Below are 54077 nucleotides of genomic sequence, written 5' to 3' on the forward strand. Positions count from 1 at the left end.
AGCTCGATGAGGGTCATCTCCTCGAACTGGGCGAGGAGGTCGTCCTGAGAGAGCTTCGCCATGATGGGCGATCCTTCCACTAATTCGGCAGGTGCCGGATGTATGAAGAGGCGGGCGTAACGGCCCGCTGCGATCCGCGCGCTAGGCGGCGCGGATCAATGCGCGAGCCGAATTACTCGGCACCGCCCTGCTCGGCGAGCTTGACGCGAAGCGCCTCCGCGGTGCGGACGAACTTCGACGGCAGCGCCTGGAAGAGCGAGGCAGCCTGAGACTGCTTGCCCTTGAACGCGCCGGCCAGCTTGCTGAGCAGAACCTCGCGGGACTCGAGGTCCGCAAGCTTCTTGATCTCATCGGCGGTCAGCGCCTTACCGTCAAGGACACCGCCCTTGATGATGAGGTTCGGGTTCTCCTTGGCGAAGTCACGAAGACCCTTCGCCGACTCCACCGGGTCACCGGTGATGAAGGCGGCGCCCGTCGGACCGGTGAACTGGTCGTCGAGCGAGGTGATCCCGGCCTCGTTGGCCGCAATCTTGGTCAGCGTGTTCTTCACCACGGCGTACTGGGCGTTCTCACCGAGCGAACGACGCAGCGTCTTGAGCTGCGCGACGGTGAGACCCCGGTACTCGGTCAGCACGACGGCGTTCGAGCTCTGGAACTTGTCCTTGAGCTCGGCTACCGCGGCAGCCTTGTCGGGCCTTGCCATGAGCGTCGGCCTCCTTCCGGGTGATGGGACCGCGCGGAAGGGGCTGAACAAAACAAAACGCCCCGGCGCAGGCGCACGGGGCTTGGCTCGACCGCATCACGAAGATCCGGGAACTCATCCACAGTCACCTGCGCGGGTCGTTCGCATCTCAGCGAATCCTTCGGCCACCGAACCCGAGTGGGAGCGGCAACGACCAGCGGTCTTTGGCTTCTGTGGAAGCGTACGTGACGGGGGGCGGTTCGGGCAAATCAGCCCTGCTTGAGGCCCTCGCCGAGCTCCTTCAGCATCTGGAAGAGGTCCAGGGTGTCCTGGGCCGGCGGGGCCTGGACGGCGGCCTGGGTGCCGTAGTCGCTGTAGTCGGCCCGCATCTGCATCGAGCCCTCGGCCATGGTCATGCCGATGTCCATACGCGCGGGGTAGCCGTCCCCGTTGACCCAGACCTCTGTGTCGTACCCCTTCATGCCCATCTTCTTCACGTTGGCGAGGAGCTTGTCGTAGTCCTCCTTGGGGAGCAGCTTCGAGGAGTCGCCGGCCTTGAGCATCTGCTCGACCGTGAGCGTCCCCTTGTAGTGCTGCGTCTCCATGCCGTTGATCTTCTCGGCGCCGACGTGCTTGAGGTTCGGCGAGTCGAGGAGCAGGGCGAGCTGCTGGGCCGGGTCCTGGTTCATGCTCTCCAGGCCGCCGGTCATCTGCTTCTGGAGGGCCTTGTCGCCGGAGGCCTCCGCGGCGGCCGTCAGGTCCAGCTTCATCCAGCGCTTGCCGTCCATCTCGGCGGCCTGCTTCGCACCCATGTCCATGTACATGACGTTGTCGAGCATGATCATGCGGACCTGCTCGGGGGCGTCGCCGCCGGCGCCGGCGCCGGCCGCGCTCAGCATGGAGCCCTTCATGGTGATGTCCATGACCGCGGGGTCCCAGCCCTGGACGCCGGTCAGCTCGGCGGTGCCCGAGTCCGCGCCGGCGCCGGTCATGCTCATCGTCATCTTGACCTTGGCGGCCTTGGCGGCCGACGTCTTCTCGTACGCGGCCTGGATGACCTTCGTGACGTCCCCGCGGCTCTGCACCTCGGCGCCCGCCTTGGCGTCCCCGCCGTCCTGACATCCCGCGACACCCACGGCGACGGCCGTGGCCGTCAGGGCGACGCCCGCGCGCTTCCATGCGGACATGTTCATGAGCGTTCCCCACCCCTTGGTAAGCCTTTACTGTTCCTTGAACCGTAACAAAGAACAGGCCCTCGCCTCTCCGGGGAGAGGCGAGGGCCTGTCGACCACTCAGTGAACCGGTGAGGTTCAGACCGCGGCCGGGTCCTCCTCGACGAGGAGGTTACGGGTGCGGTTGGAGTCCAGCGGGATGCCGGGGCCCATCGTCGTCGTCAGGGTCGCCTTCTTGATGTAGCGGCCCTTGGCGGCGGACGGCTTCAGACGAAGGATCTCGTCCAGGGCCGCGGCGTAGTTCTCGACCAGCTTCGTCTCGTCGAAGGAGACCTTGCCGATGATGAAGTGCAGGTTCGAGTGCTTGTCGACGCGGAACTCGATCTTGCCGCCCTTGATGTCGTTGACAGCCTTCGCGACATCGGGGGTGACGGTGCCGACCTTGGGGTTCGGCATGAGACCACGCGGGCCGAGGACGCGGCCGAGGCGGCCGACCTTGCCCATGAGGTCCGGGGTGGCCACAACGGCGTCGAACTCGTTCAGGCGGTTGCCCTTGGAGATCTCGTCGATGAGCTCGTCGGAACCGACGATGTCGGCGCCGGCGGCAATCGCGGCCTCGGCACGGTCACCGGTCGCGAAGACCAGGACCCGGGCGGTCTTGCCGGTGCCGTGCGGGAGGTTCACGGTGCCGCGGACCATCTGGTCGGCCTTGCGCGGGTCGACGCCCAGGCGGAAGGCGACCTCGACGGTGCCGTCGAACTTGGTGGCGGCGGTGTCCTTCGCCAGACGGACGGCCTCGAGGGGGGCGTAGTTCCGCTCCCGGTCGATCTTGGCGTCCGCGGCGCGGAGAGCCTTGCTGCGCTTCACTTCTTCTCCTGTTGGTTCAGGTATGGAGTCGTGGTGCGGGCCGGCGCGGGCCCTACCACTAGGTCACAAGGGGTTGATCAGCCCTCGACGGTGATGCCCATGGAACGGGCGGTACCGGCGATGATCTTGGACGCGGCGTCCAGGTCATTGGCGTTCAGGTCGGGCAGCTTGACCGTGGCGATCTCGCGGACCTGAGCGGCCGTGAGCTTCGCGACCTTGGTCTTGTGCGGCTCGCCGGAGCCCTTGTCCACACCAGCGGCCTTGAGGATCAGCTTCGCGGCCGGCGGAGTCTTGGTGATGAAGGTGAAGGTGCGGTCCTCGTAGACCGTGATCTCCACCGGCACGACCATGCCACGCTGCGACTCGGTCGCGGCGTTGTAGGCCTTGCAGAACTCCATGATGTTGACGCCGTGCTGACCGAGCGCGGGGCCGACCGGCGGGGCCGGGTTCGCCGCACCGGCGTTGATCTGGAGCTTGATAAGCCCCGTGACCTTCTTCTTCTTGGGAGGCATTGCTCTCTCCGGGTCCTAGTGAGAGTGTTCAGCCCGCCTTCCGGTCATCCGGATGCAGGCATACCGCACAACGATAACGGGTATAGACGCGCGGCTAAAAACCGAGCAGGTCAGAGCGGCTGTTGAGAGCCACTCTGACCTGGTCGGAAGACGGTGAGATCAGTTCTTCTGGATCTGGTCGAAGCTCAGCTCGACCGGGGTCTCGCGACCGAAGATCTCGACGAGGCCCTTGACCTTCTTCGAGTCCGGGTTGATCTCGTTGATCGTGGCCTGGAGGGTCGCGAAGGGACCGTCCGTGACCGTGACCGAGTCGCCGACCTCGAAGTCCAGAACCTGGACCTCCAGCTTGCGGGCGGGAGCGGGCTTGCCCTCGGCCTCTGCGGCCTCGCGGGCGGCCTTCTCCTCGGCCTCCGGGGCGAGCATCTTGACGATCTCGTCCAGGGTCAGCGGGTACGGGTCGTAGGCGTTGCCCACGAAGCCGGTGACGCCGGGGGTGTTGCGGACGACGCCCCAGGACTCGTTCGTCAGGTCCATGCGGACGAGAACGTAGCCGGGAAGCTTGTTCTGCTTGACGTTCTTCCGCTCGCCGCCCTTGATCTGGACGATCTCTTCCTCGGGGACCTCGGCCTGGTAGATGAAGTCCTCGACGTTGAGCGAGACGGCACGCTGCTCGAGGTTGGCCTTCACGCGCTTCTCGTAGCCGGCGTAGGTGTGGATGACGTACCACTCGCCGGGGAGGGTACGGAGCTCCTCGCGGAGCGCGGCGACCGGGTCGACCGGGGCGGCCGGCTCGGCCTCCTCCTCGGTCTCGTCCTCGGCGGCCTCGACCTCGACGGACTCCTCGTCGTCGGACTCTTCGTCCTCGGAGTCCTCGTCGTCCTCCGACTCCTCGTCGGAGTCCTCGGTCTCGTCGGCTTCCGCCTCGTCCTCGTCCTCGACGTGGAGAGCGGCGTCCTCGGCGGCGTCGCCGGCAGCGTCGTCAGCAGCGTCGGCCTGGTCCTCGTCGGCGGCCTCGACGATGTCCAGCTCGTCCTCGACGGACTCGGACTCGAAGGCGTCGTTCAGGTTCGCGTCAGACACGGTGGCTGCTTCTTCCTGCGATACAGATGGGGTGGAACAAAAAGTCAGCCGAAGACGTACTTGACTGCTTCCTGGAAGCCATAGTCAATCACGGTGACAAGGCCGATCATGATGACGACGAAGATAATCACCACAGTGGTGTACGACGTCAGCTGGCTGCGAGTGGGCCAGACGACCTTGCGGAGTTCCGCCACGATCTGGCGGTAGAAGAGCGCGAGACGACCCAGAGGGCCCTTCTTGCCGCGCTTGCCGCCCTTGCGGGCCTTCTTCTTGGACTCAGAGGCCTCGTCGTCGGCATCAGGCATGTCGATGGAGCCTACGGCGTCCGTCACGATCTCTCACCTGATTCCGGGTCGGCCGTGCCGCGCCCGGGATGGAGCCGCACGGCGGTGCAATGAAGTACGTACATGCGCACAACACCTGGCGGTGTGTGTAGCAGGGCCGGAGGGACTTGAACCCCCAACCGCCGGTTTTGGAGACCGGTGCTCTACCAATTGAGCTACGACCCTTTGTTGGTGTCCCTCAACCTACCGCATCGTGAGATGTGGTCGGTGCGGGCCAACGAGCAGTGAGCATACGTGGTGATGGGGGTCCGCGTCGAACAGAAACCACGCCGACCTGCCCTCGGACGGGCGTACGACCGGGAATGACCGTTCCTGTCCGGTCCGTGAAACCTGTGTGCCGGGCCCTGACCCGGTCTGGGACGATGGGCCGTATGAGCGCTGCTACCCCTCCCACCGAGCGTCGGGTCTCCGCCCGCATCGGTGCGATCTCCGAGTCCGCCACCCTCGCCGTCGACGCCAAGGCCAAGGCCCTCAAGGCCGCCGGACGCCCGGTGATCGGCTTCGGCGCCGGTGAGCCCGACTTCCCGACCCCCGACTACATCGTCGAGGCGGCCGTCGAGGCTTGCAGGAACCCGAAGTTCCACCGCTACACGCCGGCCGGCGGTCTGCCCGAGCTGAAGGCCGCGATCGCCGCCAAGACGCTGCGCGACTCGGGCTACGAGGTCGACGCCTCCCAGGTCCTCGTGACCAACGGCGGCAAGCAGGCGATCTACGAGGCCTTCGCCGCGATCCTCGACCCGGGCGACGAGGTCATCGTCCCGGCTCCTTACTGGACGACGTACCCCGAGTCGATCCGTCTCGCGGGCGGCGTCCCGGTGGAGGTCGTGGCCGACGAGACCACCGGCTACCGGGTCTCGGTGGAGCAGCTGGAGGCCGCGCGCACGGAGAGGACCAAGGTCGTCCTCTTCGTCTCGCCGTCCAACCCGACCGGCGCGGTGTACTCCGAGGCCGAGACCGAGGCGATCGGCCGCTGGGCCGTCGAGCACGGTCTGTGGGTCCTGACGGACGAGATCTACGAGCACCTGGTCTACGGCGGCGCCTCGGCGGTTTCCCTGCCGGCCGTCATGCCGGAGCTGCGCGACAAGTGCATCGTCGTCAACGGTGTCGCCAAGACATACGCGATGACGGGCTGGCGCGTGGGCTGGATCATCGGTCCGAAGGACGTCGTGAAGGCCGCGACGAACCTCCAGTCGCACGCCACGTCGAACGTGAGCAACGTGGCGCAGGTGGCCGCGCTGGCCGCCGTGTCCGGCAACCTGGACGCCGTCGAGGAGATGGGTCGCGCCTTCGACCGGCGCCGCCAGACGATCGTGCGGATGCTCAACGAGATCGAGGGCGTCTACTGCCCGACCCCGGAGGGCGCGTTCTACGTGTACCCCTCGGTGAAGGGTCTGCTCGGCAAGGAGATCCGCGGCAAGCGCCCCGAGACCTCGGTCGAGCTCGCGGCCCTGATCCTCGACGAGGCCGAGGTCGCGGTCGTCCCCGGCGAGGCCTTCGGCACGCCCGGCTACCTGCGCCTGTCGTACGCGCTCGGCGACGAGGACCTGGTCGAGGGCGTGTCCCGGATGCAGAAGCTGCTGGCCGAGGCCACCGCCTGATCAGCCGGCAACGTCACTAGGTGGGCCCCCGCTCTTCGGAGCGGGGGCCCGTTTTTGCGTTCTAGCAAGGTCCCGATCGGGGAAACGGGGTGCCGTCGTCCATTCGGGTGCGGCAGTATCGGCCAATGGAGCACGTTTCACGCGACATCACCCTGCTGCCCAAGGCCCATCTGCACCTGCACTTCACCGGTTCGATGCGGCCCACGACGCTCATCGAGCTGGCCGACAAGTACGGCGTCCATCTTCCCGAGGCGCTGAGCAGCGGTACGCCCCCGAAGCTACGGGCGACCGACGAGCGCGGCTGGTTCCGCTTCCAGCGCCTGTACGACATCGCGCGCTCCTGCCTGCGCGAGCCCGACGACATCCGGCGGCTCGTCCGCGAGGCCGCCGAGGAGGACGTCAGGGACGGCTCCGGGTGGCTGGAGATCCAGGTCGACCCCACCTCGTACGCCCCGCTGCTCGGCGGGCTCATCGCGGCCATGGAGATCATCCTGGACGCGGTCGACACGGCCTCCCGGGAGACCGGGCTCGGGATGCGGGTGCTCGTCGCCGCGAACCGGATGAAGCACCCCCTGGAGGCGCGGACGCTCGCCCGGCTCGCCGTGCGGTACGCGGACCGGGGCGTGGTCGGCTTCGGGCTCTCCAACGACGAGCGGCGGGGCCTGGCGCGCGACTTCGACCGGGCGTTCTCGATCGCCCGCGACGGCGGTCTGCTCGCGGCCCCGCACGGCGGGGAGCTGACGGGCCCCGCCTCCGTACGGGACTGCCTGGACGATCTGCGGGCCTCTCGCGTCGGCCACGGGGTCCGGGCGGCGGAGGACGCCCGCCTGCTGCGGAAGCTCGCGGAGCGCGGGGTGACCTGCGAGGTCTGCCCCGCGTCGAACGTGGCACTCGGCGTGTACGAGAGGCACGAGGACGTGCCGCTGCGGACGCTCTTCGAGGCGGGCGTCCCCATGGCGCTGGGCGCCGACGACCCGCTGCTCTTCGGTTCGCGGCTCGCGGCGCAGTACGAGATCGCCCGCCGGTACCACGGGTTCACGGACGCGGAGCTGGCGGAGCTGGCCCGTCAGTCGGTGCGGGGCTCGGCTGCCCCGGAGGGCGTACGGGCGAAGCTCCTCGCGGGGATCGACGACTGGATCGCCGACTGATCCCTCGGGTCCGTCAGCCGATCCCGCGCATCAGCGTGCGTGCGAGCGAGCGGGCGAAGTCGTCGAGCGGTCCGGGGCCGTCCTCGGTCATCTCGTACGCGAACGCCCGCTGGACGCAGGCGCCGAGGAGGAGCGCGGCGGCCGCCCCCGGGTCGGCGTCGGCGGCGACGCGGCCGAGGCGCTGCTCGGTGCGGAGGTAGGCGGTGAGCCCTTCGACGGGCTTGTGGGGGCCGGCGCCGAGCCGGCGCATGCCCTCCTCGTGGCGGGCCTTGAGCTGTGGCTCGGCGTAGAGCGAGGCGGCCATCGGGAAGCTCTCCTCGTAGAAGAGGGCGGCCTGCCGGGCGATCTCGGTGAGGTTCTCCTCGACGGTGCGGCTGCCGGGGTCGGCGGCGAGGGCGCCGAGCAGCCCGCCGAGCCGGGGCAGCCGTTCGTCGAGGACGGTCAGGAAGAGCTCTTCCTTGCTCGCGAAGTACTTGTAGAGCGCCGCCTCCGAGCAGCCGGCCGCCTTGGCGATCTCCTTGGTCGTGGTGCGGGCGAGCCCCGCCGTCCGCATGAGGTCGCGCGCGGCGTCGACGATCCGTACGCGGGTCGGCCTCTGTTCCATGCATCCTCCAGCCACGCTTGACGCGTGAGTGAGTATCCACCCACCCTGAGGGTGAGTGAACACTTACCCACCCCGGGAGGGTGCGACATGAAGCTCACTGTCTTCGGCGCGACCGGCGGCATCGGACGGGAGATCGTCCGCCAGGCGCTGGCGTCGGGCCACGAGGTGACGGCGGTGGTGCGGGACCCGGCGCGGCTGGCGGTGACCGGGGAGCGGCTCGTGGTCCACCGGGCCGACCTCGCCGCCCCGGAGACCCTGCGCGCGGCCGTCACCGGCCGGGACGCCGTGCTGTCGGGCCTCGGCGCCCGCGGTCGCGCGGACGCGGCGACGGGCGTGGCGGCCCGGCTGACCCGCTCGGTGCTCACGGCGATGGAGGCGGAGCGGGTCCGGCGGCTCCTGGTGGTCAGCGCGGCGCCCGTGGGCCCCGCGGCGGAGGGCGACGGGGTGCTCGACAAGGCCGTCCTCGCGGTGATCAGCAGCGTCCTGAAGGACGTCTACGCCGATCTGCGGGTGATGGAGTCCGCGCTGGCGGCGAGCGCGACCGACTGGACCTCGGTCCGCCCGCCGAAGCTGACCGACAAGCCGCTCACCGGCCGCTACCGCACGGTCGTCGGCGGCAATCCGCCCCGGGGCCGCACGCTGGCCCGCGCGGACGTGGCCCACGCGATGCTGGCGATGATCGACGCCCCGGCGACGGTCAAGCAGGGCGTGGGCGTCGCGTACTAGAGGCTAGAGCTCGACGCCGACGGTCACGGGCTCGTTGACGAGGGTGATCCCGAAGGCGTCCCGGACCCCGGCGACGACCTCGCGGGCGAGGGCGAGGAGGTCCTCGGTGGTCGCCTCGCCGCGGTTGGTGAGGGCAAGCGTGTGCTTGGTGGAGATCCGGGCGGGCCCGGTTCCGTACCCCTTGGTGAACCCGGCCCGGTCGATCAGCCAGGCCGCGGACGTCTTCACGGCGCCGTTCTCGCCCGCGGGGAAGGCCGGCGGGGCGACGTCGGGGCCGAGCCGCCCGGTCACGCGCGTGAGGAAGTTCTCGTACTCCCCCGCCGTGAGGATCGGGTTGGTGAAGAAGGAGCCCGCGGACCAGGTGTCGTGGTCCTCCGGGTCCAGGACCATGCCCTTGCCGGCGCGCAGCCGCAGCACGGTCTCGCGGGCCTGGCCGAGCGGCACCCGGTCGCCGGCCTCGACGCCGAGGGCGCGGGCGGTCTCCGGGTACTTGATCGGCGCCGACATCCCGTCGGCGTCCTCCAGGTCGAAGCGGACGCGCAGCACCACGTACCGCTCGGGCTCGTCCTTGAAGAGGCTGTGGCGGTACGAGAAGGCGCACTCGGCGTTGGTGAGGGTGACGGTCTCCTCGGCGCGCCGGTCGTAGGCGACGACCTCGGTGACGGTCGCGGAGACGTCCTGCCCGTACGCGCCGACGTTCTGGATCGGGGTCGCGCCGGCCGATCCGGGGATGCCGGCCAGGCACTCGATCCCGGCGAGCCCGGCCTCGACGGTCCGCGCCACGGCGTCCGTCCAGACCTCGCCGGCGGCGAGCTCCAGGCGCGTGCCGTCCAGGGCGAAGCCGGTGGTGGCGATGCGCAGCGCCGTGCCGTCGAAGCCCTTGTCCCCGATGACCAGGTTCGAGCCGCCGCCGATGATCAGCAGCGGGGTGCCCGCGGCGTCGGCCTCGCGGACGGCCGCGACCACCTCGTCGTCGGTGGTGGCGGTGACGAGCCGGGTGGCGGGTCCGCCGAGCCGGAAGGTGGTCAGGGGCGCGAGGGGGGCGTCGTGGAGTGGCTGCACGGGCTCAAGGGTACGGGCCCGCCGCTTCCGCGACGGGCCCGTGACGCTCGTAGCCGTCAGGCGAGCTCGACCACGGCCCGCGACATGCCGAGGACCTTCTGCCCGGCGCTCATCGCGGTGATGTCGACCCGCACCTTCCGGTCGTCCAGCTTCGCGGCGACCTTGGCGCTGACCTCGACGAGGGCGCCCTGGTCGTCGTTGGGGACGATGACCGGCTTGGTGAAGCGGACGCCGTACTCGACGACGGCGGCGGGGTCGCCGGCCCAGTCGGTGACGACGCGGACGGCCTCGGCCATGGTGAACATGCCGTGGGCGATGACGTCCGGGAGGCCGACCTCCACGGCGAACTTCTCGTTCCAGTGGATGGGGTTGAAGTCCCCGGAGGCGCCCGCGTACCGCACGAGTGTGGCGCGCGTCACGGGGAAGCTCTGCGCGGGCAGCTCGGTGCCGACCTCGACGTCGTCGTAGGCGATCTTGGCGGTCATGGTCAGGCCCCCTCGGGTGCGCGGGAGACGAGCTTCGTCCAGGCGGTCACGACGTGCTCGCCGGAGGCGTCGTGGACCTCGCCGCGGATGTCCAGGATGTCGTTGCCCGCGAGGGACTTGATCGCCTCGATGGTGGAGGTGACCGAGAGCCGGTCCCCGGCGCGTACGGGCCGGGTGTAGGCGAACTTCTGGTCGCCGTGGACCACGCGGCTGTAGTCGAGGCCGAGCTGCGGGTCCTCGATGACGGCGCCGGCCGCCTTGAACGTGATGGCGAACACGAAGGTGGGCGGGGCGATCACATCGGAGTGCCCGAGCGCCTTGGCCGCCTCGGTGTCGGTGTACGCGGCATTGGCGTCACCGATCGCCTCGGCGAACTCGCGGATCTTCTCGCGGCCGACCTCGTAGGCCGCTGTGGGCGGATAGGTCCGGCCCACGAAGGACTGGTCGAGCGCCATGGGCTCGATACCTCCTGGATTCATTGCCGGTGTTGCCGATGTCGCCGGTGTCACCGATCGTGCGGACAAACGACACGAGGCCGCCCCCTAGTGGGGACGGCCTCGTGTACGAGCCTGATTAGCGCGTCTCGCGGTGCGCAGTGTGCGAGTTGCAGCGGGGGCAGTGCTTCTTCATCTCAAGACGGTCCGGGTTGTTACGCCGGTTCTTCTTGGTGATGTAGTTCCGCTCCTTGCACTCCACGCAGGCCAGCGTGATCTTCGGGCGGACGTCGGTGGCAGCCACGTGAGTGCTCCTTGGACGGATGGGACGGATGAACGCATAAAAGAGTAGCCGATCGAAGGACCGACCCCAGAATCGGCTACCGTGTGTAGCGGTGACCGGACTTGAACCGGTGACACAGCGATTATGAGCCGCTTGCTCTACCATCTGAGCTACACCGCTTTGATGATCTGGATCCCGCCCTAAGGCGGGGTCCTTCTCACCAGAGCCCCAATACGGAATCGAACCGTAGACCTTCTCCTTACCATGGAGACGCTCTACCGACTGAGCTATTGGGGCGAGCGAGGAAGACATTACACGGTCTCCCGCCCATCACCCAAATCGGTTTCCGCGTGCCCGCGCGACGCCCCTCACCCGGCCCCCGCGACGGCTCTCACCAGGCGTCACGTACGCCACTCGTGGACTCATCGGTACGACTATTGCGCTCCTCCTCGAAGGCGGGACCGAGCCCCCCTAGGCTCTGCCCCACCTTGCGCGATCTTGATCTTGAGGAGCCTTGAGGAGCCCGATGTCAGCCGACAGCAAGCAGCCCCAGCCGCCCGAGGACGGGGCCGCCACCACCGCCGACTCGACCTCGCTCCTGCTCTCCCACGCACGCCTCACCGACGGCCGGACCGTGGACGTCCGGCTCGTCGGCGGGCGGATCGAGGCCGTGGGCACGGCCGGCAGCCTCAGCGCCGTCGGCGGTTCCCGCGTCGACCTCGCCGGCTATCTGCTGCTGCCCGCCGCCGCCGAACCCCACGCCCACGCCGACACCGCGCTCTCCGCCGACACCCCGGGGCCCGTCTCGTACGCCCCGGAGGAGGTCCAGCGCAGGGCCACCGAGGCCGCCCTGCTCCAGCTGGGCCACGGCGCGACCGCGCTCCGCGCGCACGTACGCATCGGCGACGTCCAGGGGCTCGGCCCGCTCGAAGCCGTGCTCCAGGCGCGGCGCTCGCTGCGCGGCCTCGCCGACCTGACGACCGTCGCCGTCCCCCGGCTCCTCACCGGGGTCGCGGGCGCGGACGGGCTCGCGATGCTGCGGGACGCGGTGAAGATGGGCGCCGGCGTGGCCGGCGGCTGCCCGGACCTCGACCCGGACCCGGCCGGATACGTGGAGGCCGTCCTGGAGGTCGCGGCCGAGCACGGCTGCCCGGTCGACCTGCACACCGACGGGGACGACCCGGCCCGCCTCGCCCGGCTCGCGGCGATGGCCGGGGGGCTGAGGCCCGGGGTGACGATCGGGCCGTGCGCCGGGCTCGGCCGGCTCCCCGCCGACGTGGCCCGGCGGGCGGCGGACCAACTGGCGGCGGCCGGGGTGACGGTGGTGTGCCTGCCGCAGGGCGGCTGCGGGAGTACGGAGCTGCGCGGCGCGGCCCCGGTCCGGCTGCTGCGGGCGGCCGAGGTGCGGGTCGCCGCGGGCAGCGGGGCGTTGCGGGACATGTCCAACCCGGTGGGGCGCGGGGATCCGCTGGAGGCGGCGTACCTGCTCGCCTCGCTCGGCGGGCTGCCGCCCCAGGAGGCGTACGCGGCGGTGAGCGCGGGGGCGCGGGCGGCGATGGGGCTGCCGGAGGTGCGGGTGGAGGCGGGCTTCCCGGCGGAGCTGCTCGCGGTGCGCGGCGAGCGGCTCGCGGGCGTGCTGTCCCTCGCGTACAGCCGGATCGTGGTGCACCGGGGGCGGGTGGTGGCCCGGACGAGCGCGGTGCGGGAGTACTGCGACTCGGCGGCCGCCCTGGACCTGCCGAGGCAGCTGCGGCCGGAGCGGCCGCAACCGCCCGAGCCGGGGAGCCCTCCGGCCGGTCCCGACGTACGGTCGTGAGTATGCGCATCGTCATCGCTGGAGGACACGGACAGATCGCCCTGCGCCTGGAGAGGCTGCTGTCGGCGGGCGGACACGAGGTCGCGGGGATCATCCGCCGGCCGGAGCAGGGCGACGACCTACGGGACGCGGGCGCCGAGCCGGTGATCCTGGACCTGGAGACGGCGTCGGTGGAGATGGTCGCGGCGGTGCTCCAGGGCGCCGACGCGGCGGTCTTCGCGGCGGGCGCGGGCCCGGGGAGCTCGGTGGAGCGCAAGGACACGGTGGACCGCGCGGCGGCGGTGCTCTTCGCGGACGCGGCGGAGCGGGCGGGCGTGCGGCGCTACGTCGTCGTCTCCTCGATGGGTGCGGACGCGGCCCACCCGGGCGACGACGTCTTCGACGCCTACCTCCGCGCGAAGGGCGCCGCCGACGACACGGTCCGCGCCCGCACGGCCCTGGACTGGACGATCCTGCGCCCGGGCTCGCTGACGAACGACGCGGGCAAGGGCCTGGTCCGCCTGGAGGTCCACACGGGCCCGGGCATGGTCCCGCGCGACGACGTGGCGGCGGTCCTCGCGGAACTCCTCGACACGCCGGCGACGGCGGGCCTGACGCTGGAGCTGATCAGCGGCTCGACGCCGCTCTCGGTCGCCGTGAAGGACGTGGCCGGAAACTGACCCGCCGCCGCCCTACGGCCCGGAAACGAGTGAAGGTCCCCGGTGCGAACACCGGGGACCTTCTTCACGTGGCGACGCCAGGATTCGAACCTGGGTAGGCTAAGCCGACGGATTTACAGTCCGCTCCCATTGGCCACTCGGGCACATCGCCATGAGATCGCTGCCGTGGAGCCGCTTTCGCGGTGTTCCGTGGCAACGACGTAAACAATACCTGATCCCCGGGGGTGGTCCGCCACCGGATTGATCAGCGGTTCGAGTCGCGGCGAACCCCCTAGGCTTTGGGCTGTACCCGACAGCAACCGAGCAAGGAGCCACGAGTCATGGCCGACTCCAGTTTCGACATCGTGTCCAAGGTCGAGCGGCAGGAGGTCGACAACGCCCTCAACCAGGCCGTCAAGGAGATCTCCCAGCGTTACGACTTCAAGGGGACCAACGCCTCCATCTCCTGGTCGGGCGAGAAGATCCTGATGCAGGCGAACGGCGAGGAGCGCGTGATGGCGATCCTCGACATCTTCCAGACCAAGCTGATCAAGCGAGGCATCTCGCTGAAGTCGCTGGACGTCGAGGGTGAGCCGCAGCTGTCCGGCAAGGAGTACAAGCTCTTCGCGTCGATCACCGAGGGCATCTCGCAGGAGAACGCCAAGAAGGTCGCGAAGGCCATCCGGGACGAGGGCCCCAAGGGCGTCAAGGCGCAGGTCCAGGGCGACGAGCTGCGCGTCAGCTCCAAGAGCCGGGACGACCTGCAGGCCGTCCAGGCGCTGCTCAAGGGCAAGGACTTCGACTTCGCCCTCCAGTACGTGAACTACCGCTGACCCGTCGAGGCTCGTGTCCGAATTCCGCCAGACCGAGCGTCGGCGGGCCCCGCACACTGGATCGTGGAAGACCCGTGCGGGGAGAGGAACCAGTCATGACCGTGTACGCGTACGTCGACGGCCCCCTGGGCGAGATGCTGCTGGTCGGGCAGCTCGCCGAAGGGGGCCGTGCCGTGCTGCGCTCGCTGTCCCTGCCGGGGCAGAAGGGCGGCGTCGAGGTCGAGGACCGGTGGACGTGCGCGCCCGAGGCGTTCGAGGACGTCGCCCGGCAGCTCGGCGAGTACTTCGCCGGGCGGCGGGAACGGTTCGACGTCCCGTACGACCAGAGCGGCGGTACGGAGTTCCAGCGGCGCGTCTGGCGGGCCCTGGAGGAGATCCCGTACGGGACGACCGTCTCCTACGGGGACGTCGCCCGGCTCGTCGGCTCGTCCGGGGCCGCGGTGCGGGCCGTGGGCACCGCGATCGGGCGCAATCCGCTGCTCGTGGTGCGGCCCTGCCACCGGGTGATCGGGGCCGACGGGAGCCTGCGCGGGTACGCCGCCGGGTTGGAGCGGAAAGAGCGGCTGCTGGGAGTCGAGGGCGCCCTGGAGGGCCCTGCGTGAGCGAGGGGCTCTTTCCTCGCGAGCGGGCCGTCGTCGCGCCCGGGGCCGTGCACGTGCCCGGGTGGCTGTCGCCCGCGCGGCAGCGGGAGTTGGTGGACGCCTGCCGGGAGTGGGGGCGCGGGCCGGTGTCGTACCGGCGGACCGTGCTGCCGGGCGGGGGCGTCATGTCCGTGCGGTCGCTGTGTCTGGGCCGGCAGTGGGAGCCGTACCGCTATCTCGACTCGGTCGGCGTCGAACTGCCCGACTGGCTGGCCGCCCTGGGGCGGGAGGCGGTCGTCGAGGCGTACGGGGAGGACGGGGAGTTCGGGGGGTTCGCTCCGGACACCGCGCTCGTGAACTTCTACGGGGCCGGCGCGAAGATGGGCATGCACCAGGACAAGGAAGAGCGGTCCGGGGCTCCGGTGGTGTCGTTGAGCCTCGGGGACCGGTGCGTCTTCCGGTTCGGCAACGCGGAGAACCGCGGCCGGCCCTACCGTGACGTCGACTTGGCCTCCGGTGACCTCTTCGTCTTCGGCGGGGCCTCGCGGTGGGTCCATCACGGGGTGCCCACCGTCCACCCGGGGACGGCCGATCCCGCGCTCGGTCTGGTCGGGCGGCTCAACATCACGCTGCGGGAGACCGGTTGGTGACCGCCCCCTAGGCTGATGTCCGTGGCAGAGGAACTGCGCCGGTCACTCGGCGTCTTCGACGCGGTCGTGATCGGGCTCGGCTCGATGATCGGGGCCGGGATCTTCGTGGCGCTCGGGCCGGCGGCCGGTGCCGCCGGGTCCGGGGCCGGGCTTCTCTGCGCGCTCGGGCTCGCCGCCGTCGTCGCGTACGCCAACGCCATGGCCTCGGCCCGGCTCGCCGCCCTCTACCCGGCCTCCGGCGGTACGTATGTGTACGGTCGCGAACGTCTCGGGTCGTTCTGGGGGTACCTGGCCGGCTGGGCTTTCGTGGTCGGCAAGACGGCCTCGTGCGCGGCGATGGCGCTGACCGTCGGGGCGTACCTGTGGCCCGCGCACGCGCACGCGGTGGCGGTCGCCGCCGTGGTGGCCCTGACGGCCGTCGATTATCGGGGAGTTCAGAAGTCGGCGCTGCTCACGCGGGTCGTCGTGGCGGTGGTTCTCGCCGTCCTCGCCTGTGTGGTCGTGGTGTCCTTCGGAGCCGGCGAGGCGGCGCGGCCGACGCTCGGCGGAGAGGTCGTCGCGGGCGCGGTCTTCCAGGCCGCGGGTTTGCTCTTCTTCGCGTTCGCGGGGTACGCGCGCATCGCCACGCTCGGCGAGGAGGTCCGCGATCCGGCCCGCACGATCCCCCGGGCGGTGCCGGTGGCCCTCGGCATCGCGCTCGCCGTCTACGCGGCGGTCGCGGTGAGCGTGCTCACCGTCCTGGGGCCCGCCGCCCTGGCCGGCTCCCCCGCGCCGCTCGCCGACGCGGCCCGCGCGGCGGACGCCGAGTGGCTGGTGCCGCTCGTCACGGCGGGCGCGGTGGTCGCCGCGCTCGGCTCGCTCCTCTCGCTGATCCTCGGGGTGTCCCGGACGACGCTGGCGATGGCGCGGGACGGATACCTGCCGGGCGGGCTCGCCGCCGTGCATCCCCGTTTCGGGGTGCCGCACCGGGCCGAGCTCGCCGTGGGCGCGGTGGTGGCCGTGGTGGCGGCGACGGTGGACGTGCGGGGCGCGATCGGCTTCTCGTCCTTCGGCGTGCTCGTCTACTACGGCATCGCGAACGCCTCCGCCTGGACGCTGGGGGGCCGGAACCGGCCACTCGCCGCGCTCGGGCTCGTCGGCTGCGGGGTGCTCGCCTTCGCGTTGCCGCTCGGCTCCGTCCTCGCGGGGTCCGGGGTCCTCGCGGTGGGGGTCGTGGCGTGGGCGGTCAGTCGAGGACGAGCCGCACCCCCGCGTCCGTGAGGCCGCCGACGAGCTCCTGGAAGGTCGCGGGGCGGTGTCCGCCGTAGGGCAGGACGCCCAGGCAGGCCCGGGCCACGTCGGCGTGGTGCCAGACGACGGTGGCGCCGGCCAGGTCCTCGGCCGTCGCCCCGAAGTTTCCCGCGCCCAAGCAGCGGCCGGGGCCGAGCACGGCCTCCCCCAGCGCGCACCGGAACGAGTCCTCGTCGACGATGTCGGTGCCGTCCAGGTGGTACGTGGCGCCGGGGACGAGCTCCGGGGCGCCGTACGAGCCGTGGGCCGCGGCCCGGTCCAGCCACTCGCCGCGCGCCGCGCCGGTGAACCGCCGCCAGGTGCCGGGCTCGGTGGGCCTCGCGTGCCAGAACAGGTCCCATATCTCGCCGGTCGCGAGCGGCACCAGGCACGTACGGGGGAAGGACACGGTGAGGTCGACGAGACCGCGGTGGCGGGCGGAGGTGTCCCAGCCGGTGATGCGGCCCGCCTCGCCCTCGTGGTGCTCGTTCCCGATCCGGGTGAGGCCCTGGTAGTGCACCTCGCGGAACTCCTCCGCGCCCGCGGCGAGGGCGTCGCGGAGTTCGCCGCGGGGGGAGCAGCCGAGGAAGGTGACGTCGGTGTGGGTCTGCTCCTCGGGTGCGGCGCGCGTGACCGGGATCAGGTTGCCGCACGGGACCGGGTCGGCGGTGTGGTGGGCGGGGCGCGGCTCGCCGGTCGCCTCCACCGTGACGACGTCGCCGCGCATGCCGAGGATCCGGGTGTCCGCGAGGGCCCATCGGGTGCCGTGGAGGTCCACGACGAGCGTGCCGAACGGCGCGGTGCCTTCGACGACCGCCTGGGTGACGGCCCGGTACAGCTCGCCGCGCGGTTCGCAGCCGCGGAGCTCGTAGCGGACGCGGGCGGGTCGGGCGGGTTCGGCGAAGAGGCCCGTCACGTCCTGGCAGAGGGCCAGGACGTGAGGGCCGGGGTCAGCGGGGGCGGGCACCAGCGCGTAGCGGGGGAACTGCATCAGTGGGCCGCGTACGCCTGGTCCGTGGGGACGATCTCCTTGCCGAGGGGGAGCAGCGAGACGGGGAGCAGCTTGAAGTTCGCGATGCCGAGCGGGATGCCGATGATCGTGATGCAGAGGGCGATGCCGGTGACGATGTGCCCGAGAGCGAGCCACCAGCCGGCGAGGATCAGCCACAGCACGTTGCCGACGCAGGAGGCCGCGCCCGCGTCGCGGCGGTCGACGACCGTGTACCCGAAGGGCCACAGGGCGTAGATGCCGATGCGGAACGCGGCGAGGCCGAAGGGGATGCCGATGATCGTGATGCAGAGCAGGACGCCCGCGAGCATGTAGCCCAGGAACATCCAGAATCCGCAGAGGATGAGCCAGATGATGTTGAGGACGGTCTTCACGGGCGGTGACCTGCCATCTGTTCGAGCCGGGCGATGCGCTCGGCCATCGGCGGATGGGTGGAGAACATCTTGGACATGCCCTTGCCGGGGCGGAACGGGTTGGCGATCATCATGTGGCTCGCGGTCTCGATCCGGGGCTCGGGCGGCAGCGGCAGCTGCTTGGTGCCCGCTTCCAGCTTGCGCAGGGCGCTGGCCAGGGCGAGCGGGTCGCCGGTGAGCTGGGCGCCGGAGGCGTCCGCCTCGTACTCGCGGGAGCGGGAGATGGAGAGCTGGATGACCGAGGCGGCGATCGGGCCGAGGATCATGACCAGCAGCATGCCGAGGAGTCCTGGGCCGTCGTCGTCGTTGGAGCGGCCGACGGGGATCAGCCAGGCGAAGTTGACCAGGAACATGATCACGGAGGCGAGGGCTCCGGCGACCGAGGAGATGAGGATGTCCCGGTTGTAGACGTGGCTCAGCTCGTGGCCGATGACGCCGCGCAGTTCGCGCTCGTCGAGGATCGCGAGGATGCCCTCGGTGCAGCAGACGGCGGCGTTGCGCGGGTTGCGGCCGGTCGCGAAGGCGTTGGGTGCCTGGGTCGGTGAGATGTAGAGCCGCGGCATCGGCTGGCGGGCCTGCGTGGAGAGCTCACGCACCATCCTGTACAGCGCGGGGGCCTCGAACTCGCTGACGGGGCGGGCGCGCATGGCCCGCAGCGCCAGCTTGTCGCTGTTCCAGTACGCGTACGCGTTGGTGCCGAGCGCCACGAAGAGCGCGACGATCAGCCCCGTCCGTCCGAAGAAGCTGCCGATGACGATGATGAGGGCGGAGAGCCCTCCGAGGAGGACGGCGGTCCTCAGCCCGTTGTGCCGGCGGTGCACGGTACGCCCTCCAAGTGGTGCGGCAGGGGAACCCTTTGCTTCGTGGTGGTCCACTCGTCCAGTGGACCCTCCCGTACTGGTCAACGCCAGGCGGGAGGCTCGGGTTCCCCCGGCCGTACCGGGGCGGCCGGACCGGCTTGGGGGCCGTTCGGGTGATGGCGCCCCCTAGCGGGCGGCCGGGACCGCGACCTTCTCCGGCTCCAGGAAGACGGCGATGGGCTCGATCTCGCTGGTGCAGTGGGCGCAGCGGGAGGCGATCGCCGGGATCTCGGTGAAGCAGCGGGGGCAGTCGCGCTTCTCCGACTTGGGGTCGGCGGCCTCCGCCTTGGCGAACCGGTCCTGGACCTTCGCCAGCGGGGCGACGATCAGGAAGTAGAGGACCGCGGCGGTGATGACGAAGGCGATGGCGGCGGAGATGGCGAGGCCGTAGGGGAAGACGGTCTTGCCGACGCTGAACTTCGCCTCGCTGAAGTCGCCGACCGAGCCGGTGGCGAGGCCGATGAGCGGGGTGATGAAGGCCTTGCTGAAGCCCGTGACGACGGCGGTGAACGCGGTTCCGACGGCCAGACCGATGGCCATCGAGATGACGTTCCCGCGAAGAATGAAGTCCTTGAATCCGTTCAGCACGGGGTGTTGCTCCTCGGTGTTTCTTTGTGGGGCGTCAGAAAAGGCTGTCCGCGGCGAAGCGAAGGGCGAACTGCGGGTAGCCCGACAGCACGACTCCGGCGGCGGCGGTCAGCGCGATCGCCACGGTGACCGGCGCGGAGGCCTTGTGGGGGACGGGGGCCCCCACCGGCGCGCGGAAGAGCAGTGCCGTCCAGCGCAGGTAGTAGTACAGCGCGATCACGACATTGAGACCCATCACCACGGCCAGCCAGCCGAGACCCGCGTCGACGGCCGACGAGAAGACGGTCACCTTGGCGAAGAGGCCGATGATACCCGGGGGCAAACCGGCCAGATTCAGGAGGAAGAACCCGAGCAGGAGGGCGGTGACGGGGCTGGCCGCGTACAGGCCCCGGTAGTCCGCGATCCGGTTCCCGGGGTGCGTACGGGCGACGAGGGCGACGACCGCGAAGGCACCGAGGTTCACGACGGCGTACATCAGGGCGTACGCGACGGTGGAGCCGATCTGGTCGTCGTCGGCGTACGCGGCGGCGGCGATCGGCACCAGGAGGTAGCCGGCCTGGGCGACGGAGGACCAGGCGAGCAGCCGGACCGCGCTCCACGCGCGCGTGGAGACCTGCCGGAGGGCGGCGACGTTGCCGGCGGTCATGGTGAGCGCGGCGAGGACGGCGAGCGCGGGGCCCCAGACGTCCGCGTACGACGGGAAGGCGACGACCGTCACCAGGATGAGCCCGGTGAAGCCGACGGCCTTGCCGACCACCGAGAGGTAGGCGGCGACGGGCAGCGGGGCGCCGACGTAGGTGTCGGGGACCCAGAAGTGGAAGGGGACGGCGGCCGTCTTGAAGGCGAAGCCGACGAGGGTGAGGGCCACGCCCGCCTCGGCGAGCGTCTCCAGCTGCCCGGGGACGGAGTCGAGGCGCTGGGCGATCTCCGTGAGGTGGAGGGTGCCGGTCGCCGCGTACACGAAGCTGACGCCGAGGAGGGTGACGGCGGTCGCGGTGACGGAGGAGAGGAAGAACTTGAGGGCGGCCTCGCCGGACTTTCGGTCGCCGCGCTTGAGGCCGACGAGTGCGAAGGCGGGCAGCGAGGCCACTTCGAGGGCGACGACGAGGGTCGCGAGGTCGCGGGAGGCGGGCAGCAGGGCCGCGCCGGCGGCGGAGGACAGCAGCAGGAACCAGAACTCGCCGGCCGGGAGCTTCTCGCGGGTCGCGTCCAGGGAGAGGAGCGCGGTGAGGAGCGCGCCGCCGAGGACGAGCAGCTGGATGACGAGGGTGAACTGGTCGGCGGTGTAGCTGCACGCGGCCGCGTGCCCCTGGGCCTGGGCCTCGGCGGTGAGGCAGAAGGTGGAGCGGTCGCCGGCCCGCAGGGGGACGAGGAGGACGAGGGCGGCGGTGAGGCCGCCGATCGCGGTCCAGCCGAGGAGCCGCTTGTGCTCCGGGGGGACGAAGAGGTCGGCGACGAGGACGACGAGGGCGACCACGGCCGTGAGGGTGGGGGGCGCGATCGTCAGCCAGTCGACGGACTGGACGAGCGACTCGTCGGCGAGCGTCGTCACTGGGGTCATCGGGTGCCTCCGGCGAGGAGCTGCTGGACGGCCGGGTCGGTGAGGCCGAGGAGGACGGCGGGCCAGAGTCCGGCGAGGACGGTGAGGGCGACGAGCGGGGTCCAGGCGGCGAACTCGTACCCCTGGACGTCGGCGATCGCCGTCTCCCCCGCGGGCCGCGGGCCGCCCATGCAGACGCGGCGGACGACGAGGAGGAGGTAGGCGGCGGTGAGGAGGGTGCCGAACGCGCCGATCGCCATGAAGGTGAGGAAGGCGGGGCGGCTGAGGCCCGGGGCCGGGTCGAAGGCGCCGAAGAGGGCCAGCATCTCGCCCCAGAAGCCGGCCAGGCCGGGGAGTCCGAGGGAGGCGACGGCGGCGAAGGCGAGGAGGGCGCCGAGGCGCGGGGCGCGGCCGTAGAGGGCGGCTCCGGTCGCGCCGGCGAGGGTGTCGAGGTCGGCGGTGCCGTACCGGTCCTTGAGGGCGCCGACCAGGAAGAAGAGGAGGCCGGTGACGAGGCCGTGGGCGATGTTGGCGAAGAGGGCGCCGTTGACCCCGGTGGGGGTCATGGTGGCGATACCGAGGAGGACGAAGCCCATGTGGCCGACGGAGCTGTACGCGATGAGCCGCTTGAGGTCGCCCTTGGCGCCGGTGCGCACGAGGGCGAGGCAGGCGAGGGATCCGTAGATGATCCCGGCGACGGCGAACGCGGCGAGGTAGGGCGCGAAGGTCCGCATGCCGTCGGGGGTGATCGGCAGGAGGATCCGGACGAAGCCGTACGTGCCCATCTTGAGCAGGACGCCGGCGAGGAGGACGGAGCCGACGGTCGGGGCGGCGGTGTGGGCGTCCGGGAGCCAGCTGTGCAGCGGCCACATCGGGGTCTTCACCGCCAGCCCGAGACCGATCGCGAGAACGGCGGTGACCTGCACGGACGTGGTCAGTCCACGGCCGTTGTCAGTGGCGAGTGCCAGCATGTCGAACGTGCCCGCCTGCAGCCCGATGAGGAGCAGGCCGAGCAGCATGACGACGGAGCCGAGCAGTGTGAAGAGGATGAACTTCCAGGCGGCGGCCTGCCTGCCCTCGCCGCCCCAGCGGGCGATGAGGAAGTACATCGGGATGAGGACCATCTCGAAGGCCAGGAAGAACAGGACGAGGTCGAGGACGGCGAAGGTGGCGAGGGTGCCGGACTCCAGGACGAGCAGCAGCGCGACGAAGGCCTTCGGGGACGGGCCCGACGGCATCTTGAAGTAGCTGTAGAGCGCGCAGAGGAAGGTCAGCAGCGCGGTCAGGACCAGGAGGGGGAGGGAAATGCCGTCGATGCCGAGGTGGATGCGCACGTCGAGCGCGGGGATCCACGTGATGTCCGTCGTGGCCTGCATCCTCGACGGCTGGTCGTGGTCGAAGCCGAGCGCGAGGACGATCGCGGCCAGCAGGATGACGCCGGTGACGGTGACGCCGTGGCGGAGCACGGCCTGGTCCGGGGACTTCCCCTTCAGCCCGGGCGGGGCCGGGAGGAGGGCGGCGGCCGCGCCGATGAGCGGGCCGACGACGGTGAACGCGAGAAGGAACTGCATCACGGATTCGCTGATATCGATCACGTCTCACGCTCCGGCGACGGCGTTGGCGAGGGCGACTGCGGCGATCACCAGGACGACGGAGCCGGCGAGCAGGGCGCTCAGGTAGGTCTGGACGTTGCCGGTCTGGGCGCGGCGGACGAGCCACCCGAGACCCTTGGCGGAGTCGCCCACGGCACTGACGTACGTGTCGACGACCTCGCGGTCCAGGAAGCGGACCAGGGAGGCGGCGGCGAGGACGGGGCGGACGAAGGCGGCCCGGTAGACGGCGTCCAGGTGGAAGCCGTCGGCGGCGGGGGCGTGCAGCGGGCCGAGGAGGGCGCGGCCGGGGTCGGCCGGGTCCGCGGCGGGGTGCGGCAGGTGCAGCGCCTCGGCCTCGACCAGGCCGGCGTCGGCGTCGGGGTGGGCCACGTGCGGGACGGATGCCGTCACCGGGGTGCGGGCCGCGAGGGTGCGCCAGACCGCGTACGTGATCACGGTTCCGGCGGCGGCGAGGCCCGTGCCCAGGACGGCCGTGGTGACGGTCGGGGTGAGCGCGTCACCGCCGAACCAGTCGTCGAGGTACGTGACGGTCAGTCCGAAGCCCAGGGAGGGGATCGCGAGGACCCACAGCACGGTCGTCATGGCGAGCGGCTGGCGGCCGTGGTCGGGGACCTCGGCTCCCCGGCCGCGGAAGGTCCGCAGCCACAGGCGGAGGGCGTAGGCCGCGGTGAGGAAGGCGGTGAGCAGCCCGGCGACGAGGACGGTCCAGCCGGCCCCTGCGGGGATGCCGGTCCGGTCCCCGAGCGCGGTGTGCTCGGCGGCCACGAGGACGGCTTCCTTGGAGAAGAAGCCGGCGAAGGGCGGGATCGCGGCGAGCGCGAGGAGGGCGACGGTCATCGTCCAGTACGCGTCGGGGATGCGCTTCGCGAGGCCGCTCATGCGGGACATGGCGGTGAGCGAGTTCGTCCCGGCGGCGTGGATGACGGCGCCGGCGGCGAGGAAGAGCAGCGCCTTGAAGGCGGCGTGCGAGAGGAGGTGGAAGACGGCGGCGCCGCGGTCGCCGACGGCGAGGGCGCCCGCCATGTAGCCGAGCTGGCCGATCGTCGAGTAGGCGAGGACCCGCTTGATGTCGTCCTGGGCGAGCGCGGCCAGTGCCGAGCCGACCATCGTGATCGCGGCCATCACGGCGAGCACGGTCATGGCCGCGGCGGATTCCGCGAAGACGGGGAGCAGCCGGGCCGTGAAGTAGATGCCGGCGGCGACCATCGTCGCCGCGTGGATGAGCGCGGAGACGGGGGTGGGGCCGGCCATCGCGTCCGGGAGCCAGGTGTGCAGCGGGAACTGCGCGGACTTGCCGGCCACGCCCGCGAGCAGCAGCAGCGCGATCAGGGTCGGGTGGTCGAGGCCGCCGTTCTCGACGGTGCGGAGGACCTCGGTGATCCGGAAGCTGCCGGCGTCGGCGGCGAGCGCGAAGAGACCGATGAGGAAGGGCACGTCACCGAGCTTGGTGACGAGGAACGCCTTGAGGGACGCGGCCCGCGCCTCGGGGGTCTCCCAGTAGTGGCCGACGAGGAAGTACGAGCAGATGCCCATGATCTCCCAGCCGACCAGCAGCACCATCAGGTCGCCGGAGTAGACGACGAGCAGCATCGCGGAGGTGAAGAGGGAGACGAGCGCGGCGTACGACGGGTAGCGGCGGTCGTCGCGGAGGTAGCCCGTCGAGTAGATCTGCACGCAGGTCGCGATCACCCCGACGAGGACGGCGACGAGGGCGGCGAAGCCGTCGATGTAGAGGCTCAGGTAGATCGGGACGGAGCCTGTGGGCGTGAGCTCCGTGGCCGCGCTGATCACCTCGTCGCCGCCCTGGCGGGCGGCTACGAGGACGGCGAGGACGGCCGCGGCGAGCGTGGGGAGCACGGCGAGCGGGCGGACGAAGCCGGGCGCGGTGCGGCCGAGGAGGAATCCGGCGACGGAGCCGAGGAAGGGCAGGAGGGGGACGAGGACGGCGAGGGTCGTGGTGGTCACGCGGTGGCCTCGGCCTTCTCGCCGTGGGGCGTGTCGTCGTGCGGTGTCCCGGCGTGGGGCGTGTCGTCCGTGTCGTCCGGCCGCTCCGCCGTGTCGCGGAGTCGGTCGACGTCCGCGGTGCCGCGGTTGCGGTGGACCATCAGGACGATCGCGAGACCGATGCCGATCTCCGCGGCGGCGACGGCGATGGTGAAGAGGGTGAGGGCCTGCCCGGCGTGCAGGGCGTCGCGGAGCCAGACGTCGAAGGCGACCAGGTTGAGGTTGACGGCGTTGAGCATGAGCTCGACGGACATCAGGACCAGGATCGCGTTGCGGCGGGCGAGGACTCCGTACACGCCGACACAGAAGAGGAGGGCGGCGAGGACCGCGGGATAGGCGAGGTGCATCAGCGCTCCTGCTCCTTCTTGCGGGAGAGGACGATCGCGCCGACCAGCGCGGCCAGGAGGAGCACCGAGAGCGCCTCGAAGGGCAGCACCCAGTGCTTGAAGAGGGTGGCGCCGGTGACCTCGGTGGAGCCCTGGACGGCGCCGTCGAGGTCGATCCAGGTCGTGCGGAACGCGTCGACGACGACCCAGACGAGCGCCACGGCGGCGGCGAGCGCGACGCCGAGGGCGACCGGGCGATTGCCGGAGTCGGCGTCAGGGGAGCGGCCGATGGGGGCCTTGGTGAGCATGAGGCCGAAGAGGAGGAGGACGACGACGGAGCCGACGTAGATCAGGACCTGGACCCAGGCGATGAACTCGGCGGTCAGGAGCAGGTACTCGACGGCGAGCCCGCCGAGCGCCATGACCAGCCAGAGGGCGGCGTGGACGAGCTGCCGCGTGGTGACGGTGACGACGGCGGCGCCGAGGGTGACGAGACCGACGAGGAGGAAGGCGATCTCGACGCCGGAGGGCGAGAGGAAGCCGTGGGCCTCCGCGGCCGCCGCTGCTTGTGCTGCCGGGTGTGCTGCCAGGATCACTGCTGCTCCTCCTGGGCCTCGGCCTCGGCGGCTGCCGCTGCCGCCTTCTCGGCCGCCGCCTTCTCGGCCGCTGCCTTCTCCGCCGCCTTCTCGGCCGCCTTGCGGGCCGCGGCGATCTCCTTCGGTTCCTCCGCCTTCGGGTCGAGCGCGGGCGGCTCGGGGACCGTCCACATCCACTCGCGGAGCTTGTCGCGCTCGTGGGTGAGCTCGTGGATGTCGGTCTCCGCGTACTCGAACTCGGGCGACCAGAAGAGCGCGTCGAACGGGCACACCTCGATGCAAATACCGCAGTACATGCAGAGCGAGAAGTCGATGGCGAAGCGGTCCAGGACGTTCCGGCTGCGCTCGCGGCCGCCGGGGGCGGCGGCCGGCACCGTCTCCTTGTGGGAGTCGATGTAGATGCACCAGTCGGGGCACTCGCGGGCGCAGAGCATGCAGACCGTGCAGTTCTCCTCGAACAGCCCGATGACCCCGCGGGTGCGGGGCGGCAGCTCGGGCTGGACGTCCGGGTACTGCGCGGTGACGGTCTTCCTCGTCATCGTGCGGAGCGTGACGGCGAGGCCCTTGGCGAGGCCGGAGCCGGGGATGGGCATTACTGGATCGCCACCTTCACGATGCCGGTGAGCGCGATCTGCGCGAGGGCGAGCGGGACGAGCGTCGTCCAGGCCAGCTTCTGGAGCTGGTCCTCGCGCAGGCGCGGGTAGGTCACCCGCAGCCAGATCACGACGAAGGCGAGGACGGCGGTCTTGAGGAGGGTCCAGACCCAGCCGAGGCCGTCGGCGCCGAAGGGGCCGTGCCAGCCGCCGAGGAAGAGGACGGTGGTGAGACCGCAGAGGACGACGATGCCCGCGTACTCGGCGAGCAGGAAGAGCGCGAAGCGGAGGCCGGTGTACTCGGTGTACGCGCCGAAGATGATCTCCGAGTCGGCGACGGGCATGTCGAACGGGGGCCGCTGGAGTTCGGCGAGACCGGCCACGAAGAAGACGAGCGCGCCGACGATCTGCCAGGGCAGCCACCACCACTCGAAGGCGTTGAGGATGCCGGGGAGGGAGACGGTGCCGGCGGCCATCGCGACGGACGCGGCGGCGAGCAGCATCGGGAGCTCGTAGGCGAGCAGCTGGGCGGCGGTGCGGAGGCCGCCGAGCAGGGAGAACTTGTTGGCGGACGCCCAGCCGGCCATGAGGCTGCCGAGCACGCCGACGCCCATCACGGCCAGCACGAAGAAGATGCCCGCGTCGACGACCTGGCCGACGGCCCCCTCGCTCGGCCCGATCGGGATCGCGACGAGGACGAGGAGGTACGGGAGGAGGGCGACGGCCGGCGCGAGCTGGAAGATCCGGCGGTCGGCGTCCTTGGGGACGACGTCCTCCTTCTGCGCGAACTTCACGCCGTCGGCGACGAGCTGGGCCCAGCCGTGGAAGCCGCCGGCGTACATGGGGCCGAGGCGGCCCTGCATGTGGGCCATGACCTTGTGCTCGGTCTGCCCGACGACGAGGGGCAGGACGAGGAACACGGCGAAGACGATCAGGAGCCGGACGGCGACGTCGAGTGCGTCGTTCACGCGGGGTCGCCTCCGGCGGGGTCGGTGGGTTCGGTGGGTGCGGACTCTTCCCGCCCTGCGGGCGGCCCGCTCTCGGGGGCCGGTGCCCGGGCCGGGTCCTGGGTCGACGGCTCGGCCTCGGCCGGAGCGCCTGCCTCGGGCGGCTCCGCCGCCGGGGTCGCCGGGGCGCCGGACTTCCGCCCTGCCGGCGGCCCGCCTTCGGCGGCCTCGGCCGGGGTGGCTGGAGCCGGGGCGGCTTCCTCGGCCGGGGTGGCCGGCGCCTCGGCCTCGGCCGGTGCGCCCGCCTCGGTCGGCTCCGCCGCCGGGGCGGCCGGCGCCTCGGCCTCGGCCGGTGTGCCCGCCTCGGTCGGCTCCGCCGCCGGGGTGGCCGGCGCCTCGGGCTCGGGCGGCTCCTTGTCGAAGGCCGGGCGGGCGTGGTGCCAGGGAGCATCCGAGCTGCGGGTACGAGGCGTCGCCGTGGTCGGGCCGTCCGCCGTCGCCTCCTGCTCCGGGGCCGCCTGGCTCGCCGAGCCGTCGGCCGCCGTACGCGCGCGGCGCGGCGGGCGCGCCGTCGGCGCGGCCGGAGCCGGGCCGTCGGCCGCCGCAGGCGCTGCCGGGGCCTCGGGCTCCGGTGGGGTGGCTGCGTCCGGGGCCGCCTGGCTCGCCGAGCCGTCGGCCGTCGTGCGGGCGCGGCGCGGCGGGCGCGCCGCAGGCGCTGCGGGGGCCTGGGCGTCCGCCGTCGCGTCCGCCCCCGGTGGGGTGGCTGCTTCCGGAGTCGCCTGGCTCGCCGAGCCCTCCGTCACCGAGCGGGAGCGGCGCGGGGGGCGGGCCGCTGCCTCCGGTGCGGACGTCGGGTCCGGGGTCGGCTGGGTCGCCGAGCCCTCCGTGACCGAGCGGGTCCGGCGGGCCGGGCGGTCGCCCGCCGTCGCTCGGGCCGGGCGGGCCGGGGCCGGGGGGAGCTGGCCCTTGAGAGGGCCCCATTCGTTGGGGTCCGGCACGCCGGGCGGGAGCATCTGGCGGCGCTTCGGGCCTCCGCCGTCGTGGGCCTCGCCCGGCTCCTTCGCGCCCGGCCACGCCTTCGCGACCCGGGCCGCGAGGACGAAGTCCTTGCGGAGGGGGTGGCCCTCGAAGTTCTCGGGGAGGAGGAGCGGGACGAGGTGGGGATGGCCCGTGAAGTCCACGCCGAACATCTCGTGGGTCTCGCGCTCGTGCCAGCCCGCGCCCGCGTACACCCCGATCGCCGTCGGGAGGACCGGGGCCGCGTGCGGCACCGTCGTACGGACGAGGAGGCGGCGCGGCGGGTGGCCGGCGCTGAGGGCGACCACGTGCGCGCAGATCCGGAAGCCCGTGCCCGGCTCGTCGACCGCGCTCAGCCAGTCGAAGTAGGTGCAGCCCAGCTCGTCGCGGGCCGTGGTGAGGGCCGTGATCCAGGCGGCCGGCGGGACGTCGACCGTCAGCAGGTCGTACGCCCGCTCCGCCGTCGCCTCCTCGCCGAAGATCTCCGTCACGGAGTCGGGGAGGGAGTCGTACGTGCTCATGGCCTGTCTCCCGGCGGGGGCGTCAGCGGGCTCGTCAGTTCCGAGACCGACGCGGTCGTCGCGTACCGCTCCGCCAGGCTCTCGCGCGCGATCTTCTCCTGGAGCTTGAGGATGCCCTGGAGGAGCGCTTCGGGGCGGGGCGGGCAGCCCGGCACGTACACGTCGACCGGGATGATCTGGTCGACGCCCTTGGTGACGGAGTACGAGTCCCAGTAGGGGCCGCCGCAGTTGGAGCAGGCGCCGAAGGAGATCACGTACTTCGGCTCGGGCATCTGCTCGTACAGGCGCTTCACGGCCGGGGCCATCTTGTCCGTCACCGTGCCGGAGACGATCATCAGGTCCGCCTGGCGCGGTCCCGGCGCGAACGGGATCACGCCGAGCCGGATGAAGTCGTGCCGGGCCATCGACGCGGCGATGAACTCGATCGCGCAGCAGGCGAGGCCGAAGTTGAAGACCCACAGGCTGTAGCGGCGGCCCCAGTTCAGGACCACCTTCATCGGCTCGGGCGCCAGGCGGGCGAGCGGCCCCAGCTTCGGAGCGGGCAGCGGTGTTACGTCCATGACAGGACGCCCTTCTTGTACGCGTAGAGCAGCCCCACGGCCAGGAAGCCGAGGAAGACGAACATCTCGACCAGGGTCGTGGCGCCGTAGCCGGGCGCCGCGAAGACCGTCGCCCAGGGGAAGAGGAAGATCGAGTCGACGGCGAAGATGACGTAGAGGAAGGCGTACACGTAGTAGCGGACCTGGGTGTGCGCCCAGCCCTCCCCCACGGGGTCGACACCGCACTCGTAGGTGAGGAGTTTCTCGGGTGTCGGCACGACGGGCCTGAGCAGTCGCCCGGCGCCGAACGCCACGGCGACGAAGAGCACGCCGACGACGGCGAGCAGCCCGACGACGGAGTACGTCTGGAAGTAGTCCGCCGCGTCGGCCGCGACAACGGTCGGTTCCCGCACGTCCGCCCCTCGGTCTCGGTGTCACATGGGTCACTTCTGTACGCACGCGAGTCTAGGCCCTGTTAAAGGGACCGTAAGCGGTCCCCGGATACTCCTCGGTAGGCCCCGGTGGGGATATCCCTACCGGCGCTCACCCACCTCCCCCATGGCGTCGCGCGTTCCCCGACCGGCAGTCTGGGGACCATGAGCGCCGATCATGAATCCCCCGGTAAATCCCCCGGTTCCGCCGATGCCCCTCGTCCGCCCGTGCGGTCCGCCTACGGGAAGGAAACCTGGAAGGAGATCTCCTTCCTCCTCTCCAACCTCTTCACGACCCTGGCCGGTTTCGTCTACGCGGTCGTGACCGTCGTGCTCGGCGTGAGCCTCTCCGTCACGGTGATCGGGCTGCCGCTGCTCGCCCTCGGGCTCGGCGGCGCGCGCTGGATCGGCCGGTCGGAGCGGGCGCGGGCCCGCTCGCTGCTCGGGGTACGGGTCGCGGAGCCGTCCCGGATGCCGGCGCGCCGCGGCTTCTTCGCCTGGCTGTGGTCCTCGCTGAAGGACCCGGTGGCCTGGCGGACCCAGCTGTACGGGCTGATCCGGCTGCCCTGGGGCATCGTGACGTTCACCGTCGCCCTGGTCTCGCTCCTGGTCCTCTGGCCCGTCCTGCCCTTCATCGCCCGCGGTCTGGCGAACGCCGACCGGGGCATGGTCCGCGGGCTGCTCTCGCCCTCCGACGAGCTGGAGCGGCGGATCGCCGAGCTGGAGTCGGACCGTGGCGTGGTCGTGGACACGGCCGCGGCCGACCTGCGGCGCATCGAGCGCGATCTGCACGACGGCGCGCAGGCCCGGCTCGTCGCCCTCGCGATGGGGCTCGGTCTCGCGAAGGAGAAGCTCCTGGAGGACCCGGAGGGGGCCGCGGCGATGGTCGACGAGGCCCACGGCGAGGTGAAGCTCGCGCTCCAGGAGCTGCGGGACCTGGCCCGGGGCATCCACCCGGCCGTCCTCACGGACCGGGGGCTCAGCGCCGCGCTCTCCTCGGTGTCCGCGCGCTGCACGGTGCCGGTGAAGGTGTCCGTGGACCTGGCGGAGCGGCCGGCCGAGGCGATCGAGGGCATCGCGTACTTCACGGTCTCGGAGCTCCTCCAGAACGTCTCCAAGCACGCGCGGGCCCGGTCCGCGTCCGTGGAGGTGTGGCGGGCGGAGGACCGGCTGATGCTCCAGGTGCGCGACGACGGCGCCGGCGGGGCGCGGCTCGACGGCGGGACGGGGCTCGCGGGGCTGACGGAGCGGCTCGGGGCGGTGGACGGCCTCCTCGTCGTCGACTCCCCGGAGGGCGGTCCGACGACGGTCACGGCGGAGCTGCCGTGGCGCTCCCGGCCCTCCGCGTAAGCGTCAGGCGGGCCAGGCAGGTCAGGTAGGGAAAACCCCCCGCCGGAGACGCCCACTCCCCTCATGGTCCGGGGCGCGGCGAAACGGAACCCTGGAACACGTACCGCCCCCTCCCCTTTGAGCAGAGAAGGACGACCGCGATGGCCTCCACCCGACTCCCCGCCGCGATCCGCGCGCCGTTCGAGGCCCGCACCTGGCGTGCGCTCGGATACGTGCTGATCGGGCTGCCACTCAGCGTCATCTGGTTCGCGCTCTCCGTCGCCTTCGTCTCGGCCGGCGCCGGGCTGCTCATCACCTTCCTCGGGGTGCCGATCCTGGCCGGGGCGCTCGCGATGTGCCGGGGCTTCGGCACGGTCGAGCGGGCCCGGGCGCGGGCGCTGCTCGACCTCGACGTGAGGGCGCCGGAGCCGGTGCGCGGCAAGACCGGCGGGGCGTTCTCCTGGATGGGCGCGATGCTGAAGAGCGGGGCGTCGTGGCGCCACCTGCTGTACGCGCTGCTGCACATGCCGTGGGCGGTCTTCGGCTTCTCGGTGTCGGTGGCGCTGTGGGCCTGGGGCTGGAGCCTCTTCACCTATCCGCTGTGGCAGTGGGTCTTCCCCGCGTGGATCGGGCAGGACGGCATCCAGCTGTACGGGGACGCCACTCACCAGATGTACCTCGACAACGGCTTCGAGGTCGCCGTGACCAGCCTGATCGGCCTGCTGTTCGTCCTGATCGGGCCGTGGGTGCTGCGCGGGATCGTCGCCGTCGACCGGTTCCTCGTCGCGGGGCTGCTCGGCCCGTCGCGGCTGGCGTCCCGGGTGACGGAGCTGGAGTCGGACCGGGGCGTGGTCGTGGACACGGCCGCGGCCGACCTGCGGCGCATCGAGCGGGACCTGCACGACGGGCCGCAGGCCCGGCTCGCGTCGCTCGCCATGGATCTGGGGCTCGCGAAGGAGAAGCTGGCGGAGGACCCGAAGGCCGCGGCGACGATGGTCGACGAGGCGCACGGCGAGGTGAAGGTCGCCCTCCAGGAGCTGCGGGCCCTGGCCCGGGGCATCCACCCGGCCGTCCTGACCGACCGGGGCCTGGACGCGGCGCTGTCGTCGGTGGCCTCCCGGTGCTCGGTGCCGGTGTCGGTGGACGTGGACCTGCCGGCCCGGCCGGTCGCGGCGATCGAGGGCATCGCGTACTTCGCGGTCTCGGAGCTCCTGCGGAACGTCACGGAGCACTCTCGGGCCCGGCGCGCCTGGGTGGACGTGTGGCGGGCGGGCGACCGGCTGATGCTCCAGGTGCGGGACGACGGTGTCGGCGGCGCGGAGGCGGCGGCGGGCCGGAGTCTGGCGGGGCTCTCCGAGCGGGTCGGGGCGGTGGACGGCGTCCTGGCGACGGACTCGCCCGCGGGCGGTCCGACGACGGTGACCGTCGAGCTGCCCTGGCGTGCGTAGCCCTGCTCCGTCCGTCTCGGCCCGCCTCGGGGTCCTCCCCCGGGGCGGGCCGCTTCCTGCGATGCTGGAGGCCTTATTGACCTTCAGGACAGGGGGCTGCGGGACGTGGGAGTACAAGAGGTGACGGACCGGGTGCGCGTGGTCATCGCGGAGGATTCGGTGCTGCTCCGTGAGGGGCTGACCCGGCTGCTGACCGACCGGGGGCACGACGTCGTCGCCGGGGTGGGTGACGGCGAGGCGCTGGTGAAGCTGGTCGCCGGGCTCGCGGACGAGGGCGCGCTGCCGGACGTGGTGGTCGCGGACGTACGGATGCCGCCGACGCACACGGACGAGGGCGTACGGGCGGCGGTGCGGCTGCGCAAGGAGTACCCGGGTCTGGGTGTCCTGGTCCTGTCGCAGTACGTGGAGGAGCAGTACGCCACCGAACTTCTGGCCGGGTCGAGCCGGGGTGTGGGTTATCTGCTGAAGGACCGGGTCGCGGAGGTCCGCGAGTTCGTGGACGCGGTCGTCCGGGTCGCCGGGGGCGGTACGGCCCTGGATCCCGAGGTCGTGCAGCAGCTGCTGGGCCGGTCCCGTCAGCAGGACGTGCTGGCGAACCTGACCCCGCGCGAGCGGGAGGTCCTGGGCCTTATGGCGGAGGGGCGGACGAACTCGGCGATCGCGCGGCAGCTCGTGGTGAGCGACGGCGCGGTGGAGAAGCACATCAGCAATATCTTCCTGAAGCTGGGCCTTTCCCCGAGTGACGGTGATCATCGGCGGGTACTGGCGGTGTTGACGTATCTGAAGTCCTGAAAATCTGACACCCTGTCAGAATCCAGCGCGGCCGCGCGTGACCGAGTGCGGCCGAGTGCGACTGGAGCGAGGCCGGAGCGACATCGGGGAGGCTGCCGACCGTCCGACAACCGGAGGGTCCTAGATCCAATGGATGAGGCGTAACGCGACCTTCCGGAACAATCCGGGTGGCGACAGAACGTGACAATTCAGGGCAAGAGGGCGTCTCACAAAGAGGTCCGGCATGCGAGAAGTCCCGGGAGGGCCCCCCATACCGTCGTAGGGTGGGCCACGGGACGACCGGTGATCAGCCGGCGACTCCCGAGCCTTCTCCCGCCTCCGGCGGAGAGTCCCCTTGCCACGAGGGAGGTCCAGTTCAGTGACCAGCCAGGTCAGTAGCGAGGCCGGTGAGGCCCTGCTCGGGGAGCAGCGCAGCGCCCCGGCGACAGCCCACCACGGCACCGAGAAGGAAGTGCGCCGGCTCGACCGGGTGATCATCCGCTTCGCGGGCGACTCCGGTGACGGCATGCAGCTCACGGGTGACCGCTTCACCTCGGAGACGGCGTCCTTCGGGAACGACCTCTCCACGCTGCCGAACTTCCCGGCCGAGATCCGCGCACCCGCCGGAACGCTGCCGGGCGTCTCGTCCTTCCAGCTGCACTTCGCCGACCACGACATCCTGACCCCGGGCGACGCCCCGAACGTGCTGGTCGCGATGAACCCGGCCGCGCTCAAGGCCAACATCGGCGACGTGCCGCGCGGCGGCGAGATCATCGTCAACACCGACGAGTTCGCCAAGCGCGCCATGGCCAAGGTCGGCTACGCGGCCTCGCCCCTGGAGGACGGGTCGCTGGACGGCTACCGGGTCCACCCGGTGCCGCTGACCACGCTGACCATCGAGGCCCTCAAGGAGTTCGGCCTGTCCCGGAAGGAGGCCGAGCGGAGCAAGAACATGTTCGCGCTCGGGCTGCTCTCCTGGATGTACCACCGGCCGACCGAGGGCACCGAGACCTTCCTGCGCCAGAAGTTCGCGAAGAAGCCGCAGATCGCCGAGGCCAACGTGGCCGCCTTCCGGGCCGGCTGGAACTTCGGCGAGACCACCGAGGACTTCGCCGTCTCCTACGAGGTCGCCCCGGCGACCCGGGCCTTCCCCACCGGCACCTACCGGAACATCTCCGGGAACCTGGCCCTCTCGTACGGCCTGGTCGCCGCCTCCCGCCAGGCGGACCTGCCGCTCTACCTCGGCTCGTACCCGATCACCCCGGCCTCGGACATCCTCCACGAGCTGTCCAAGCACAAGAACTTCGGCGTCCGCACCTTCCAGGCCGAGGACGAGATCGCGGGCATCGGCGCGGCGCTCGGCGCGGCCTTCGGCGGCGCGCTCGGCGTGACGACGACGTCCGGCCCCGGTGTGGCCCTCAAGTCGGAGACGATCGGCCTCGCGGTCTCCCTGGAGCTGCCGCTGCTGATCGTCGACATCCAGCGCGGCGGCCCGTCCACCGGTCTGCCCACCAAGACCGAGCAGGCCGACCTCCTCCAGGCCATGTACGGCCGCAACGGCGAGGCCCCGGTGCCGGTCGTGGCCCCGAAGACGCCCGCCGACTGCTTCGACGCGGCGATCGAGGCGGCCCGGATCGCCCTCACGTACCGCACGCCCGTCTTCCTGCTCTCCGACGGCTACCTCGCCAACGGCTCCGAGCCCTGGCGCGTCCCGGACGTCGACGAGCTCCCCGACCTGCGGACACAGTTCGCGACCGGGCCGAACCACACGCTCGACGACGACACCGAGGTCTTCTGGCCGTACAAGCGCGACCCCGAGACCCTGGCCCGCCCCTGGGCCGTGCCCGGCACCCCCGGCCTCGAACACCGCATCGGCGGCATCGAGAAGCAGGACGGCACCGGCAACATCTCGTACGACCCCGCCAACCACGAGTTCATGGTCCGCACCCGCCAGGCCAAGATCGACGGCATCGACGTCCCCGACATCGAGGTCGACGACCCGGACGGCGCGACCACCCTCGTCCTCGGCTGGGGATCCACCTACGGGCCGATCACCGCCGCCGTCCGCCGCCTCCGGGTCGCGGGCAAGCCCATCGCCCAGGCCCACCTGCGCCACCTCAACCCCTTCCCGAAGAACCTCGGGGAGGTGCTGAAGCGGTACGAGAAGGTCGTCGTCCCCGAGATGAACCTCGGCCAGCTCGCCACCCTCGTCCGGGCGAAGTACCTCGTCGACGCCCGCAGCCACACCCAGGTCAACGGCATGCCGTTCAAGGCCGAGCAGCTGGCCGCCGTTCTCAAGGAGGCCATCGATGCCTGAGCCCACGGAGCTCCTGCTCAACCTGGTCCCCAAGGCCGAGGCCGTCCAGACGATGAAGGACTTCAAGTCCGACCAGGAGGTCAGGTGGTGCCCCGGCTGCGGTGACTACGCCGTCCTCGCCGCCGTCCAGGGCTTCATGCCCGAACTCGGCCTGGCGAAGGAGAACATCGTCTTCGTCTCCGGCATCGGCTGCTCCTCCCGCTTCCCGTACTACATGAACACGTACGGGATGCACTCCATCCACGGCCGCGCCCCGGCGATCGCCACCGGCCTCGCCACCTCCCGCCGCGACCTGTCCGTCTGGGTCGTCACGGGCGACGGCGACGCGCTCTCCATCGGCGGCAACCACCTCATCCACGCCCTCCGCCGCAACGTCAACCTGAAGATCCTGCTCTTCAACAACCGGATCTACGGGCTGACCAAGGGCCAGTACTCGCCCACCTCCGAGGTCGGCAAGATCACCAAGTCGACGCCGATGGGCTCGCTCGACGCGCCCTTCAACCCGGTGTCGCTCGCGCTCGGCGCGGAGGCCTCCTTCGTGGCCCGTACGGTCGACTCCGACCGCAAGCACCTCACCTCGGTGCTCCGCCAGGCCGCCGACCACAACGGCACGGCGCTGGTCGAGATCTACCAGAACTGCAACATCTTCAACGACGGCGCCTTCGAGGTCCTCAAGGACAAGGACCAGGCCAAGGAGGCCGTCATCCGGCTGGAGCACGGGCAGCCGATCCGCTTCGGCGCCGAGCTCGACAAGGGCGTCGTCCGCGACCAGGCGACCGGCGACCTCCAGGTCGTCACGGTCACCCCGGAGAACGAGTCGCGGATCCTCGTCCACGACGCCCACGCGGCCACCCCCACCACCGCCTTCGCGCTCTCGCGGCTCGCGGACCCGGACACCCTCCACCAGACGCCCATCGGAGTGTTCCGGTCGGTGGACCGCCCGGTCTACGACACGCTGATGGCGGAGCAGCTGGAGTCGGCCGTGGAGCAGCAGGGCAAGGGCGACCTGGGCAGGCTCCTCGCCGGCAGCGACACGTGGACGGTGGCGGGGTAGCACCCGAGCCGCACGAGGAGGAGGGGCCCGGTCCGTACGCCCGTACGGACCGGGCCCCTTCTCACGTCCCGTTCCGCGCCGCCTTCTGCGCCGCCTCGTCGAACTTCCCGAGGAAGACGGGCTCCCCGTCCTTCACCTGCCACAGGAAGAGGCCCAGGAGGGCCGTGGTCTTGTCGCTGCTCTTCTTGGCGGCGTAGAGCTTGGCCAGTCCCTCGTAGACGTCCCGCACCAGCGTGTGCGCGACGGCGGAGGCCTTCGACTCGGCGCCGTCCCCGACCGCCGTGCGCAGCGCCTCCGTGACCCAGTTGACAGCGTCGTACGCCTCCGTGGCGTACCGGTCGACGGGCGTCGTCCCGAGGAGTGCCCAGCGCTTCCGGTACGCGGCGGCGAACGCCTTCGCCGCCGGGATCCCGTCGGGGTCGACGTAGCCCGTGCCGAAGTACCAGCCCTCGGCCGCCGGACCCGCGAGGGTGAGGAACTCCGGCTGGAGCACGTACTCCACGCTGCCGCAGGCGCCCTCGTACCCCTGGTCGCGCAGGGCCCTGGCACACAGCGCGGCCCGGCGCGGCGAGTCTCCCGCGTACAGCACGCCCTGCGGGTCGGTCGCGAGGGCGGCCCGCACGACGGCCGCGAAGTCCTCGCTGTCCGCCTCGACGGGGTGCGAGGTCACCACCCCGCCCCGCTCCATCGACGGCGGGGTCGCCTTCATGCTCTTGACGGCGAACCAGCTGTACCGGCCCGCGGCGCGGTCCTCCACGACGGCGGTCCTGACGACCTTGCGCTCGGTGAGGTAGCGCCCGAAGGGCACGATCATCACGTCGGGGGACGGACGCGACTCGAAGTAGGTCTGCCTGAGGGTCTGGCCCTTCACCGTCGCGCCGGTCGGGATCGAGGCGAGGACGCTCACCAACGAGACGGACCGGTCGACCAGTTCGCCTCCCGCGGCGAGGGCGGTCGGGGCGGTCGCCGGGCCGAGGACGCCGACCAGCCTCTCGTCCTTGAGGAGCGCGCGGGCACCGGCCTCGGCGCGCTGGGCGTCCCCGCCGTCGTCCACGATCCGGAGCACCAGGTCGAAGGGGCGGTCCCGGCGGGCGTTGAAGGTCTCCACGGCCACCCGGGCCCCGCGCTCCTGGGCCCGGCCGTCGGTCTTGGACGGGCCGCTGAGGTCGGTGAGCAGACCGAGCGTGTACGCGGCGAGCGGAGCCCCTGTGCCTCCCGCTCCCCCGCCCGTACTCGTCCCCGCGATCGTGCCCGTCCCCGTGCCCGCCGGTGTGCGGCTCAGGAGCCAGGCGGTCAGGCCGCCCGCACCCGCGACGGCCGCCGCCGAGCCGCCCATCAGCAGCCTGCGTCGCGAAACACCCTTCGGGGGCTCGGAGTTCACCAGCATCGTCGGTTCGGCGACCGGCAGGTCGAGGACCCGCGAGGAACGCTGGGCGATCAGCGCGGGCAGGCCGGGCGGCAGCCAGTCGCCCGCCGCGCCCTCGGCCTCCCCCAGCGCCGCCCGCACCTCGGCAGCCGTGGGCCGGTCCGCCGGATCCTTCGCCAGACAGGCGCCGACCAGGGGCAGGAGCGTGTCCGGTACGTCGTCGAGGACGGGTTCCTCGTGGACGGTGCGGTAGACGACGGCCGCCACCCCGCCCGTACCGAAGGGCCGCTCCCCCGTCAGCGCGTACGCGAGGACGCAGCCGAGCGAGAAGACGTCGCTGGCCGGGCCGACCTCGCCCGCCCCGGCGGCGCGGGCCTGCTCGGGGGCGAGGAAGCCGGGGGTGCCGATCATCGCGTCCGTGGCGGTCAGCGCGGTCGCGCCGGCGGAGCGGGCGATGCCGAAGTCGATGAGCCGCGGCCCGTCGAGGGCGAGGAGGACGTTGCCCGGCTTGACGTCCCGGTGGACGAGCCCCGCCTCGTGCATGTCGGCGAGCGCGGCCGCGAGCCGGGCGCCCAGGGCGCGGACGGCCGGCTCGGGCAGGGCGCCGTGCAGGCCGACGGCCTCGGCGAGCGACGGCCCCGGCACGTACTCGGTCGCCAGCCACGGCTCCCGGGCCTCCGGGTCCGCGCCAAGGACGCGGACGACCCACCGCCCCGTGATGCGCTCGGCGGCGCGGGCCTCGCGGCGGAACCGCTCCCGGAAGCCGGGGTCGGCGGCGTGCTCGGACCGGATGAGCTTGAGCGCGGCGAGCGCCCCGCCGCCGGAGCGGGCGAGGTAGACGACGCCCATGCCGCCCGCGCCGAGGCGGCCGAGCAGCCGGTAGCCCGCGATCGACGACGGGTCGGCCTTGCGGAGGGGCTGCACGGTCGGTCAGGCCTTCTGCTTCGCTTTGTTCGCCTTGTTCGCGGGGACGAGGGGTGCGGCGCCGATCAGCTTGAAGGCGCCGTTCTGCACCGCGTGCACGAAGGTCCCTCCGTTGAGGTCGCCGTTCTCGTCGAAGGTGTAACCACCCATGACACCCGTGTACTTCTGCTTCCGCAGCGCCGCCCAGAGACCCTTGCGGGCCGGGCTCCCGCCCGCCTCGGCACGCCGCGCGAGCTCTTCCAGGGTCATCGTGACGACGTCGTACGACTCCCCCGCGTAGTACGCGGGGGCCGCGCCGAACCGCTTGCGGTGGGCCGCGACGAAACCGGCGGCCTCCTTGCGGGAGACGGAGTCGAGGACGGGGGCGCCGAAGAACCAGCCCTCGGCTCCGGCTCCGGCCTCCTTCAGGAACGCCGGCCCGAAGGCCCGCTGCCCGGCGAACCGCGGCCCGGTGAAGCCGAGTTCGCCGAGGGCGCGGGCGGCGAGGACGGCGGTGCTCCGGACGCCGCAGTGGACGTACGCGTCCATGCCGGCGTCGATCATCTCGCCGAGGATCGCGCGGTAGTCGCGCGCACGGGCCGGGACCACGCGGAACCGGGGGTCGAGGCCCGCCTGCCCGAAGCCGAACTGGACGCCCCGGACGATCTGCCAGCTGTACTGGTCGTCGGTGCGTTCCTGGAGGACTCCGGGCCTGCGGATGGCGGACAGGAGCGTGACGGCGTAGGCGAGGTGCATCCCGGCGTAGACGTGGTGGGGGATCGCCCGCAGCACCGTGGCGTTCGGCGTGCTCTCCGTGTCCCGGACCGTGAGCAGGTTGTAGCCGGCCGAGACGGTGAGCAGGGGAAGACCGGCCTCCTCGAAGGCGGGCAGGGCGACCTGGGCGGTGTCGTCGGAGGTGGCGCCGAGCACGGCGAGCACGCCGGGGTCGGTGGTGAGCCTGCGGGCCGCTTCCAGGGCCTTGGCCGGATCTCCCCGGTCGTCGGAGACCGCGAGTTCGAGCGTGTACGGCTTGTCCTTGCGGGCGTTGAACTGCTCGACGGCGAGGCGCGCGCCCCGCTCCTGGGCCAGGCCGATCTCCTTGGCGGGACCGGAGAGGTCGGCGAGGACGCCGATCTTCCAGGTGGTGCGCGGCGGGACGGGCTTCTTGCCGTCGTTCTTCCTGTCGTCGCCGTCGCCGTCGTCGCCCGTCAGGGCCGACCAGGCGGCGACGGAGCCGCCGGCCGCGGCGAGGACGGCGGCGCCGGACGCGAGGAGCAGGAAGCCCCGCCGGCTGCGCTTCGGCTCCTCCGCCGGTCCCGTGCCGGCCGCGGTGACGTCGATCTCGGGGAGGGCGAGCATCCGGGCGGAGCGCTCGGCGATGGTCCGGACGACGGGGGCGGGCAGCCAGTCGGCGCCGTCGCCCGGGGTGTCCTCGGTGAGCCGGACGCCGATCTCCGCGGCGGCGGGCCGGGCGGCCGGATCCTTGGCGAGGCAGGCCCGGACGAGGTCGAGCAGCCCCTCGGGTACGCCGGTGAGGTCGGGTTCGTCGTGGACGGTCCGGTACATCAGGGCGTCGACGGCGCCGGTGCCGAAGGGCGGGCGGCCGGTCGCCGCGTACGCGAGGAGACAGCCGAGGGCGAAGACGTCGGCGGCGGGACCGATGGCGTCGGTACGGGCCTCGGCCTGCTCGGGGGCGAGGAAGCCGGGGGTGCCGACGACCATGTCGGTGGCGGTGAGCGCGGTCTCTCCGGTGGCGCGGGCGATGCCGAAGTCGATGAGGCGGGGGCCGTCCACGGCGAGGAGGACGTTCCCGGGCTTGACGTCCCGGTGGACGAGCCCGGCCGCGTGCACGGCGGCGAGGGCGCGGGCGACGGCCCAGCCGAGGAGGCGGACGCTCCGCTCGGGCAGCGCGCCGTGCGCGGTGACGGCCTCGCCGAGGGACGGGCCGGCGACGAAGGCGGTCGCCATCCATGGTTCGGGGGCGTCCGGGTCGGCGCCGGTGACGGGCACGGCCCAAGGGCTGGAGACCCGGCGGGCGGCCTCGACCTCGCGGCGGAAGCGGGCCCGGAAGTCGGGCTGGTCGGCCTGGTCGGCGTGGGTGACCTTGACTGCGGCGAGCTCGCCGTTCGCCGTACGGCCCAGGTAGACGACGCCCATGCCGCCCGCGCCGAGGCGGCCCAGGAGGCGGTAGGCGGCGATCGCTGACGGGTCGGAGGGCAGGAGCGACTGGAGGGCACCGGGCTCGGGCACTCGACGGGTCGAACCGCCGACGGGACCGGGCCGGGACTCGGGCTGGGGCTGCGCCTCGGCCCCTGGCCGGGACTCGGGCTGGGATGCGGGCTCGGGCTGCGGCTCGGGCTGCGGCTCGGGCTGCGGCTGGGGGGTCGTGGGGCTCATGACTGGACCTCCAGCTCGTCCTGGGCGCGTTCGAGCATCGTGACGAGGGCCTGGACCTGGGCGGGGACGGTGCCGACCGTCGTGGCGGTGTCCTGCTCGCTGTAGCCGGGCGCGCCCTTGACGACGGTGGCGACGGTGACCTGGCCGATCCGCGACTGGTACCAGCCGTAGAACTGCTTGCCCTTGACCGCGTCGTCGAGGTAGATCCCGCGCTCTCCGAGGGAGTCGTCGGCGGTGTAGTTGCCGCCGACCCCGAAGGGGTTGCCGAGGGAGATGAGGCCCGAGATGCGTTCGCCGTCGCGCAGCTTCTGGTCGGGGCAGCGGAGTGCCTCCTCCAGGGTCCCGGCCATCTCCCAGTCGGCGTCGGCCTCGGTGCGGTGCACGGTGACCGTCGCGGCGACCCGGAGGGTCCCGAGGGCGCCGTCGGCGGGGATCTCGCTGTAGGCGGTGACGCTGGAGAGGACGGTGGAGGGCCGGGTGCCCGTCTCCCAGGAGCAGTCGGCGCCGAGGACGGGCCAGTAGTCCGGGTCGCTGAGGTGCGGAGTGCGCTTCACGTAGTCCGGGCCCCAGGCGTCGGGCCCGCCGACGACGGCGAGCGCGATCCGCCGGGCGTCCGCCTCGGTCTTCGGCGCGCGCTTCGGGTCCGGGACGAAGTCGAGCGCGGTGGGCGCCGGGGCGGCCGTCGTCGGAGCGGCCGTGGTGGGGGCGGCGCTGGTCGGGGCCGCCGACGTGCGCGTACTCCCCTTGCCGTCGGGTTTCTTCCCGTCGTCACCGCCGCCCGTGCAGCCGGTGGCGATCAGCCCGCCCAGCAGTAAGCCACAGCAGGCGCGCAGCAGTCTTTGGTCCCCGTACGCCACAAGTCCCCCACGGTCCCTCACGGTTTCCCCCACGAACGTGAGCAGATCGTACGGCCTGGAAGGTCAACTCGCGCCGGATACCGCGTCATTGAGACGCGGTGGCGACACTCTCGAGACGCGCCTCGTCGTACCGCGCCCGGGCCTTCTCGACCTCCGCGACCCGCAGGTCTGTCCAGCGGGCGAGCTCCGCGACCTGGCGGGCGGCCTCCTCGCCCATGACGGTGAGGCTGTAGTCGACGCGGGGCGGGATGACGGGCTTGGCGTCACGGTGGACGAAGCCGTCGCGCTCCAGGGTCTGGAGCGTCTGCGTCAGCATCTTCTCGCTGACGCCGCCGACCCGGCGGCGCAGCTCGCTGAAGCGGTACGAGCGCTCGCGCAGCGCGATGAGGATCAGGACGCCCCAGCGGCTGGTGACGTGCTCCAGGACGAGCCGGGCCGGGCACATGGCGCCGACGACGTCCGTCAGCAGGCTCTTCGGTTCCACGCTCGCGTTCGCACTTACTTCCATACCAGTACCTTACTTCAAAGTGGGTACTTACGAAAGGAAAGTGCCCGACGTACGGTGAGGACATCGCCCACCGCACCCCACGGGAAAAGGAAGCACCATGAGCATCGTCGTCACCGGAGCCACCGGCCAGCTCGGCCGCCTCGTCATCGACGCCCTCCTCGCCACCGTCCCCGCCGCGTCCGTCGCCGCCGTCGTACGGAACAAGGAGAAGGCGGCCGACCTCGCGGAGCGCGGCGTCGAGCTGCGGATCGCGGACTACAGCCGGCCGGAGACGCTGGCGGAGGCCTTCGGGGCCGGCGACCGGGTGCTCCTCATCTCGGGCAGCGAGGTCGGGCAGCGCGTCGCGCAGCACGCCGCCGTGATCGGTGCGGCCAAGACGGCGGGCGTCGCCCAGCTCGCGTACACCGGCATCCTCGGCGGCCCGGAGGCCGACTTCGCCCTGGCCGCCGAGCACAAGGAGACCGAGCGGCTGATCCTCGCCTCCGGCCTGCCGTACACCTTCCTCCGCAACGGCTGGTACACCGAGAACTACACCGCGAACCTCGCCCCCGTCCTGGCCCACGGCGCCGTCGTCTCCAACGCCGGCGAGGGCCGGATCGCGTCCGCCACCCGCGCCGACTACGCCGCCGCCGCGGCCGCCGTCCTCACCGGCCCTGCCGAGGAGCACGTGAACCAGGCGTACGAGCTGAGCGGCGACACCGCCTGGTCGCACGCCGAGTACGCGGCCGAGGTCGCCGCCCAGTCCGGCCGGGAGATCACGTACAGCAACGTCCCCGCCGAGGCGCACCTCGCGATCCTCACCGGCGCCGGGGTCCCGGAGCCCTTCGCCGCGATCCTCGTCGACGTCGACCGGGCCGTCGAGCACGGCGCGCTCGCCCTGCGGACCGGCGACCTGGCCCGGCTGATCGGCCGCCCCACCACCCCGATCGCCGTGACGATCAAGGAAGCGCTCGCCGCCTCCTGAACGAGGAGCCCGACTGTCATGACCGTATGGCGATACGGGCATGACAACCCGCCCCGTGCGGCGCTACCTTCGACAGGACAGCGTGGCGCGCGGCAGGAGGTCCGGTGGAGACGAAGACGGAGAACGAAGGACGAGCAGGACTGCTCTACGGGATCGGCGCCTACGCCATGTGGGGGCTGGTCCCGCTCTTCTGGCCGCTCCTCAAGCCCGCCGGAGCCGTCGAGATCCTCGCCCACCGGATGGTCTGGTCGCTCCTCTTCGTCGGCATCGCGCTGCTCGCGGTCCGCCGCTGGAGCTGGATACCGGAGCTCGCGCGCAGCCCGCGCAAGCTGGCCCTGATCACCGTGGCCGCCGCCGTCATCAGCGTGAACTGGGGCCTGTACATCTGGTCGGTCAACACCGGCCACGTCGTCGAGGCCTCCCTCGGCTACTTCATCAACCCGCTCGTCACCATCGCGCTCGGCGTCCTCGTCCTCAAGGAGCGGCTGCGCCCGGCCCAGTGGGCGGCGGTCGGCGTCGGCTTCGCGGCCGTCCTCGTCCTCGCGATCGGGTACGGGCAGCCGCCGTGGATCTCGCTCACCCTCGCCTTCTCCTTCGCGATCTACGGCCTGGTGAAGAAGAAGCTCAACCTCGGCGGCCTGGAGTCGCTCGCCGCCGAGACCGCCGTCCAGTTCCTGCCGGCCCTCGGCTACCTGGTCTGGATCGGCACCCAGGGCACCCTGGCCTTCGGCTCCGAGGGCGCCGGACACGCGGCCCTGCTGGCCGCCACCGGCATCGTCACGGCGGTGCCGCTGGTCTGCTTCGGCGCGGCCGCCATCCGCGTACCGCTGTCGACGCTCGGACTCCTCCAGTACCTGGCGCCGACCTTCCAGTTCCTGCTCGGGATCCTCTACTTCCACGAGGCGATGCCGCCGGAGCGGTGGGCGGGCTTCTCGCTCGTCTGGCTCGCCCTGACGCTCCTCACCTGGGACGCGCTGCGCACAGCCCGCCGCAGCCGGGCCGCGATGGCGGCGGCGTCGGCGGAGGCGGTGGCCTCGGTCGAGGCGGCGACGGCTCCGGTCGAGGCGGCCCACCCGTCGGGGCGCTGACGCCTCACGCGTCCAGGAGGTCGTGCTCCCGGATCAGCCAGCAGACCGCCGTCAGCCGCAGGGTCACGAAGTCGTGGCCCGCGGGCTCGGTCCACGCGGCCTCGGAGAGCCCGTCGGTGAACCCGAGCACGTAGTCGGCGAGCTCCTCCCGCCGCACGGTCCGGCCCTCCGGCCCCCGCCTGGCCGGGACGAGCGCGTCGCACACGGCGGCCGCGTGCTGGTCGACGGCGGCCGCGAGGCCCGGCGCGGAGGTGACCTCCGCGAGCCGGGGCAGGTACGCGACGGCGACATCGGTCAACGGGCAGCCGGGGGAATCGCTCATCACTCCACATTAGGTGTGGATCGGGGCGTTCCGACCGTGACCTTGGTCGCAGCCAAGGCCCCTTTCGATATCGGTCCCGCTTATGTCGGTTCCCTCTTGTAACCGACCCGGTCCTGCGCCAGGATCGGGTGTCATGGATGACAGCGCCCTGAAGGCACCGAGCCACTGCGCGGGAAGCTACGGAAACGACGGCGACCCCGACCCCTTCCAGTGGGACACCCGCGAGGACTGCGAGGTCCGCCAGATCCTCGACCGCGTCGCCGACAAGTGGTCCCTCCTCGTCATCGCCCTCCTCGACCGCCGCGTCCTGCGCTTCACGGAGCTCAAGCGCGAGATCGACGGCGTCAGCCAGCGCATGCTGACCGTGACCCTGCGCCAGCTGGAGCGCGACGGCCTGGTGAAGCGCACCGTCCACCCGGTGGTCCCGCCCCGCGTCGAGTACGAGCTCACGCCCCTGGGCGGGACCCTGCACACGACGATCCGTTCCCTCGTGACCTGGACCGAGCAGCACCAGAACGAGATCGCGGCGGCGCGCGAGGAGTACGACGCGAAGGAGGCGGCACTCGCCTGAGGGCCGTGACGTCCGGCGGCGGCCCCGGGATATCCGGTGGCCCCGCGCCCGGGACTTCGCGCACCCTGACGTCCATGGAAGAACCCAAGTACCGGATCCGGGCGCTCCACACCCCGGACACCGTGACCGTCTACCAGGCGTACACGCCGGGGATCGGCCTGCCCGCCGCCCGCGAGGGTCGATTCCCGGCCACATGGAAGCGGGACCGGATGACGTGGATCAAGCCGTCGTTCCTGTGGATGATGTACCGCTGCGGCTGGGGCGCGAAGGAGGGCCAGGAGACGGTCCTCGCCGTGGAGATCACCCGCGAGGGCTTCGAGTGGGCCCTGCGGAACGCCTGCCTCTCGCACTACGTGCGCGGGTTCCACCCCGACCAGGCCTCCTGGAAGCGCCAGTTGGGGCAGGCTCCGGCGCGCGTCCAGTGGGACCCGGAGCGCGACCTGCACCTGCGGCCGCTCCCGTACCGCTCGCTCCAGCTCGGCCTGTCGGGCGAGGCCTCCCGCCGGTACGCGGACGAGTGGACGGTCTCCGTCACCGACGTGACCCCGCTCGCCCACGACGTCCACGCGCTGGTCCGCGCGGGCGACCTGGCCGCAGCCGGCCGCCTGCTGCCCCGGGAGGGGCCGTACCCGGCACCCGAGGGGCTGCTGGACCACCTCCGCGTCCCGGACCCGGCGCCGTCCCCGCCGGTCACCGCGCCCTAGCGCGCCCTCACTCCCCCGCCCTCCGCACGATCTCGTCCATCACGCCCTTCCAGTGGGCGCGTTGACGTTCACGCTCCTCGGCGCTCGCCATGTGCTCCTGGTGGAAGGTGAGGACGGTCCGGCCGTCGCCCGCCGGGGAGACCGCGACCTGGAGGACGGTCTCGCCGTACGACAGGCGGACGCGGTCCCGGGGTCGGAGGCTGCGGAGGGCGGGGTCGCCCTCGGCGGGGAGCGCGGCTCCGGGCCCGAGCCAGAGGCTCAGTCCTTCGGGGCTCACGAGGAAGTCCCAGACGGCCGCGACGGGCAGGGGCAGGGTCTTGGAGACGCCGATCTCCCAGCCGGCATCCCGCGTCAGTCCCACAGGCATCACACTTCTCCCTCCGACGGGGTACGGGCACGGTGCGCCCGGACCTTGTGGCGGTTGCCGCACCGGTCCATCGAGCACCAGCGGCGGCGCCCGGGACGCGAGGTGTCGGCGAAGACGAGGGCGCAGTTGTCGGCGCCGCAGACGCGGACCCGGTCGGCGTACGGCCCGGTGAGGAGCTCGACCGCGTCCCGGGCGACCGTGGCGAGGAGCCGGGCCCCGGTGGCTCCGGGCGCCCACGCGCGCGTGCCGTCGGCGGCGATCAGGGCGACGAGCGGCGGTTCGGCGGCTGCGGCGTTGACCGCCGCCAGCTCCCCGGGGTCGGGGTCGGCGCCCCGGGCCCGCGCCAGGGCGAGGCCCCAGAGCGCGTCCCGCACGTCCCGGACGGCCGCCAGCTCGGCGTCCGTGACGGTCACGTCGAGTCCGGGGGCGAGGCGGCAGCCCCGCACCCAGTCGAGCAGCCCGTCGACCCGGTCGAGGACCTCGTACTGCGCGGCGACCGGCCCGGGTCCACCGGTGAGCAGCAGCTCCAGGCAGAGGGCCCCGGCATCGAAGCGGAACACCTGCCCGTCGCGGTGCCGAAGGGTCATTCCGGTGGCGGCCAGCGTCATGTAACCAGTATAACCAGTTACATGAAGCCCATCCATTGGAAGCTTGTCCTCGACGCCGCCGACCCGCACGCGCAGGCCGTCTTCTGGGCCGCCGCCCTCGGCTATGTGGAGGAGGACCACGACGCCCTCATCCGGCGCCTCCTCGACCTCGGGGCCGCCCAGCCCGAGCTGACCGTGACCGTCCACGAGGGCACGGACCACGAGCGCCTCGGCTGGCGCGACCTCGCCGCCGTCCGCCACCCGGACGACCCCCAGGACCCGGCGACGGGCGGCGGGCTGGGCCGGCGGCTCCTCATCCAGCGGGTCCCGGAACCCAAGACCGTCAAGAACCGGCTCCACCTCGACCTCCACCCGGACCCGGGCACCCGCGACGCCGAGGTCACCCGTCTGGAGGCGCTCGGCGCGACGGTCCTGCGCCGGGTGGACGAACCGTCCGGGTCCTGGACGGTCATGGCCGACCCGGAGGGCAACGAGTTCTGCGTGCAGTAGAGGCCGGCGTCAGGGCCTCCGTACCTCGAAGTGGAAGCAGCCGTACTCCACGGCGCGGACGTGCACGAGGACGACGGCCGGGTCGGCGAAGGCCTCCTCGAAGGCCTCGTCGAAGCCTTCACCGGGGGCCTCGGGCAGCTCCAGGAGCCGCCCACCGGCGATCCGGCCCTCCGCGTCGTACCGCCGGACGGTCCGCAGCGCCCCGGCCCGCTCGAAGGGGTACGCCTCCGAGGGCCCGGGGCCGCCGCACTCCTCGGCGTGCACGAAGACGGGCCCCTGCTCGTCGTACGCCCCCGGCGCGACACCGTCCTCGGCCGCCCAGCGCCGCAGCGGCGCGTACGAGACGAGCGCGATCCGCTCGCCGGCGACGGAGAGCCGCAGGCAGCAGCGCAGGGGACTCCCGCCCTCGGCGTCGACGAACGGCACACAGGGCTGCCCGGCATCGTCGGTGACGCGCAACTGGGCGAGGGCGGCGGGTGAGACGGCGCGTGCGAGGTAGATGCTCATGGGGCCAGCGTCACGCGGCACCGCGAACGCCGCTGGCGGAATTCGGACGGGGCACTCGGGGCGGGGTGGGGCCGGGGGTGAAGGGTTCTCGAGAGCTTCTGGTGGGACCGCCCTCTTTCCGAGAGTCGCAGCTTCCGCCAGCGCGTCAAGGGCACGCCGGCTCCGCCGATGGCCTGCGGCCACCCTCAGCACCCGGCCCGAACCCCACCGGAACCGCCAACCCCAGGCGTTCCGTCCGAAGTTCGCTCAGCGAACGCCCCTGACCGGTTTCCGCTCTTGACGCGGAGTCAAACTCTCACTGAACATTCAGCACGCACACACGCAACAGAACAACTGAACACCGCACATGCACTCGCACAGCTCCAGCGCCTCGTGGCACCCACGCCCGAGGCGTCTCGCACGTTCCGTCCCATCCCCGTTCGGAATCCGGAGCCCCCACATGAACATCTCCGTGCCCAGACGCGTCACCGCGGTCGCCGCTCTCGCGGCCCTCGCGCTCGCCGGTCTCACCGGCACCGCCGGCGCCGAGTCGCAGGCGGTCGCCGCCGCGCCCGACATCCCCCTGGCCAACGTCAAGCAGCACTTGACGGACCTTCAGTCGATCGCCACCGCCAACGGCGGCAACCGCGCCCACGGCCGTACCGGTTACAAGGCGTCCATCGACTTCGTGAAGGCCAAGCTCGACGCCGCCGGATACACCACCACCATCCAGCAGTTCACCTCCAGCGGCGCGACCGGCTACAACCTCATCGCCGACTGGCCGGGCGGCGACCCGAACCAGGTCCTGATGGCCGGCGCGCACCTCGACTCGGTCAGCTCCGGCGCCGGCATCAACGACAACGGCTCCGGCTCCGCCGCCGTCCTGGAGACGGCCCTCGCGGTCGCCCGCTCCGGCTACCAGCCCTCCAAGCACCTGCGCTTCGGCTGGTGGGGCGCGGAGGAGCTCGGTCTCGTCGGCTCGAAGTACTACGTCGGCCAGCTGCCGACCGCCGAGCGCGCGAAGGTCTCCGGCTACCTCAACTTCGACATGATCGGTTCGCCCAACCCGGGTTACTTCGTCTACGACGACGACCCGGCCATCGAGCAGACCTTCAAGAGCTACTTCGCGGGTCTCGGCGTCCCCACCGAGATCGAGACCGAGGGCGACGGGCGCTCGGACCACGCCTCGTTCAAGAACGTCGGCATACCCGTCGGCGGTCTCTTCACGGGCGCGAGCCGGGTCAAGACCAGTGCCCAGGTGTCGAAGTGGGGCGGTACGGCCACGGCCTTCGACCGCTGCTACCACTCGTCGTGCGACAACACGTCGAACATCAACGACACCGCCCTCGACCGCAACAGCGACGCGGTCGCGCACGCGATCTGGGCGCTGTCCGGCACCAGCACCCCGCCCACGGGCACGGTCTTCGAGAACACGGCCGACGTCTCCGTCCCGGACAACGGCGCCGCGGTCACCTCGACGGTCGACGTCACCGGCATCGCCGGCAACGCCCCGAGCACTCTCGCCGTCGGTGTGAACATCGTCCACACCTACCGCGGTGACCTCGTCGTCGATCTCGTCGCCCCCGACGGCTCGGTCTACAGCCTGAGCAACCGGTCCGGCGGCAGCGCCGACAACATCGTCCAGACCTTCACCGTGAACGCCTCCTCCGAGGTCGCGAACGGTGCCTGGAAGCTCCGCGTCCAGGACAAGGCCTCGGCCGACACCGGCTACATCAACAGCTTCAAGCTGACGTTCCCGTAAGGCGCAGGACGCAAAAAGCTCCCGGGTGGGTCGGTGACCATCGCCCCCGACCCGCCCGGGGTCCCAACCTGACGGCTACTTACCGGCGTTGGCCGCGTTCACCAGCGCGTCCTGCGTCACCGCGCCGACGTAGACCTTGCCGTCGTCGGTGAGCAGCGCGTTCACCAGCTTCGTCTTGAAGACGGTGCCCGAGCCGAACTTCCCGGTGACCTTGTCGCCGAAGGAGTCCAGGAGACCCTGGATCTCCTTCGGCGCTTCGTCCGTCTTCGGGGCGGGGGCGCCGGAGTCGAGCTTCGCGATCGCCGTCCAGCCCTCGCCGATGACGTTCGGGCCACCGCCCTTCCCGAGGTCGCCGAAGCCGGGGAGGCCGCCGAGCTCGCCGCCGAACTCCTTCTCGAAGTCCTTCCCGAAGTCCTCGGGCTTCTCCGACCCCGCGCCCTTCTCGGCGGCGCCCTCCGTCACCTTCGCGCCCTCGGGGACCTTGAAGTCGAAGTCCGAGGCGGCCGGCTTGCCGAAGTCGACCTTCGTGAAGCCCGCGTCGACGACCGGCTTGCCGCCCTCGACCGAGGCGAGGGTGAACTTGAGCGGGGTGCCGTTCGCCGCGTCCACGGCGATCTTGATCGACTCGACCGTCGAGCCGGACTGCTTCGGCTTGATCATCAGCTGGTACGCGTCCCGGCCGGCGACCTTGGCCGTGCCGTCGACGGTGATCGACGTGGTGTCGCCGGCCGCCTTCAGGACCTCGTCGGCGAGCTCCTTCGGCGTGGTCGGGAGCTCCTCCGAGGGCGTCTCCCCCTTCTCGCCCTTCTCCCCGGCGCCCGCGGGGGCCTTCTCGTGGAAGACCTCCTTGGACTTGCTGTCGTACGCCCAGACGTCGTCGCCGTTGTGGATCAGGCTGTACTCGTCGGAGCCGTCGAGCAGCGTCAGCTTCTGGCGGTCGGGGCCGTCGGCGGCCACGCGCAGTGTGTGGGTGCCGGAGACGAGCTCGGTGAGCTTCTCCGTGGGGTCGGCCGAGGAGGAGCCGCCGCCCCCACCGGCCAGCGCGCCGAGGTCGGCCAGGCCGCCGAGGGGCAGGCCGAGGTCGGTGGAGATCCTGAACGTGCCGGACAGGGTCTGGGTGTCCGAGGCGGCGATCTTCTCGATGAGCTGCTGGGCCGTGATCTCCGGCAGGTCCGGGTCACCGGACGCCGCGAGTGCCGGGACGAGCCCGATGGTCGCCGCGGCCACTCCTGCCACCGCGATCGGGACGATGAACCGGCTCGCCTTACGGGTGTCTGCCATGGTCTCCGCTTCCTCCGTGCTGCGCCCTGTGGTCGATGACTCCATCTGACCAAATCGGGGGCACAGAAGCGTCAGCCCCCGGGATCAACCTCGCGTACTGCTTCGGGATGACCCCACCCTGAGATTCCCTCACCCGCCCGGTTGACCCCTCGGCGCCCGGCCGGGCCCTCGGCCCGCGCGACGGACCCTCAGCCCGCGCGGTGGACCACCGCGTCGCACATCTCCTGGAGCGCCGCCTTCGCGTACCCGTCGGGCAGCGGCGCCAGCATCGCGCGCGCCTCCTCCGCGTACCGCACGGTGTCCCGTCGGGCCTGCTCCAGGGCCGGGTGGACGCGGAGCCGCCGCAGGACCTCGGCGTGCCGGTCGTCGTCCGTCAGGTCGCCGTCGACGAGGGCGACGAGCTCGACGTCCTCCGGGCGGCCGTGGGCGGCCGCCGCGGCCCGCAGGTGGAGGACGGGCAGGGTCGGGATGCCCTCGCGGAGGTCGATGCCGGGGGTCTTGCCGGACTCGTGGGAGTCGGAGGTGATGTCGAGGACGTCGTCGGCGAGCTGGAAGGCGACGCCGAGCCGCTCGCCGTACTGGGTGAGGATGTCGACGACGCTCTCGTCGGCGCCGGACATCATCGCGCCGAAGCGGCAGGAGACGGCGACGAGGGAGCCGGTCTTGCCGCCGAGGACGTCGAGGTAGTGGTCGACGGGGTCGCGGCCGTCGGTCGGTCCCGCGGTCTCCAGGATCTGGCCGGTCACGAGCCGTTCGAACGCCTCGGACTGGATCCGTACGGCATCGGGGCCGAGGTCCGCGAGCGTGTGCGAGGCGCGGGCGAAGAGGAAGTCACCCGTGAGGACGGCGATCGAGTTGCCCCAGCGCGTGTTGGCGCTCGGCACTCCGCGCCGGACGTCGGCCTCGTCCATGACGTCGTCGTGGTAGAGCGTGGCCAGGTGGGTGAGCTCGACGACCACGGCGGAGGGCACGACGCCCGGCGCGTAGGGGTCGCCGAACTGGGCGGAGAGCATCACGAGCAGGGGGCGGAACCGCTTGCCACCGGCCAGGACGAGATGCTGCGCGGCCTCCGTGATGAAGGGGACATCGCTCTTGGTGGCGTCCAGGAGGCCCGCCTCCACAGCCGCCAACCCGGTCTGGACATCGGCCTCAAGAGCCTGGTCCCGCACGCTAAGACCGAACGGCCCGACGACGGTCACGAGGGGGTCTCCTGTCTGCTGACGCCTGCTGACGATCACACGGATTGTTCACATGGACTGTTGACGATCACATGGATTGTCGATGTGTCGCTCGATTCACTCAAGCCAGCGTATCCGGTCACCTTTCGATCACCGTGGGCGCCTTCCCGTCACCCCCGGTATGTTCGGGATCAGCTCATACGACCAGGAGTAGGCGTTTTGTCCCGAACAACGATCGATACGGATCCGAACGGCGAGCAGCCGCCCCCGGAGGACGACCACGCGTTCCTCGGCCATCCCCGGGGCCTGCTGACCCTCTCGGGCCTGGAGGTCTGGGAGCGGTTCTCGTTCCTCGGCATGCAGGCGATCCTCGTCCTCTACTTCGCCGCGAGCGTCGCCGACGGCGGCCTCGGCATGGACTCCGGCACCGCCGCCTCGGTCTCCGCCGCCTACGGCACGCTCGTCTACCTCGTCTCGGTGGCCGGCGGCTGGCTCGCCGACCGCATCCTCGGCTCGTACCGCGCCGTCCTCTGGGGCGGCATCCTCATCGCCTGCGGCCACTACGCGATGGCCGTGCCGACCGCCGCGATGACCTGGGTGGGCCTCGGCCTGATCAGCGCCGGCACCGGCCTCCTCAAGCCGAACGTCGCCACCATGGTCGGCAAGCTCTACCGCACGGACGACGACCGCCGCGACGCCGGTTTCGCCCTCTACTACATGGCGATCAACATCGGCGCCTTCGCCGGCCCGCTGATCACCGGCTGGCTCGCCGACCACAAGGGCTACCACTGGGGCTTCTCGGCCGCCGCGATCGGCATGACCTTCGGCCTGATCCAGTACGTGGCGGGCCGCCGTCACCTGGCCGGGCGCAAGCACGCCGCCGAGTTCGCGCTCGCCCCGGACGCCATGCGCCGGGCCGTCCGGACGATCGTCGTCGGGGCGGTCGTGACGGCCCTCGTCGCCGTGGTGCTCGCCCTCACGGGCTGGCTGACCATGGACCGGTTCGTGGACGTGCTGACCCTCATCTCGGTCATCGCGCCCGTCGTCTTCTTCTGGGTGATGTTCAAGAGCCCCCGGGTCACGGCCGAGGAGCGCGGCCGCCTCAAGCCGTACATCGTGCTGTTCCTGGCGTCGGTGGTGTTCAACTTCATCCTCTTCCAGGCGTACTCGACGATGATCCTGCTCGCCTCCACGAACGCCCGCACGACCATCCTCGGCTTCGACTTCCCCGCCAGTTGGTACGCCTCCGCCCTCGGCGCCTTCGAGGTCCTCCTGGCCCCCGTCGTGGCCGCCGTCTGGGCCCGGATGGGCCACGACCAGCCGCACGCCTCCAACAAGATCGCCTTCGGCGTGATCCTCGGCGGTCTCTCCTTCCTCCTGATGGTCCTGCCGACCTCCGGGCACGCCGACGACACGTACCAGATGGCCGCCTGGTGGATCGTCGGCTCGTACCTGCTGCTCGGCCTCGGCGACGTCCTCCTGGAGACCTCCGGGATGTCCGCCACGAGCAAGCTCGCCCCGAAGGC

The 54077-nt window shown here is 71.8% G+C and carries 57 protein-coding genes and 4 tRNA genes (2 of these 61 only partly in view); 21 read left to right on the forward strand and 40 right to left on the reverse strand.

Annotated elements, in window-relative coordinates; translation table 11 throughout:
• The 8 genes from rplL to ACIBG6_RS21675 form a co-directional block, all read right to left on the reverse strand.
• Positions 1-62 carry the beginning of a 50S ribosomal protein L7/L12 gene (gene rplL / locus ACIBG6_RS21640; protein WP_399224180.1) on the reverse strand. It extends 322 nt beyond the left edge of the window, so the window shows 62 of its 384 coding nt (coding positions 1-62); its start codon is at positions 60-62; its stop codon lies off the left edge, out of view.
• 110 nt (positions 63-172) lie between these two features.
• Positions 173-703, reverse strand: a complete 531-nt coding sequence (rplJ, locus tag ACIBG6_RS21645) for a 50S ribosomal protein L10 (protein WP_329621733.1) — start codon at positions 701-703, stop codon at positions 173-175.
• A 248-nt stretch (positions 704-951) separates the two neighbouring features.
• Complete coding sequence (locus ACIBG6_RS21650; RefSeq protein ID WP_399224181.1) at positions 952-1875, reverse strand: hypothetical protein; 924 nt, start codon at positions 1873-1875, stop codon at positions 952-954.
• A 117-nt stretch (positions 1876-1992) separates the two neighbouring features.
• Complete coding sequence (gene rplA / locus ACIBG6_RS21655) at positions 1993-2721, reverse strand: 50S ribosomal protein L1 (RefSeq protein ID WP_024755370.1); 729 nt, start codon at positions 2719-2721, stop codon at positions 1993-1995.
• A 77-nt stretch (positions 2722-2798) separates the two neighbouring features.
• Positions 2799-3233, reverse strand: a complete 435-nt coding sequence (gene rplK, locus ACIBG6_RS21660; protein ID WP_015035536.1) for a 50S ribosomal protein L11 — start codon at positions 3231-3233, stop codon at positions 2799-2801.
• 159 nt (positions 3234-3392) lie between these two features.
• The gene (nusG, locus tag ACIBG6_RS21665; protein ID WP_399224182.1) at positions 3393-4313 is read right to left on the reverse strand and encodes a transcription termination/antitermination protein NusG; all 921 of its coding nucleotides are present in this window, start codon (positions 4311-4313) and stop codon (positions 3393-3395) included.
• Positions 4314-4357: 44 nt separating this feature from the next.
• Positions 4358-4645 carry a preprotein translocase subunit SecE gene (gene secE / locus ACIBG6_RS21670; RefSeq protein WP_024755368.1) on the reverse strand — a complete coding sequence of 96 codons (288 nt, stop codon included), beginning with the start codon at positions 4643-4645 and terminating at the stop codon, positions 4358-4360.
• Between the two features lie 104 nt (positions 4646-4749).
• Positions 4750-4822, reverse strand: a tRNA-Trp gene (locus tag ACIBG6_RS21675).
• A gap of 206 nt (positions 4823-5028) precedes the next feature.
• Here ACIBG6_RS21675 and ACIBG6_RS21680 point away from each other — a divergent pair.
• Entirely contained in the window at positions 5029-6255 is a 1227-nt protein-coding gene (locus tag ACIBG6_RS21680) for a pyridoxal phosphate-dependent aminotransferase (protein ID WP_399224183.1), read from the forward strand.
• A 125-nt stretch (positions 6256-6380) separates the two neighbouring features.
• A complete protein-coding gene (locus ACIBG6_RS21685) occupies positions 6381-7403 on the forward strand; it encodes an adenosine deaminase (protein ID WP_399224184.1) in 1023 nt (340 codons plus the stop codon).
• Positions 7404-7416: 13 nt separating this feature from the next.
• Here the strand turns inward: ACIBG6_RS21685 and ACIBG6_RS21690 are convergent, their stop codons facing one another.
• Entirely contained in the window at positions 7417-8007 is a 591-nt protein-coding gene (locus tag ACIBG6_RS21690; RefSeq protein WP_399224185.1) for a TetR/AcrR family transcriptional regulator, read from the reverse strand.
• Between the two features lie 87 nt (positions 8008-8094).
• On the opposite strand from ACIBG6_RS21690, the gene ACIBG6_RS21695 reads away from it, so the two are divergent.
• Positions 8095-8733: an NAD(P)-dependent oxidoreductase gene (locus tag ACIBG6_RS21695; RefSeq protein WP_399224186.1), complete on the forward strand. Its 639-nt coding sequence runs from the start codon at positions 8095-8097 to the stop codon at positions 8731-8733.
• A 3-nt stretch (positions 8734-8736) separates the two neighbouring features.
• Here ACIBG6_RS21695 and ACIBG6_RS21700 read toward each other — a convergent pair whose 3' ends face one another.
• The 6 genes from ACIBG6_RS21700 to ACIBG6_RS21725 form a co-directional block, all read right to left on the reverse strand.
• Complete coding sequence (locus ACIBG6_RS21700) at positions 8737-9855, reverse strand: UDP-N-acetylmuramate dehydrogenase (RefSeq protein ID WP_399224517.1); 1119 nt, start codon at positions 9853-9855, stop codon at positions 8737-8739.
• Positions 9852-10280, reverse strand: coding sequence for a MaoC family dehydratase (locus tag ACIBG6_RS21705; RefSeq protein ID WP_329621740.1), 429 nt, complete (start codon positions 10278-10280; stop codon positions 9852-9854). Before ACIBG6_RS21705 ends, ACIBG6_RS21700 begins: the two co-directional genes overlap by 4 nt.
• 2 nt (positions 10281-10282) lie before the next feature.
• The gene (locus ACIBG6_RS21710) at positions 10283-10735 is read right to left on the reverse strand and encodes a MaoC family dehydratase N-terminal domain-containing protein (RefSeq protein WP_329621741.1); all 453 of its coding nucleotides are present in this window, start codon (positions 10733-10735) and stop codon (positions 10283-10285) included.
• Between the two features lie 118 nt (positions 10736-10853).
• The gene (rpmG, locus tag ACIBG6_RS21715; protein WP_003956487.1) at positions 10854-11018 is read right to left on the reverse strand and encodes a 50S ribosomal protein L33; all 165 of its coding nucleotides are present in this window, start codon (positions 11016-11018) and stop codon (positions 10854-10856) included.
• Positions 11019-11104: 86 nt separating this feature from the next.
• Positions 11105-11177 (reverse strand) — tRNA-Met (locus tag ACIBG6_RS21720).
• 44 nt (positions 11178-11221) lie between these two features.
• Positions 11222-11294: transfer RNA gene (locus ACIBG6_RS21725), tRNA-Thr, on the reverse strand.
• A 229-nt stretch (positions 11295-11523) separates the two neighbouring features.
• Here ACIBG6_RS21725 and ACIBG6_RS21730 point away from each other — a divergent pair.
• The gene (locus ACIBG6_RS21730; protein WP_399224187.1) at positions 11524-12813 is read left to right on the forward strand and encodes an amidohydrolase family protein; all 1290 of its coding nucleotides are present in this window, start codon (positions 11524-11526) and stop codon (positions 12811-12813) included.
• Positions 12814-12815: 2 nt separating this feature from the next.
• Entirely contained in the window at positions 12816-13472 is a 657-nt protein-coding gene (locus ACIBG6_RS21735; RefSeq protein WP_399224188.1) for an NAD(P)H-binding protein, read from the forward strand.
• Positions 13473-13541: 69 nt separating this feature from the next.
• On the opposite strand, the gene ACIBG6_RS21740 is transcribed toward ACIBG6_RS21735, so the two are convergent.
• Positions 13542-13623 (reverse strand) — tRNA-Tyr (locus tag ACIBG6_RS21740).
• 169 nt (positions 13624-13792) lie between these two features.
• On the opposite strand from ACIBG6_RS21740, the gene ACIBG6_RS21745 reads away from it, so the two are divergent.
• From ACIBG6_RS21745 to ACIBG6_RS21760, 4 genes are all read left to right on the forward strand, one after another.
• Positions 13793-14284, forward strand: coding sequence for a YajQ family cyclic di-GMP-binding protein (locus tag ACIBG6_RS21745; protein WP_141295791.1), 492 nt, complete (start codon positions 13793-13795; stop codon positions 14282-14284).
• A 95-nt stretch (positions 14285-14379) separates the two neighbouring features.
• Entirely contained in the window at positions 14380-14886 is a 507-nt protein-coding gene (locus ACIBG6_RS21750) for a methylated-DNA--[protein]-cysteine S-methyltransferase (RefSeq protein WP_399224189.1), read from the forward strand.
• Positions 14883-15515, forward strand: coding sequence for an alpha-ketoglutarate-dependent dioxygenase AlkB family protein (locus ACIBG6_RS21755; protein ID WP_399224190.1), 633 nt, complete (start codon positions 14883-14885; stop codon positions 15513-15515). Before ACIBG6_RS21750 ends, ACIBG6_RS21755 begins: the two co-directional genes overlap by 4 nt.
• A gap of 15 nt (positions 15516-15530) precedes the next feature.
• The gene (locus ACIBG6_RS21760; RefSeq protein WP_399224191.1) at positions 15531-16775 is read left to right on the forward strand and encodes an APC family permease; all 1245 of its coding nucleotides are present in this window, start codon (positions 15531-15533) and stop codon (positions 16773-16775) included.
• On the opposite strand, the gene ACIBG6_RS21765 is transcribed toward ACIBG6_RS21760, so the two are convergent.
• From ACIBG6_RS21765 to ACIBG6_RS21830, 14 genes are all read right to left on the reverse strand, one after another.
• Complete coding sequence (locus tag ACIBG6_RS21765; RefSeq protein ID WP_399224192.1) at positions 16741-17775, reverse strand: hypothetical protein; 1035 nt, start codon at positions 17773-17775, stop codon at positions 16741-16743. The two genes, ACIBG6_RS21760 and ACIBG6_RS21765, sit on opposite strands and share 35 nt — an antisense overlap.
• Complete coding sequence (locus tag ACIBG6_RS21770; RefSeq protein WP_399224193.1) at positions 17775-18167, reverse strand: YccF domain-containing protein; 393 nt, start codon at positions 18165-18167, stop codon at positions 17775-17777. The genes ACIBG6_RS21765 and ACIBG6_RS21770 overlap by 1 nt, the downstream gene beginning before the upstream one ends.
• Positions 18164-19027 carry a zinc metalloprotease HtpX gene (htpX, locus tag ACIBG6_RS21775; protein WP_399224194.1) on the reverse strand — a complete coding sequence of 288 codons (864 nt, stop codon included), beginning with the start codon at positions 19025-19027 and terminating at the stop codon, positions 18164-18166. The genes ACIBG6_RS21770 and htpX overlap by 4 nt, the downstream gene beginning before the upstream one ends.
• 165 nt (positions 19028-19192) lie before the next feature.
• A complete protein-coding gene (gene mscL / locus ACIBG6_RS21780; RefSeq protein WP_399224195.1) occupies positions 19193-19654 on the reverse strand; it encodes a large conductance mechanosensitive channel protein MscL in 462 nt (153 codons plus the stop codon).
• 34 nt (positions 19655-19688) lie between these two features.
• Entirely contained in the window at positions 19689-21215 is a 1527-nt protein-coding gene (locus ACIBG6_RS21785) for an NADH-quinone oxidoreductase subunit N (RefSeq protein WP_399224196.1), read from the reverse strand.
• Positions 21212-22765, reverse strand: a complete 1554-nt coding sequence (locus ACIBG6_RS21790; RefSeq protein ID WP_399224518.1) for a NuoM family protein — start codon at positions 22763-22765, stop codon at positions 21212-21214. Before ACIBG6_RS21790 ends, ACIBG6_RS21785 begins: the two co-directional genes overlap by 4 nt.
• A gap of 27 nt (positions 22766-22792) precedes the next feature.
• The gene (locus ACIBG6_RS21795; protein ID WP_399224197.1) at positions 22793-24772 is read right to left on the reverse strand and encodes an NADH-quinone oxidoreductase subunit L; all 1980 of its coding nucleotides are present in this window, start codon (positions 24770-24772) and stop codon (positions 22793-22795) included.
• Complete coding sequence (gene nuoK / locus ACIBG6_RS21800; RefSeq protein ID WP_399224198.1) at positions 24769-25158, reverse strand: NADH-quinone oxidoreductase subunit NuoK; 390 nt, start codon at positions 25156-25158, stop codon at positions 24769-24771. The genes ACIBG6_RS21795 and nuoK overlap by 4 nt, the downstream gene beginning before the upstream one ends.
• Positions 25158-25730, reverse strand: coding sequence for an NADH-quinone oxidoreductase subunit J (locus ACIBG6_RS21805; protein ID WP_399224519.1), 573 nt, complete (start codon positions 25728-25730; stop codon positions 25158-25160). The genes nuoK and ACIBG6_RS21805 overlap by 1 nt, the downstream gene beginning before the upstream one ends.
• The gene (locus ACIBG6_RS21810; protein WP_399224199.1) at positions 25730-26326 is read right to left on the reverse strand and encodes a NuoI/complex I 23 kDa subunit family protein; all 597 of its coding nucleotides are present in this window, start codon (positions 26324-26326) and stop codon (positions 25730-25732) included. Before ACIBG6_RS21810 ends, ACIBG6_RS21805 begins: the two co-directional genes overlap by 1 nt.
• Positions 26326-27294, reverse strand: a complete 969-nt coding sequence (locus ACIBG6_RS21815; RefSeq protein WP_399224200.1) for an NADH-quinone oxidoreductase subunit H — start codon at positions 27292-27294, stop codon at positions 26326-26328. The genes ACIBG6_RS21810 and ACIBG6_RS21815 overlap by 1 nt, the downstream gene beginning before the upstream one ends.
• Positions 27291-28811: an NADH-quinone oxidoreductase subunit C gene (locus ACIBG6_RS21820; RefSeq protein ID WP_399224201.1), complete on the reverse strand. Its 1521-nt coding sequence runs from the start codon at positions 28809-28811 to the stop codon at positions 27291-27293. The genes ACIBG6_RS21815 and ACIBG6_RS21820 overlap by 4 nt, the downstream gene beginning before the upstream one ends.
• Positions 28808-29371 (reverse strand): NADH-quinone oxidoreductase subunit B family protein, encoded by a 564-nt coding sequence (locus tag ACIBG6_RS21825; protein WP_329621758.1) that lies wholly within the window; start codon positions 29369-29371, stop codon positions 28808-28810. The genes ACIBG6_RS21820 and ACIBG6_RS21825 overlap by 4 nt, the downstream gene beginning before the upstream one ends.
• Positions 29362-29763 (reverse strand): NADH-quinone oxidoreductase subunit A, encoded by a 402-nt coding sequence (locus ACIBG6_RS21830; protein WP_351213280.1) that lies wholly within the window; start codon positions 29761-29763, stop codon positions 29362-29364. The genes ACIBG6_RS21825 and ACIBG6_RS21830 overlap by 10 nt, the downstream gene beginning before the upstream one ends.
• Before the next feature lie 183 nt (positions 29764-29946).
• Between ACIBG6_RS21830 and ACIBG6_RS21835 the strand changes: the two genes are divergently transcribed.
• The 5 genes from ACIBG6_RS21835 to ACIBG6_RS21855 all read left to right on the forward strand — a co-directional run bounded on the left by ACIBG6_RS21835 (position 29947) and on the right by ACIBG6_RS21855 (position 36700).
• A complete protein-coding gene (locus tag ACIBG6_RS21835; RefSeq protein ID WP_399224202.1) occupies positions 29947-31131 on the forward strand; it encodes a sensor histidine kinase in 1185 nt (394 codons plus the stop codon).
• A gap of 140 nt (positions 31132-31271) precedes the next feature.
• Positions 31272-32558 carry a sensor histidine kinase gene (locus ACIBG6_RS21840; RefSeq protein ID WP_399224203.1) on the forward strand — a complete coding sequence of 429 codons (1287 nt, stop codon included), beginning with the start codon at positions 31272-31274 and terminating at the stop codon, positions 32556-32558.
• A 132-nt stretch (positions 32559-32690) separates the two neighbouring features.
• On the forward strand, positions 32691-33350 hold the full coding sequence (locus ACIBG6_RS21845; protein WP_312846813.1) for a response regulator transcription factor: 660 nt from the start codon (positions 32691-32693) through the stop codon (positions 33348-33350).
• 358 nt (positions 33351-33708) lie between these two features.
• Positions 33709-35646, forward strand: coding sequence for a 2-oxoacid:acceptor oxidoreductase subunit alpha (locus tag ACIBG6_RS21850; RefSeq protein ID WP_399224204.1), 1938 nt, complete (start codon positions 33709-33711; stop codon positions 35644-35646).
• Positions 35639-36700, forward strand: coding sequence for a 2-oxoacid:ferredoxin oxidoreductase subunit beta (locus ACIBG6_RS21855; protein WP_399224205.1), 1062 nt, complete (start codon positions 35639-35641; stop codon positions 36698-36700). Before ACIBG6_RS21850 ends, ACIBG6_RS21855 begins: the two co-directional genes overlap by 8 nt.
• A 61-nt stretch (positions 36701-36761) precedes the next feature.
• Here the strand turns inward: ACIBG6_RS21855 and ACIBG6_RS21860 are convergent, their stop codons facing one another.
• The 4 genes from ACIBG6_RS21860 to ACIBG6_RS21875 form a co-directional block, all read right to left on the reverse strand.
• Positions 36762-38990 (reverse strand): bifunctional serine/threonine-protein kinase/ABC transporter substrate-binding protein, encoded by a 2229-nt coding sequence (locus ACIBG6_RS21860; protein WP_399224206.1) that lies wholly within the window; start codon positions 38988-38990, stop codon positions 36762-36764.
• A 6-nt stretch (positions 38991-38996) separates the two neighbouring features.
• Positions 38997-41366, reverse strand: a complete 2370-nt coding sequence (locus ACIBG6_RS21865; RefSeq protein ID WP_399224207.1) for a bifunctional serine/threonine-protein kinase/ABC transporter substrate-binding protein — start codon at positions 41364-41366, stop codon at positions 38997-38999.
• Positions 41363-42223 carry a hypothetical protein gene (locus ACIBG6_RS21870; RefSeq protein ID WP_399224208.1) on the reverse strand — a complete coding sequence of 287 codons (861 nt, stop codon included), beginning with the start codon at positions 42221-42223 and terminating at the stop codon, positions 41363-41365. The genes ACIBG6_RS21865 and ACIBG6_RS21870 overlap by 4 nt, the downstream gene beginning before the upstream one ends.
• A gap of 85 nt (positions 42224-42308) precedes the next feature.
• Positions 42309-42731, reverse strand: a complete 423-nt coding sequence (locus ACIBG6_RS21875) for a winged helix-turn-helix transcriptional regulator (RefSeq protein ID WP_399224209.1) — start codon at positions 42729-42731, stop codon at positions 42309-42311.
• A gap of 97 nt (positions 42732-42828) precedes the next feature.
• On the opposite strand from ACIBG6_RS21875, the gene ACIBG6_RS21880 reads away from it, so the two are divergent.
• Positions 42829-43695 carry an SDR family oxidoreductase gene (locus ACIBG6_RS21880; RefSeq protein ID WP_399224210.1) on the forward strand — a complete coding sequence of 289 codons (867 nt, stop codon included), beginning with the start codon at positions 42829-42831 and terminating at the stop codon, positions 43693-43695.
• A 167-nt stretch (positions 43696-43862) separates the two neighbouring features.
• Positions 43863-44783: an EamA family transporter RarD gene (gene rarD, locus ACIBG6_RS21885; RefSeq protein WP_399224520.1), complete on the forward strand. Its 921-nt coding sequence runs from the start codon at positions 43863-43865 to the stop codon at positions 44781-44783.
• 4 nt (positions 44784-44787) lie between these two features.
• On the opposite strand, the gene ACIBG6_RS21890 is transcribed toward rarD, so the two are convergent.
• Entirely contained in the window at positions 44788-45105 is a 318-nt protein-coding gene (locus ACIBG6_RS21890; protein ID WP_399224211.1) for a DUF6401 family natural product biosynthesis protein, read from the reverse strand.
• Between the two features lie 133 nt (positions 45106-45238).
• Here ACIBG6_RS21890 and ACIBG6_RS21895 point away from each other — a divergent pair, with 133 nt between their 5' ends.
• Positions 45239-45676 carry a helix-turn-helix domain-containing protein gene (locus tag ACIBG6_RS21895; protein ID WP_317601997.1) on the forward strand — a complete coding sequence of 146 codons (438 nt, stop codon included), beginning with the start codon at positions 45239-45241 and terminating at the stop codon, positions 45674-45676.
• A gap of 74 nt (positions 45677-45750) precedes the next feature.
• Entirely contained in the window at positions 45751-46380 is a 630-nt protein-coding gene (locus ACIBG6_RS21900) for a DUF4291 domain-containing protein (RefSeq protein WP_399224212.1), read from the forward strand.
• A gap of 7 nt (positions 46381-46387) precedes the next feature.
• On the opposite strand, the gene ACIBG6_RS21905 is transcribed toward ACIBG6_RS21900, so the two are convergent.
• Complete coding sequence (locus ACIBG6_RS21905; protein ID WP_399224213.1) at positions 46388-46747, reverse strand: SRPBCC domain-containing protein; 360 nt, start codon at positions 46745-46747, stop codon at positions 46388-46390.
• Positions 46747-47355 carry a CGNR zinc finger domain-containing protein gene (locus tag ACIBG6_RS21910; RefSeq protein WP_399224214.1) on the reverse strand — a complete coding sequence of 203 codons (609 nt, stop codon included), beginning with the start codon at positions 47353-47355 and terminating at the stop codon, positions 46747-46749. Before ACIBG6_RS21910 ends, ACIBG6_RS21905 begins: the two co-directional genes overlap by 1 nt.
• Positions 47356-47376: 21 nt before the next feature.
• Between ACIBG6_RS21910 and ACIBG6_RS21915 the strand changes: the two genes are divergently transcribed.
• Positions 47377-47844: a VOC family protein gene (locus ACIBG6_RS21915; protein WP_399224215.1), complete on the forward strand. Its 468-nt coding sequence runs from the start codon at positions 47377-47379 to the stop codon at positions 47842-47844.
• A gap of 9 nt (positions 47845-47853) precedes the next feature.
• Here the strand turns inward: ACIBG6_RS21915 and ACIBG6_RS21920 are convergent, their stop codons facing one another.
• The gene (locus tag ACIBG6_RS21920) at positions 47854-48351 is read right to left on the reverse strand and encodes a DUF1203 domain-containing protein (RefSeq protein ID WP_399224216.1); all 498 of its coding nucleotides are present in this window, start codon (positions 48349-48351) and stop codon (positions 47854-47856) included.
• Between the two features lie 439 nt (positions 48352-48790).
• Here ACIBG6_RS21920 and ACIBG6_RS21925 point away from each other — a divergent pair, with 439 nt between their 5' ends.
• On the forward strand, positions 48791-50092 hold the full coding sequence (locus tag ACIBG6_RS21925) for a M28 family metallopeptidase (protein ID WP_399224217.1): 1302 nt from the start codon (positions 48791-48793) through the stop codon (positions 50090-50092).
• A 75-nt stretch (positions 50093-50167) separates the two neighbouring features.
• On the opposite strand, the gene ACIBG6_RS21930 is transcribed toward ACIBG6_RS21925, so the two are convergent.
• Positions 50168-51418 (reverse strand): outer membrane lipoprotein carrier protein LolA, encoded by a 1251-nt coding sequence (locus ACIBG6_RS21930; protein ID WP_399224218.1) that lies wholly within the window; start codon positions 51416-51418, stop codon positions 50168-50170.
• Between the two features lie 143 nt (positions 51419-51561).
• The gene (locus tag ACIBG6_RS21935; protein ID WP_399224219.1) at positions 51562-52572 is read right to left on the reverse strand and encodes a polyprenyl synthetase family protein; all 1011 of its coding nucleotides are present in this window, start codon (positions 52570-52572) and stop codon (positions 51562-51564) included.
• Between the two features lie 198 nt (positions 52573-52770).
• Between ACIBG6_RS21935 and ACIBG6_RS21940 the strand changes: the two genes are divergently transcribed.
• Positions 52771-54077, forward strand: partial view of a peptide MFS transporter gene (locus ACIBG6_RS21940; protein WP_399224220.1) — the 5' portion only. The gene runs 199 nt beyond the window's last position; 1307 of the gene's 1506 nt are visible here — the first part of the coding sequence; it begins with the start codon at positions 52771-52773; its stop codon lies beyond the right edge, outside the window.

It is taken from the genome of Streptomyces sp. NPDC050842 (assembly GCF_044456565.1).
Taxonomy (GTDB): domain Bacteria; phylum Actinomycetota; class Actinomycetes; order Streptomycetales; family Streptomycetaceae; genus Streptomyces.

Bases quoted from the DNA above. Each gene is read 5' to 3' on its own strand.
- ACIBG6_RS21750 (WP_399224189.1), top strand. From the start codon at position 14,380: ATGACCGTGTACGCGTACGTCGACGGCCCCCTGGGCGAGATGCTGCTG.
- ACIBG6_RS21680 (WP_399224183.1), top strand. From the start codon at position 5,029: ATGAGCGCTGCTACCCCTCCCACCGAGCGTCGGGTCTCCGCCCGCATC.
- ACIBG6_RS21705 (WP_329621740.1), bottom strand. From the start codon at position 10,280: ATGACCGCCAAGATCGCCTACGACGACGTCGAGGTCGGCACCGAGCTG.
- ACIBG6_RS21730 (WP_399224187.1), top strand. From the start codon at position 11,524: ATGTCAGCCGACAGCAAGCAGCCCCAGCCGCCCGAGGACGGGGCCGCC.
- ACIBG6_RS21900 (WP_399224212.1), top strand. From the start codon at position 45,751: ATGGAAGAACCCAAGTACCGGATCCGGGCGCTCCACACCCCGGACACC.
- ACIBG6_RS21930 (WP_399224218.1), bottom strand. From the start codon at position 51,418: ATGGAGTCATCGACCACAGGGCGCAGCACGGAGGAAGCGGAGACCATG.
- rplJ (WP_329621733.1), bottom strand. From the start codon at position 703: ATGGCAAGGCCCGACAAGGCTGCCGCGGTAGCCGAGCTCAAGGACAAG.
- ACIBG6_RS21915 (WP_399224215.1), top strand. From the start codon at position 47,377: ATGAAGCCCATCCATTGGAAGCTTGTCCTCGACGCCGCCGACCCGCAC.
- ACIBG6_RS21865 (WP_399224207.1), bottom strand. From the start codon at position 41,366: ATGAGCCCCACGACCCCCCAGCCGCAGCCCGAGCCGCAGCCCGAGCCG.
- rarD (WP_399224520.1), top strand. From the start codon at position 43,863: ATGTGGGGGCTGGTCCCGCTCTTCTGGCCGCTCCTCAAGCCCGCCGGA.
- nuoK (WP_399224198.1), bottom strand. From the start codon at position 25,158: ATGCACCTCGCCTATCCCGCGGTCCTCGCCGCCCTCCTCTTCTGTGTC.
- ACIBG6_RS21910 (WP_399224214.1), bottom strand. From the start codon at position 47,355: ATGACGCTGGCCGCCACCGGAATGACCCTTCGGCACCGCGACGGGCAG.
- ACIBG6_RS21825 (WP_329621758.1), bottom strand. From the start codon at position 29,371: ATGGACGTAACACCGCTGCCCGCTCCGAAGCTGGGGCCGCTCGCCCGC.
- ACIBG6_RS21745 (WP_141295791.1), top strand. From the start codon at position 13,793: ATGGCCGACTCCAGTTTCGACATCGTGTCCAAGGTCGAGCGGCAGGAG.
- ACIBG6_RS21905 (WP_399224213.1), bottom strand. From the start codon at position 46,747: ATGCCTGTGGGACTGACGCGGGATGCCGGCTGGGAGATCGGCGTCTCC.
- ACIBG6_RS21735 (WP_399224188.1), top strand. From the start codon at position 12,816: ATGCGCATCGTCATCGCTGGAGGACACGGACAGATCGCCCTGCGCCTG.
- ACIBG6_RS21880 (WP_399224210.1), top strand. From the start codon at position 42,829: ATGAGCATCGTCGTCACCGGAGCCACCGGCCAGCTCGGCCGCCTCGTC.
- ACIBG6_RS21685 (WP_399224184.1), top strand. From the start codon at position 6,381: ATGGAGCACGTTTCACGCGACATCACCCTGCTGCCCAAGGCCCATCTG.
- ACIBG6_RS21895 (WP_317601997.1), top strand. From the start codon at position 45,239: ATGGATGACAGCGCCCTGAAGGCACCGAGCCACTGCGCGGGAAGCTAC.
- ACIBG6_RS21650 (WP_399224181.1), bottom strand. From the start codon at position 1,875: ATGAACATGTCCGCATGGAAGCGCGCGGGCGTCGCCCTGACGGCCACG.
- ACIBG6_RS21765 (WP_399224192.1), bottom strand. From the start codon at position 17,775: ATGCAGTTCCCCCGCTACGCGCTGGTGCCCGCCCCCGCTGACCCCGGC.
- ACIBG6_RS21810 (WP_399224199.1), bottom strand. From the start codon at position 26,326: ATGCCCATCCCCGGCTCCGGCCTCGCCAAGGGCCTCGCCGTCACGCTC.
- ACIBG6_RS21710 (WP_329621741.1), bottom strand. From the start codon at position 10,735: ATGGCGCTCGACCAGTCCTTCGTGGGCCGGACCTATCCGCCCACAGCG.
- ACIBG6_RS21760 (WP_399224191.1), top strand. From the start codon at position 15,531: ATGTCCGTGGCAGAGGAACTGCGCCGGTCACTCGGCGTCTTCGACGCG.
- ACIBG6_RS21790 (WP_399224518.1), bottom strand. From the start codon at position 22,765: ATGCAGTTCCTTCTCGCGTTCACCGTCGTCGGCCCGCTCATCGGCGCG.
- ACIBG6_RS21920 (WP_399224216.1), bottom strand. From the start codon at position 48,351: ATGAGCATCTACCTCGCACGCGCCGTCTCACCCGCCGCCCTCGCCCAG.
- ACIBG6_RS21840 (WP_399224203.1), top strand. From the start codon at position 31,272: ATGGCCTCCACCCGACTCCCCGCCGCGATCCGCGCGCCGTTCGAGGCC.
- ACIBG6_RS21925 (WP_399224217.1), top strand. From the start codon at position 48,791: ATGAACATCTCCGTGCCCAGACGCGTCACCGCGGTCGCCGCTCTCGCG.
- ACIBG6_RS21785 (WP_399224196.1), bottom strand. From the start codon at position 21,215: ATGACCCCAGTGACGACGCTCGCCGACGAGTCGCTCGTCCAGTCCGTC.
- ACIBG6_RS21820 (WP_399224201.1), bottom strand. From the start codon at position 28,811: ATGAGCACGTACGACTCCCTCCCCGACTCCGTGACGGAGATCTTCGGC.
- rplK (WP_015035536.1), bottom strand. From the start codon at position 3,233: ATGCCTCCCAAGAAGAAGAAGGTCACGGGGCTTATCAAGCTCCAGATC.
- ACIBG6_RS21875 (WP_399224209.1), bottom strand. From the start codon at position 42,731: ATGGAAGTAAGTGCGAACGCGAGCGTGGAACCGAAGAGCCTGCTGACG.
- ACIBG6_RS21835 (WP_399224202.1), top strand. From the start codon at position 29,947: ATGAGCGCCGATCATGAATCCCCCGGTAAATCCCCCGGTTCCGCCGAT.
- ACIBG6_RS21890 (WP_399224211.1), bottom strand. From the start codon at position 45,105: ATGAGCGATTCCCCCGGCTGCCCGTTGACCGATGTCGCCGTCGCGTAC.
- ACIBG6_RS21695 (WP_399224186.1), top strand. From the start codon at position 8,095: ATGAAGCTCACTGTCTTCGGCGCGACCGGCGGCATCGGACGGGAGATC.
- ACIBG6_RS21855 (WP_399224205.1), top strand. From the start codon at position 35,639: ATGCCTGAGCCCACGGAGCTCCTGCTCAACCTGGTCCCCAAGGCCGAG.
- ACIBG6_RS21690 (WP_399224185.1), bottom strand. From the start codon at position 8,007: ATGGAACAGAGGCCGACCCGCGTACGGATCGTCGACGCCGCGCGCGAC.